This is a genomic window from Bradyrhizobium sp. JHI2711, from assembly GCF_056156565.1.
Genome location: NZ_JBPZPT010000002.1, coordinates 1,342,991 through 1,399,080 on the forward strand (window position 1 = coordinate 1,342,991; position 56,090 = coordinate 1,399,080).

Annotated in this window: 53 protein-coding genes (2 of these 53 running past the window's edge); 26 read left to right on the forward strand and 27 right to left on the reverse strand. The window is 65.3% G+C overall.

Annotated features, from left to right (window positions below; translation table 11 throughout):
• Positions 1-92 carry the start of an AI-2E family transporter gene (locus tag ACTEK7_RS18830; RefSeq protein ID WP_035998174.1) on the reverse strand. 1,021 nt of this gene lie to the left of the window's left edge, so the window shows 92 of its 1,113 coding nt (coding positions 1-92); the start codon lies at positions 90-92; its stop codon lies beyond the left edge, outside the window.
• A 208-nt stretch (positions 93-300) separates the two neighbouring features.
• Here ACTEK7_RS18830 and ACTEK7_RS18835 point away from each other — a divergent pair, with 208 nt between their 5' ends.
• From ACTEK7_RS18835 to ACTEK7_RS18845, 3 genes are all read left to right on the forward strand, one after another.
• Positions 301-1,116: a L,D-transpeptidase gene (locus ACTEK7_RS18835; protein WP_225146399.1), complete on the forward strand. Its 816-nt coding sequence runs from the start codon at positions 301-303 to the stop codon at positions 1,114-1,116.
• 13 nt (positions 1,117-1,129) lie between these two features.
• Positions 1,130-1,780, forward strand: coding sequence for a DUF2865 domain-containing protein (locus ACTEK7_RS18840; protein WP_225134632.1), 651 nt, complete (start codon positions 1,130-1,132; stop codon positions 1,778-1,780).
• A 155-nt stretch (positions 1,781-1,935) separates the two neighbouring features.
• A complete protein-coding gene (locus ACTEK7_RS18845) occupies positions 1,936-2,091 on the forward strand; it encodes a Thivi_2564 family membrane protein (protein ID WP_008546817.1) in 156 nt (51 codons plus the stop codon).
• Between the two features lie 128 nt (positions 2,092-2,219).
• Here the strand turns inward: ACTEK7_RS18845 and ACTEK7_RS18850 are convergent, their stop codons facing one another.
• From ACTEK7_RS18850 to cysD, 4 genes are all read right to left on the reverse strand, one after another.
• Complete coding sequence (locus ACTEK7_RS18850; protein WP_225146400.1) at positions 2,220-2,420, reverse strand: CsbD family protein; 201 nt, start codon at positions 2,418-2,420, stop codon at positions 2,220-2,222.
• Positions 2,421-2,596: 176 nt separating this feature from the next.
• Positions 2,597-4,762, reverse strand: a complete 2,166-nt coding sequence (locus ACTEK7_RS18855; protein WP_225134634.1) for a malate synthase G — start codon at positions 4,760-4,762, stop codon at positions 2,597-2,599.
• A gap of 289 nt (positions 4,763-5,051) precedes the next feature.
• Positions 5,052-6,968 carry an adenylyl-sulfate kinase gene (gene cysC / locus ACTEK7_RS18860; protein ID WP_225139305.1) on the reverse strand — a complete coding sequence of 639 codons (1,917 nt, stop codon included), beginning with the start codon at positions 6,966-6,968 and terminating at the stop codon, positions 5,052-5,054.
• Between the two features lie 14 nt (positions 6,969-6,982).
• Positions 6,983-7,777: a sulfate adenylyltransferase subunit CysD gene (cysD, locus tag ACTEK7_RS18865; protein ID WP_035998209.1), complete on the reverse strand. Its 795-nt coding sequence runs from the start codon at positions 7,775-7,777 to the stop codon at positions 6,983-6,985.
• Between the two features lie 243 nt (positions 7,778-8,020).
• Here cysD and cysG point away from each other — a divergent pair, with 243 nt between their 5' ends.
• The 12 genes from cysG (at position 8,021) to ACTEK7_RS18925 (ending at position 19,248) form a co-directional block, all read left to right on the forward strand.
• Complete coding sequence (gene cysG / locus ACTEK7_RS18870; RefSeq protein ID WP_225146401.1) at positions 8,021-9,445, forward strand: siroheme synthase CysG; 1,425 nt, start codon at positions 8,021-8,023, stop codon at positions 9,443-9,445.
• Complete coding sequence (locus ACTEK7_RS18875; RefSeq protein WP_225146402.1) at positions 9,442-9,759, forward strand: DUF2849 domain-containing protein; 318 nt, start codon at positions 9,442-9,444, stop codon at positions 9,757-9,759. The genes cysG and ACTEK7_RS18875 overlap by 4 nt, the downstream gene beginning before the upstream one ends.
• Positions 9,760-9,770: 11 nt before the next feature.
• Positions 9,771-11,426 (forward strand): nitrite/sulfite reductase, encoded by a 1,656-nt coding sequence (locus tag ACTEK7_RS18880; RefSeq protein ID WP_109142442.1) that lies wholly within the window; start codon positions 9,771-9,773, stop codon positions 11,424-11,426.
• Positions 11,413-11,928: a DUF934 domain-containing protein gene (locus tag ACTEK7_RS18885; RefSeq protein ID WP_035998199.1), complete on the forward strand. Its 516-nt coding sequence runs from the start codon at positions 11,413-11,415 to the stop codon at positions 11,926-11,928. Before ACTEK7_RS18880 ends, ACTEK7_RS18885 begins: the two co-directional genes overlap by 14 nt.
• Positions 11,925-12,650, forward strand: a complete 726-nt coding sequence (locus ACTEK7_RS18890) for a phosphoadenylyl-sulfate reductase (RefSeq protein WP_109142443.1) — start codon at positions 11,925-11,927, stop codon at positions 12,648-12,650. The genes ACTEK7_RS18885 and ACTEK7_RS18890 overlap by 4 nt, the downstream gene beginning before the upstream one ends.
• Positions 12,651-12,770: 120 nt before the next feature.
• On the forward strand, positions 12,771-13,772 hold the full coding sequence (locus ACTEK7_RS18895; protein WP_225146403.1) for a sulfate ABC transporter substrate-binding protein: 1,002 nt from the start codon (positions 12,771-12,773) through the stop codon (positions 13,770-13,772).
• Between the two features lie 37 nt (positions 13,773-13,809).
• Complete coding sequence (cysT, locus tag ACTEK7_RS18900; RefSeq protein WP_074447692.1) at positions 13,810-14,646, forward strand: sulfate ABC transporter permease subunit CysT; 837 nt, start codon at positions 13,810-13,812, stop codon at positions 14,644-14,646.
• A gap of 9 nt (positions 14,647-14,655) precedes the next feature.
• On the forward strand, positions 14,656-15,567 hold the full coding sequence (gene cysW / locus ACTEK7_RS18905; RefSeq protein ID WP_035998223.1) for a sulfate ABC transporter permease subunit CysW: 912 nt from the start codon (positions 14,656-14,658) through the stop codon (positions 15,565-15,567).
• On the forward strand, positions 15,557-16,591 hold the full coding sequence (locus ACTEK7_RS18910; protein ID WP_035998225.1) for a sulfate/molybdate ABC transporter ATP-binding protein: 1,035 nt from the start codon (positions 15,557-15,559) through the stop codon (positions 16,589-16,591). Before cysW ends, ACTEK7_RS18910 begins: the two co-directional genes overlap by 11 nt.
• Positions 16,592-16,699: 108 nt before the next feature.
• Positions 16,700-17,203 (forward strand): CAP domain-containing protein, encoded by a 504-nt coding sequence (locus tag ACTEK7_RS18915; RefSeq protein ID WP_035998228.1) that lies wholly within the window; start codon positions 16,700-16,702, stop codon positions 17,201-17,203.
• Positions 17,204-17,282: 79 nt separating this feature from the next.
• On the forward strand, positions 17,283-18,458 hold the full coding sequence (locus tag ACTEK7_RS18920; protein ID WP_035998231.1) for a DUF3734 domain-containing protein: 1,176 nt from the start codon (positions 17,283-17,285) through the stop codon (positions 18,456-18,458).
• A gap of 1 nt (position 18,459) precedes the next feature.
• Positions 18,460-19,248, forward strand: coding sequence for a 3-hydroxybutyrate dehydrogenase (locus tag ACTEK7_RS18925; protein ID WP_225126393.1), 789 nt, complete (start codon positions 18,460-18,462; stop codon positions 19,246-19,248).
• A 126-nt stretch (positions 19,249-19,374) separates the two neighbouring features.
• On the opposite strand, the gene ACTEK7_RS18930 is transcribed toward ACTEK7_RS18925, so the two are convergent.
• The 4 genes from ACTEK7_RS18930 to ACTEK7_RS18945 form a co-directional block, all read right to left on the reverse strand.
• The gene (locus ACTEK7_RS18930) at positions 19,375-19,701 is read right to left on the reverse strand and encodes a type II toxin-antitoxin system RelE/ParE family toxin (protein ID WP_225134638.1); all 327 of its coding nucleotides are present in this window, start codon (positions 19,699-19,701) and stop codon (positions 19,375-19,377) included.
• Entirely contained in the window at positions 19,698-19,934 is a 237-nt protein-coding gene (locus ACTEK7_RS18935) for a GNAT family protein (RefSeq protein ID WP_057028137.1), read from the reverse strand. The genes ACTEK7_RS18930 and ACTEK7_RS18935 overlap by 4 nt, the downstream gene beginning before the upstream one ends.
• A 51-nt stretch (positions 19,935-19,985) precedes the next feature.
• A complete protein-coding gene (locus ACTEK7_RS18940) occupies positions 19,986-21,353 on the reverse strand; it encodes a flippase (RefSeq protein WP_425248872.1) in 1,368 nt (455 codons plus the stop codon).
• A gap of 76 nt (positions 21,354-21,429) precedes the next feature.
• A complete protein-coding gene (locus ACTEK7_RS18945) occupies positions 21,430-22,269 on the reverse strand; it encodes a protein-disulfide reductase DsbD domain-containing protein (RefSeq protein WP_035998237.1) in 840 nt (279 codons plus the stop codon).
• Between the two features lie 142 nt (positions 22,270-22,411).
• Here ACTEK7_RS18945 and ACTEK7_RS18950 point away from each other — a divergent pair, with 142 nt between their 5' ends.
• Positions 22,412-23,056: a YqgE/AlgH family protein gene (locus ACTEK7_RS18950; protein WP_035998239.1), complete on the forward strand. Its 645-nt coding sequence runs from the start codon at positions 22,412-22,414 to the stop codon at positions 23,054-23,056.
• Between the two features lie 152 nt (positions 23,057-23,208).
• Here ACTEK7_RS18950 and ACTEK7_RS18955 read toward each other — a convergent pair whose 3' ends face one another.
• Entirely contained in the window at positions 23,209-24,096 is an 888-nt protein-coding gene (locus ACTEK7_RS18955; RefSeq protein ID WP_035998242.1) for a TauD/TfdA dioxygenase family protein, read from the reverse strand.
• A 96-nt stretch (positions 24,097-24,192) separates the two neighbouring features.
• Positions 24,193-24,972 (reverse strand): SDR family NAD(P)-dependent oxidoreductase, encoded by a 780-nt coding sequence (locus ACTEK7_RS18960; RefSeq protein WP_074447693.1) that lies wholly within the window; start codon positions 24,970-24,972, stop codon positions 24,193-24,195.
• 100 nt (positions 24,973-25,072) lie between these two features.
• Between ACTEK7_RS18960 and ACTEK7_RS18965 the strand changes: the two genes are divergently transcribed.
• Both ACTEK7_RS18965 and ACTEK7_RS18970 read left to right on the forward strand, forming a co-directional pair.
• Complete coding sequence (locus ACTEK7_RS18965) at positions 25,073-25,810, forward strand: SDR family NAD(P)-dependent oxidoreductase (RefSeq protein ID WP_036021684.1); 738 nt, start codon at positions 25,073-25,075, stop codon at positions 25,808-25,810.
• Between the two features lie 64 nt (positions 25,811-25,874).
• Complete coding sequence (locus ACTEK7_RS18970) at positions 25,875-26,249, forward strand: CsbD family protein (RefSeq protein WP_035998251.1); 375 nt, start codon at positions 25,875-25,877, stop codon at positions 26,247-26,249.
• A 163-nt stretch (positions 26,250-26,412) separates the two neighbouring features.
• Here the strand turns inward: ACTEK7_RS18970 and ACTEK7_RS18975 are convergent, their stop codons facing one another.
• Positions 26,413-28,122 carry an SGNH/GDSL hydrolase family protein gene (locus tag ACTEK7_RS18975; protein ID WP_225146405.1) on the reverse strand — a complete coding sequence of 570 codons (1,710 nt, stop codon included), beginning with the start codon at positions 28,120-28,122 and terminating at the stop codon, positions 26,413-26,415.
• A gap of 170 nt (positions 28,123-28,292) precedes the next feature.
• Positions 28,293-29,678 carry a lytic murein transglycosylase gene (locus tag ACTEK7_RS18980; protein ID WP_225126389.1) on the reverse strand — a complete coding sequence of 462 codons (1,386 nt, stop codon included), beginning with the start codon at positions 29,676-29,678 and terminating at the stop codon, positions 28,293-28,295.
• Between the two features lie 205 nt (positions 29,679-29,883).
• On the opposite strand from ACTEK7_RS18980, the gene ACTEK7_RS18985 reads away from it, so the two are divergent.
• Complete coding sequence (locus ACTEK7_RS18985) at positions 29,884-30,759, forward strand: UTP--glucose-1-phosphate uridylyltransferase (RefSeq protein WP_225126387.1); 876 nt, start codon at positions 29,884-29,886, stop codon at positions 30,757-30,759.
• A gap of 110 nt (positions 30,760-30,869) precedes the next feature.
• On the opposite strand, the gene ACTEK7_RS18990 is transcribed toward ACTEK7_RS18985, so the two are convergent.
• On the reverse strand, positions 30,870-32,366 hold the full coding sequence (locus ACTEK7_RS18990; protein ID WP_225146406.1) for a sensor domain-containing diguanylate cyclase: 1,497 nt from the start codon (positions 32,364-32,366) through the stop codon (positions 30,870-30,872).
• Between the two features lie 143 nt (positions 32,367-32,509).
• On the opposite strand from ACTEK7_RS18990, the gene ACTEK7_RS18995 reads away from it, so the two are divergent.
• Positions 32,510-32,773: a DUF7662 domain-containing protein gene (locus tag ACTEK7_RS18995; RefSeq protein WP_035998268.1), complete on the forward strand. Its 264-nt coding sequence runs from the start codon at positions 32,510-32,512 to the stop codon at positions 32,771-32,773.
• Between the two features lie 159 nt (positions 32,774-32,932).
• Here the strand turns inward: ACTEK7_RS18995 and ACTEK7_RS19000 are convergent, their stop codons facing one another.
• Positions 32,933-35,809: an EAL domain-containing protein gene (locus tag ACTEK7_RS19000; protein ID WP_035998272.1), complete on the reverse strand. Its 2,877-nt coding sequence runs from the start codon at positions 35,807-35,809 to the stop codon at positions 32,933-32,935.
• Between the two features lie 153 nt (positions 35,810-35,962).
• A complete protein-coding gene (locus ACTEK7_RS19005; protein ID WP_225146407.1) occupies positions 35,963-36,961 on the reverse strand; it encodes an NAD(P)H-quinone oxidoreductase in 999 nt (332 codons plus the stop codon).
• A 119-nt stretch (positions 36,962-37,080) separates the two neighbouring features.
• Here ACTEK7_RS19005 and ACTEK7_RS19010 point away from each other — a divergent pair, with 119 nt between their 5' ends.
• Both ACTEK7_RS19010 and rcdA read left to right on the forward strand, forming a co-directional pair.
• Positions 37,081-37,272, forward strand: a complete 192-nt coding sequence (locus tag ACTEK7_RS19010) for a DUF1192 domain-containing protein (protein WP_035998277.1) — start codon at positions 37,081-37,083, stop codon at positions 37,270-37,272.
• 477 nt (positions 37,273-37,749) lie between these two features.
• Positions 37,750-38,259, forward strand: a complete 510-nt coding sequence (gene rcdA, locus ACTEK7_RS19015; protein ID WP_035998279.1) for a protease adaptor protein RcdA — start codon at positions 37,750-37,752, stop codon at positions 38,257-38,259.
• A 199-nt stretch (positions 38,260-38,458) separates the two neighbouring features.
• Here the strand turns inward: rcdA and rpmE are convergent, their stop codons facing one another.
• Positions 38,459-38,686, reverse strand: a complete 228-nt coding sequence (rpmE, locus tag ACTEK7_RS19020) for a 50S ribosomal protein L31 (RefSeq protein ID WP_027573780.1) — start codon at positions 38,684-38,686, stop codon at positions 38,459-38,461.
• A 197-nt stretch (positions 38,687-38,883) separates the two neighbouring features.
• Between rpmE and ACTEK7_RS19025 the strand changes: the two genes are divergently transcribed.
• The gene (locus ACTEK7_RS19025) at positions 38,884-40,734 is read left to right on the forward strand and encodes an ABC transporter ATP-binding protein/permease (RefSeq protein ID WP_225146408.1); all 1,851 of its coding nucleotides are present in this window, start codon (positions 38,884-38,886) and stop codon (positions 40,732-40,734) included.
• A 31-nt stretch (positions 40,735-40,765) separates the two neighbouring features.
• Here ACTEK7_RS19025 and ACTEK7_RS19030 read toward each other — a convergent pair whose 3' ends face one another.
• From ACTEK7_RS19030 to ACTEK7_RS19040, 3 genes are all read right to left on the reverse strand, one after another.
• Complete coding sequence (locus ACTEK7_RS19030) at positions 40,766-41,212, reverse strand: GNAT family N-acetyltransferase (protein WP_225126377.1); 447 nt, start codon at positions 41,210-41,212, stop codon at positions 40,766-40,768.
• Positions 41,212-42,240: a peptidoglycan -binding protein gene (locus ACTEK7_RS19035; RefSeq protein WP_036021776.1), complete on the reverse strand. Its 1,029-nt coding sequence runs from the start codon at positions 42,238-42,240 to the stop codon at positions 41,212-41,214. The genes ACTEK7_RS19030 and ACTEK7_RS19035 overlap by 1 nt, the downstream gene beginning before the upstream one ends.
• 147 nt (positions 42,241-42,387) lie before the next feature.
• Positions 42,388-43,401: a hypothetical protein gene (locus tag ACTEK7_RS19040; protein WP_036021706.1), complete on the reverse strand. Its 1,014-nt coding sequence runs from the start codon at positions 43,399-43,401 to the stop codon at positions 42,388-42,390.
• A gap of 168 nt (positions 43,402-43,569) precedes the next feature.
• On the opposite strand from ACTEK7_RS19040, the gene ACTEK7_RS19045 reads away from it, so the two are divergent.
• The 3 genes from ACTEK7_RS19045 to ACTEK7_RS19055 all read left to right on the forward strand — a co-directional run bounded on the left by ACTEK7_RS19045 (position 43,570) and on the right by ACTEK7_RS19055 (position 49,359).
• Positions 43,570-44,589: an SAM-dependent methyltransferase gene (locus ACTEK7_RS19045; protein ID WP_035998295.1), complete on the forward strand. Its 1,020-nt coding sequence runs from the start codon at positions 43,570-43,572 to the stop codon at positions 44,587-44,589.
• 230 nt (positions 44,590-44,819) lie between these two features.
• Positions 44,820-46,013, forward strand: coding sequence for an efflux RND transporter periplasmic adaptor subunit (locus ACTEK7_RS19050; protein WP_085968706.1), 1,194 nt, complete (start codon positions 44,820-44,822; stop codon positions 46,011-46,013).
• Between the two features lie 184 nt (positions 46,014-46,197).
• Positions 46,198-49,359 carry a multidrug efflux RND transporter permease subunit gene (locus ACTEK7_RS19055; RefSeq protein ID WP_225146409.1) on the forward strand — a complete coding sequence of 1,054 codons (3,162 nt, stop codon included), beginning with the start codon at positions 46,198-46,200 and terminating at the stop codon, positions 49,357-49,359.
• 141 nt (positions 49,360-49,500) lie between these two features.
• Here ACTEK7_RS19055 and ACTEK7_RS19060 read toward each other — a convergent pair whose 3' ends face one another.
• The 7 genes from ACTEK7_RS19060 to gap all read right to left on the reverse strand — a co-directional run.
• A complete protein-coding gene (locus tag ACTEK7_RS19060) occupies positions 49,501-50,292 on the reverse strand; it encodes an inositol monophosphatase family protein (RefSeq protein WP_225141101.1) in 792 nt (263 codons plus the stop codon).
• 85 nt (positions 50,293-50,377) lie between these two features.
• On the reverse strand, positions 50,378-51,451 hold the full coding sequence (locus tag ACTEK7_RS19065; protein WP_225146410.1) for a tetratricopeptide repeat protein: 1,074 nt from the start codon (positions 51,449-51,451) through the stop codon (positions 50,378-50,380).
• 8 nt (positions 51,452-51,459) lie between these two features.
• Positions 51,460-52,149, reverse strand: a complete 690-nt coding sequence (locus ACTEK7_RS19070) for a thiamine phosphate synthase (RefSeq protein WP_225146411.1) — start codon at positions 52,147-52,149, stop codon at positions 51,460-51,462.
• Between the two features lie 3 nt (positions 52,150-52,152).
• Entirely contained in the window at positions 52,153-53,178 is a 1,026-nt protein-coding gene (locus ACTEK7_RS19075; protein ID WP_225146412.1) for a class I fructose-bisphosphate aldolase, read from the reverse strand.
• 218 nt (positions 53,179-53,396) lie between these two features.
• On the reverse strand, positions 53,397-54,464 hold the full coding sequence (gene fba / locus ACTEK7_RS19080; protein WP_036036995.1) for a class II fructose-bisphosphate aldolase: 1,068 nt from the start codon (positions 54,462-54,464) through the stop codon (positions 53,397-53,399).
• Between the two features lie 39 nt (positions 54,465-54,503).
• Positions 54,504-55,700, reverse strand: a complete 1,197-nt coding sequence (locus ACTEK7_RS19085; RefSeq protein ID WP_109142460.1) for a phosphoglycerate kinase — start codon at positions 55,698-55,700, stop codon at positions 54,504-54,506.
• A 182-nt stretch (positions 55,701-55,882) separates the two neighbouring features.
• Positions 55,883-56,090 carry the final stretch of a type I glyceraldehyde-3-phosphate dehydrogenase gene (gene gap, locus ACTEK7_RS19090; RefSeq protein ID WP_035998321.1) on the reverse strand. Its footprint extends 800 nt past the window's final position, so the window shows 208 of its 1,008 coding nt (coding positions 801-1,008); its start codon lies beyond the right edge, outside the window; it ends in the stop codon at positions 55,883-55,885.

Sequence of the window (56,090 nt, forward strand, 5' to 3'; positions counted from 1 at the left end):
CGGATCACCGGCGGCAGCTCGACATGGCTCTCGGGAAGCGGATCGCCTTCGCTGTTGCCGGAAATCAAACGTTCACTGGGTAGGACGCGCACAATATCTCTCCCGCACGGAATCCGTGATCCGCGCGCCCATTGATGACGTGACTAATGCTTGGGCGGCGTGCTGGTTCCATCGCGGCTTCGTGAACGGATGCTCGCTTGACTGTGACGTCGCTGCCGCACGCTGCGCCGGAACTTCGATCGAGGCGGCGGAGTTTGTTGAGGCAGCGCATCACCTGATGCACATCCAACGGGGCAGCTCATGACAAAGTTGTTTGCAGTCCGTCGCAGCTTCTCGCCGCGCGCCGTCGGCGCGTTCGCCTTCGCAACCGCTCTTCTCGCAGTGCCGGTGGGCACCGCAAGCGCCCAAACCTTCGGCTATGCGCCGATGCAGCGGGTGTATCCGCAGGACCTTTACTCGCAGGGCCAATACTTGCAGGGCCAACACTTGCAGGACCAAGGCTATTCGCAGGATGACATCAACGAGGCGCCGCAGGTCGCCGATGAGGATGCCCAATTGCCCGACCGGCTGCGCAGGCAGATCGTCGGCTTCGACCGGAGCGAGCCGGCCGGTACCATCGTCATCGATACCAACAGCACCTATCTCTATTACGTGCTCGGAGGCGGCCGCGCGATCCGCTACGGCGTCGGCGTCGGCCGCGAGGGCTTTACCTGGTCGGGCGTGCAAAGCGTCAGCCGCAAGGCCGAGTGGCCGGACTGGCATCCGCCGGCAGAGATGATCGCGCGCCAGCCCTATCTGCCGCGCTTCGTCGCCGGCGGGCCCGGCAACCCGCTCGGTGCGCGCGCGATGTATCTCGGCTCGAGCCAATACCGCATCCACGGCACCAATGATCCCTCCACCATCGGCAAGTTCGTCTCGTCCGGCTGCATCCGCATGACCAACGAGGACGTCGTCGACCTGTATAGCCGCGTCAATGTCGGCGCCAAGGTCGTGGTGCTGCCGAAGAACGCGCCGTTAATGGCGAAGGGAAGTGATCCCGTGCGCAAGCGTCCGGCCGTGACGACACTGCCTTCGGGTCGGCAGGCGCTGAACATGACCACGTCGGCCGTGAATTAGTCTGCGAGGTCCTATGGCGAGACGGCTGATTGACAAACTGGCGGGCGGAGCGGCGATTGTCGTCGTCGTCTCCAGCGGGCTGGCGATGGCGCCGTCGGCGCATGCGCAGGATTTCTTCTCGGGCCTGTTCGGCGGCTTTCGGATGCGGCCGCCGCCGGAAATCCGGATGCCTTTCCCCACCGACGATATGCCGCGCTATGAGGCGCCACGCCAGCGCGCGTCCTACGGCGGCGGCACCGCCTATTGCGTGCGCAGCTGCGACGGTCGCTACTTCCCGGCACAAGGCAATGATGCCGAGAGCAAGGCGCAATCCTGCAAGAGCTTCTGCCCGGCCTCGGAGACCTCGCTGGTCTATGGCGGCAACATCGACGATGCCGCGACTGAGAAGGGAAAATCCTATTCGGACTTGCCAAATGCATACCGCTACCGCAACGAGATCGTCGCGGGCTGTACCTGCAACGGCAAGGACCCGGTTGGGCTCGCATCAGTCAAGGTCGAGGACGACCCGACCCTGCGCAAGGGCGACATCGTCGCGGGCGCCGGCGGCCTCGTGGTCGCCAGCCGCAACGCCAATGACCGCCGTGGCGTCGCGATGAATTTCTCGCCGCTGCCGGAATCGGTGCGTGCCAGATTCCGTCAAGTCCCGGTGGTGGCGAAGGAGTAGGGAGCGTCCTATCGGACGGCGTCCGAACCTTGTCGGACGGCCAAATGCTGAACTAGGCCCGCCGCGGGACGTTGCGCGGCAGGGTTTCCGAGATGGAACCGGCTTGGGTGCAGCGCGTTAGAACAGCGTAGCAATTGCCTGAAGGGGGCCTCGCGATGCTGGTCGGCGTACTCGTCACCTTTCTCGTCGTCATTCTCGTGCTCTATCTCATCAACATGCTGCCGATGGATGGCCGCGCCAAGCAGATCGCGCGCGTGATTGTCATCATCATCGGCATCGTTTCGCTGCTGAAATACCTGGCGGTGTTCTAGCAATCGCAGCCCGGACAAGCGAAGCGGTATCCGGGCCGCAACGAAGGCCCCGATCGCACCTCACGCCATCCGGGGCTACACCTCAAATCAAAAGCCCCGGCGTGAGCCGGGGCTTCGTTCGTGCCGCTTCAGTGCAGCGACTTCAGCCAGTCGTCGACGTCCTGACGAACCTGGTCCTTGGCCTTGCCGTAACGCTCCTGCAACCGGCCCTCAAGCTGATCGCGGCGGCCCTCGATCAGTTGGAGGTCGTCGTCAGTGAGCTTGCCCCATTTCTCCTTGGCCGATCCCTTGAACTGCTTCCAGTTTCCTTCGATCCGATTCCAGTCCATGACCATCTCCCGTTGGTTGATGGCCCGACAACGCGAGGCGCACGCAGCCTGTTCCGTGACACAGCGCGACGTTTCCCCAACAAAAAAGCCCCGGGTTCGGCCGGGGCTTTCGATGTTCCCGTGACTTTGCTCAGCCGAGCGCGCTTATCCAAGCGCCTCTTTATCCAAGAGCCTCTTTATGCAAGAGCCTTGGCCTCGCGGCGGCGCGCGGTGAGGATGTATTCGGTGTAGCCGTTCGGCTGCTCGCGCCCCTTGAAGATGAGGTCGCAGGCGGCCTTGAAGGCGACGCCGTCGAAGGCGGGCGCCATCGGCTTGTAGATGGGATCATCCGCGTTCTGCTTGTCGACGACGACGGCCATGCGCTTAAGCGATTCCATCACCTGCGCCTCGGTGATGACGCCCTGATGCAGCCAGTTGGCAAGGTGCTGGCTGGAAATGCGCAAGGTGGCGCGGTCTTCCATCAGGCCGACGTCGTGGATGTCGGGCACCTTCGAGCAGCCGACGCCCTGGTCGATCCAGCGCACGACATAGCCCAGGATGCCCTGGCAATTGTTGTCGATCTCCTGCCTGACGTCATCGGGCGCCCAGTTCGACTTCGACACCGGAATGGTGAGGATGTCGGACAGCTTTGCGCGCGGTCCGCCCTTGGCGAGTTCCTCCTGGCGCGCGATGACGTTGACCTGGTGGTAGTGCAGCGCGTGCAGCGTCGCCGCGGTCGGCGAGGGCACCCAGGCGGTGGTGGCGCCGGCCTGCGGATGGCCGAGCTTCTGGGCCAGCATGTCCGCCATCTTGTCGGGCGCGGCCCACATGCCCTTGCCGATCTGGGCGTGGCCGGGCAGGCCATCGATCAGGCCCATGTCGACGTTCCAGTCCTCATAGGCCTTGATCCAGGCCTGCGCCTTCATCTCGTTCTTGCGGATCATCGGACCCGCTTCCATCGAGGTGTGGATCTCGTCGCCGGTGCGGTCGAGGAAGCCGGTGTTGATGAACATGATGCGCTTGGAGGCGCGCTGGATGCAGGCCTTGAGGTTGACGGTGGTGCGTCGCTCCTCGTCCATGATGCCGACCTTGAGCGTGTTCTCGGGCAGGCCGAGCATCTTCTCGACGCGGTCGAAAATCTCGCAGGTCAGCGAGACCTCGTCCGGGCCGTGCATCTTCGGCTTCACGATGTAGGCAGAACCGGTGCGGCTGTTCTTGACCTTGGAATTGCCCTTGAGGTCGTGGATCGCGAGCAGGCCCGAGACGGCGGCGTCCAGCAGGCCCTCCGGAACCTCTTCGCCCTTCTCGTCGAGCACCGCGTCCGTGAACATGTGGTGACCGCAATTGCGCATCAACAGCAGGCTGCGGCCGTGCAGCTTGAGCTCGCCCTTGCCGTCCGGCGTCTTGTAGAGGCGGTCGGAATTGAGCGAACGCGTCAGCGTCTTGCCGCCCTTCTCGAAATCGGCCGACAACGTGCCGTTCATCAGGCCGAGCGTGTTGCGGTAGACCAGCACCTTGTCCTCGGCATCGACAGCGGCGACCGAGTCCTCCATGTCCAGAATGGTGGAGACCGCAGCCTCCATGATCATGTCGGCGACGCCGGCCGGATCGTCCTTGCCGATCGCGCTGCTGCGGTCGATCTTGACCTCGATATGCAGGCCGTTGTTGACGAGCAGCACGGCGCTCGGCGCGGCTGGATCGCCCTGGAAGCCCGCGAACTGCGCGGCATTCTTCAGCGCGGTGGCGTTGCCGCTCTTCAGCTTCACCGCGAGCTGGCTCGCGACGACGCTATAGCCGGTCACGTCGGTGTGGCTGCCGGTCGCGAGCGGCACGGCGTTATCGAGGAACGCCTTGGCCTTGGCGATCACCTTGTCGCCGCGTGCCTTGTTGTAGCCCTTGCCGCTCTCGGACGGATCATGCGGAATCGCATCGGTACCGTAGAAGGCGTCATAGAGCGAACCCCAGCGTGCGTTCGCCGCGTTCAGCGCGTAGCGCGCATTGGTGAGCGGCACGACAAGTTGCGGGCCGCAGATCTTGCCGATCTCCTCGTCGACATTGGCGGTCTCGACCTTCTGCGTCGCCGGCTCCGGGACGAGATAGCCGATTTCCTTTAGGAAGGCGGTGTAGGCATTGAGGTCGAACGCCTTGCCTTTATTGGCGCGGTGCCAGTCGTCGATCTTGGCCTGCAGATTGTCGCGAAATGCGAGCAGCTCGCGGTTCTTCGGTCCCAACTCCTTGATAATGCCGGCAAGCCCGGCCCAGAACGCATCCGGCGCGATCCCGGTTTTCGGGGCCGCTTCCTTGGCGATGAAGTCAAACAGGACGGGTGCGATCTTCAATCCGTGGGCGTCGACGCGTTTCATGATGGGCTTTCTTGTTGGAAATGGCTGTTTTTGGCTGCTTTTGACCCGACAGCAGCAAAATGCGCCCGCGCGGGGCAGCTTTCGGGGGCCTATTAGCCCCAAAAAAGAGGCCGTGAGAAGACCCCCGGGAGCTTGTCAAAATGTCAAGGAGAGGTGGGAGACGGTCCCTCGCACCGGTGTCATTCCCCGCGAAAGCGGGGAATCCAGTACGCTGCGGCTTCTTCGTATTCCGACGCTGTCTCTGGAATACTGGGTCGCCCGGCCGAGCCGGGCGACGACTAGGGCGGCCTCAAATATTCGCAGCGAGGTCAACGAGCTCGTCGAACAGCACGCCTGATGCCTTCAGCATCTGCTCGATCTCGTCGGCCGCTTCCGCAACCGTCCGCTTCGACGTATCGATCACGAGCTCGGCGGCCTCAGGCTTCTCGTAGTCGTTGCCAATGCCGGTGAACGAGGCGAGTGCGCCGGCGCGGGCTTTCTTGTAATGGCCCTTGGGATCGCGCTCCTCGCACACCTCGGCGGGCGTCGCGACGTGGATTTCGCGAAACGCGGTGTCCGCGATGCGACGCGCGGCGGCGCGATCTTCGCGCGCGGGCGAGACCGCCGCGACGATGGCGATGTGGCCGTTGCGGGCGAGATGCGTCGCGACCTCGGCGAGGCGGCGGATGTTCTCGCTGCGATCAGTGGCGGAGAAGCCGAGATCGCTGTTGAGCCCGGCGCGCAGCGTGTCGCCATCGAGCAGGATCGGCGAGCCGCCATTGGTGAAGAGACGCCGCTCCAGCGCCCGCGCCAGCGTCGACTTGCCGGAGGCCGGCAGGCCGGTGAGCCAGACCACGGCGCCGTTGTGGCGGTAGCGCGCCGAGCGCTCGTCGCTACGCAGCGCCGATTCCACCGGCACGATGTCGACAGGCACGGCACGCTGACCGGCATCGACCGACAGCACCAGGCCACCGCCGGCGATGCGCCCGGACACCTCGATCACGAGGCGGCCGGTGCGCGGATTTTCGGTGTAGGGATCGGTCGCGATCGGATTGGACAGGGAGATGTCGATCTCGCCGACATGGTTGCGGCCGATCGCCTTGTTCTCGCTGCTTGAGAGCTCGCCGGGATCGACCGCCTTCTCGATGGCGACCACGGTGGCGCGGCTTTCCTTGGGGCCGCAGCGCACCAAAAGCTGGTCGCCCTTGGCAAGCGGCTTGTCGTGCAGCCAGAAGATGCGCGCGCGCAGCCGCCGCGTCTCGCGCGGGGCGCTGCCCGCATGCGCGATGATGTCGCCGCGCTCGATGAACAATTCGCGGTCGAGCGTGATGCCGACCGAGCGGCCGGCGCCCTGACGGCCCGCTACCGGCGTCGCCGGCCAGCTCTCGACCGTCTTGATCTTGGCGATCTTGCCGGCCGGCATGATCACGATCTCGTCGCCGGCAATCAGGCTGCCGGATTCAATGCGGCCGGCGACGATACGGCGGTCGTCGAACTTGTAGATCGCCTGCACCGGCAGCCGCAGCGCCAGCGCTTCCAGCGGCCGCGCCGGCTCGAGGTGATCAAGCGCCTCGACCACGGTCGGCCCCTTGTACCAAGAGATGCGATCGGTGCGCATTGCGACGCCGTCGCCGTCACGGGCGGAAATCGGGATCACGGCCGTGGGCGTCACGCCGAGGCCGTTCAGATGCGCGGAGATCTCGTCGCTGATGTCCTTGAAGCGTGCGGCGGAGAAATCGACGCGGTCCATCTTGTTGACGACGACCGCGACCTGCTTCACCCCGAGCAGATGCAGGAGATAGCCGTGCCGCCTGGTCTGGTCGCGCACGCCCTCCAGCGCGTCGATGATCAGCACCGCACCGTCGGCCTGCGATGCGCCGGTGATCATGTTGCGCAGGAATTCGGCGTGGCCGGGCGCATCGATCAGCACGATGTCGCGCGAATTGGTGCGGAAGCGGATCTGGGTGGTGTCGATGGTGATGCCCTGGTCGCGCTCTGTCTGCAGCGCGTCGAGCAGGAACGACCATTCGAACGGCATGCCGCGCCGCGCGCTGACGGCCTTAAGCATTTCGAGCTTGCCCTCGGGCAGGCTGCCGGTTTCATGCAGGAGGCGGCCGACCAGGGTCGACTTGCCGTGGTCAACATGGCCGACGATGACGATGCGGACCTGGGGACGCGTGGTGCCGTTCGGCGTGCCGGGCGAGGCTGACGTCACGATCATGTTCATGGCCGCGTCCTTGATCAGAGATAGCCGGCGACGCGAAGGCGCTCGAAGGCGTCCTCGGTCTCGTGGTCGAGCGCGCGCCCCGAGCGCTCCGGCACCTTGGTCTGTTCGAGCTCGATCAGGATCTCGTCGATGTTCGAGGCATTCGAGGCAACCGGATTGGTGATGTCCTGGTCACCTAGCGAGCGATAACGCTTGCCGTTCTTGGCGAGGTACAGCGGAATGATCGGGATGTTCTCGCGCTTGGTGTAGGCCCAGATGTCGGCCTCGGTCCAATGCAGGATCGGATGGATGCGCAGATGCGCGCCTTGCGGCGGCGAGGCGTTGAAATGATCCCAGAATTCCGGCGGCTGGTCGCGCACGTCCCAATTGCCCTCCAAGCCGCGCGGCGAGAACACCCGCTCCTTGGCGCGCGTTGCTTCCTCGTCGCGGCGGATGCCGGCGATCAGGCCGTCAAAGCCATACTTTGCGAGCGCCATCTTGAGGCCCTCGGTCTTGCGCGCGGCGGAACGGGCGGCCGGCGGCAGCGTTGGGTCGACGGCATCGATCGGCGGGCAGGGCTCGACGCGCAGATCGAGATCCCATTCCTTGCCGTAATGATCGCGGAAGCGATACATCTCCGGAAACTTCTTGCCGGTATCGACGTGAAGGGCCGGGAACGGCATCTTGCCGAAGAAGGCTTTCCGCGCCAGCCAGATCATGACGTTGGAGTCCTTGCCGAGTGACCACAACAGGGCAATCTTCTTCAGCCGGGCAAAGGCCTCACGGAAGATGTAGATGCTCTGCGCTTCGAGCTGGTCGAGATGGTCCATGCTCGAGGCAAGTTCGGCAGCAAATTCTTGCGCGCGCACGCGCTCAGCCAGCGCCGGATTGCTCAGTCGATCAGCAGCGGAATCGTCCTTGAGAAGATGCATCTCTGCCACTTTGCGTTTGGAGGCGAAAATTCTATAGTTGCGGTGCGGAAGAGAAGAAAAAATTTCTCTTTGCGCGCTCGAAACGAGACATATATAGAAAATAATTCCAGTCAACCCCGTTTGTGGGGAAGCGAGTATCACATGCGGTTCTTGCCGGTGTTTCTCGATCTCAAGGCCGGCCCGGTGGTCCTCATCGGGGCGGGCGAGCTTTTGCGCGCCAAGCTGCGCGTGCTCGCCGCTGCCGGCGCGCGCCTGCGCGTGCATGCGATCGACGGCAATCATGACCTTGGCCTGGGCTCCGAAGACTCCGCGCGCATCGAGATCGCGGCGGGCGATCCGCTCACGGCGGATCTTTCCGGCGTCATCGCCGTCGTTTGCGCCGGCGCAGGCGATGTCGGTGTCGCCATGTCGGCTCGCGCCAAAGCGGCTGGCCTGCCCGTCAACGTCATGGACGACCTCGAGCATTCCAGCTTCATCTTTCCGGCCATCGTCGATCGCGGCGATGTCGTGGTCGCGGTCGGCACGGGCGGCACCTCCCCGGTGGTGGCGCGGCGCGTGCGCGAGAAGATCGAGGCGCTGCTGCCGGCGCGCATTGGCGAGCTCGCCGAGTTCATCGGCACCTTCCGCAAGTCGATCAACGAGCGCATCGCCGAGTTTCCGTTGCGCCGCCGCTTCTGGGAGCGCGTCATCGACGGTCCTATCGGCGCCGCCGTGCTCGCCGGCCGCAACAGCGAAGCCGATGCATCGCTCAAGGCGATCTCCGATCCCACCGCGTTCGCGCGCGCCGACAAGCCGGAAGGCTCCGTCGCGCTGGTCGGCGCTGGCCCCGGCGATCCCGATCTGCTCACCATCAAGGCGCTGCGCGCGCTGCAGGACGCGGACATCGTCTTTTATGACGAGCTGGTCTCGCCCGAGATTCTCGACCGCATTCGCCGCGACACCACGCGCTTTGCGGTCGGCCGCCGCGTGGGCAAGCCCGGCATCGGCCAGGACGCCATCAACAAGCGCATGATCGAGGCCGCGCAATCGGGCCAGCGCGTCGTGCGGCTGAAGGGCGGCGATCCCTTCGTGTTCGGCCGCGGCGGCGAAGAGGTGGAAGCGTTGCGCGCCGCCGGCGTCGCCTATTCGATCATTCCCGGCATCACCGCAGGGCTCGGCGCCGCCGCCGATTTCGAGGTGCCGCTCACTTATCGCCACGAAGCGACCCGCATCACCTTCCTCACCGCACACAAGGCCCGCGATGCAGAGAACGTGGATTGGTCGACACTGACCGACACCAAGATGACCGTCGTGGTCTACATGGGCATGACCGCAGCGCCCGCCGTGCGCGCAGGCTTGTTCGCGGCCGGCCGCTCGCCGGAGACGCCGGTCGGCGTGTTCGCCCGCGTCACGCGGCCGGATGCGCAAGGCGCAATTGGCACGCTGCGCGATCTGCCGGAACTGGTGCGGCGGATCCATGGCGGTCCCGCCATCCTCATCATCGGCGACGTGGTCCGGCATGCCGGCTCGCTTCGCCGCCAGACACCCAAACAAATCATCTCTGACCTATTGGATGCAGCCGAATGACCTCTCCGCTCGAACAAAAGAAGATCCGTATCGCCGGCCCCTCGGTCGTGACCGCCAACCGCACCTGGGACGGCATCGTGGTCTACCGCACCGCCGCCAACAGCTGGTCCGCCGAGCTGTCGGAAGCCGCGATCGTGCGCAACTCCGACGAGGCCAAGGCGTTGCTTGCGGAAGCCGTGGCCGATGACGTCGGCGCCATCGGCCCCTATATCGCGCCGGTGCAGATCGGCGACGATGGCAAGGTCCTCCCCGGCAATCTGCGCGAACAGATTCGCCGCACCGGCGTCACCATCGGACAGCCGGCCCAGGTTTAAGGCACCCACTTATGTATGCTTACGACGAAATCGACCGCACGCTCGTCAACGAGCGCGTCTCGGAGTTCCGCGACCAGGTGAAGCGGCGCCTGTCCGGCGAGCTCACCGAGGACGAGTTCAAGATCCTGCGTTTGCAGAACGGCGTCTATCTGCAGCTGCACGCTTATATGTTCCGCGTCGCGATTCCCTATGGCACTCTGGCGACGAACCAGATGCGGGCGCTCGCCCATGTCGCGCGCAAATACGATCGCGGCTACGGCCACTTCACCACGCGGCAGAATATCCAGTTCAACTGGATCAAGCTCGCCGAGCTGCCGGATGCGCTCGAAGACCTCGCCAAGGTCGGCATCCACGCGATGCAGACCTCCGGCAACAACATGCGCAACGTCACCTCGGACCAGTGGGCCGGCGTCGCGCCGGGCGAGATCGAGGATCCGCGCATCTGGTCGGAGCTGATCCGCCAGCACACCACGTTGCATCCGGAATTCTCGTTCCTGCCGCGCAAGTTCAAGATCGCGATCACCGCCTCGGACCACGACCGCGCCGCGATCAAGATCCACGACATCGGCCTGCGCTTGATCAAGAACGAGAAGGGCGAGACCGGCTTCGAGGTTCTGGTCGGCGGCGGTCTCGGCCGGACGCCGTTCATCGCCAAGACCATCAAGCACTTCGTGCACGGCCGCGACATCCTCAGCTACATCGAGGCGATCTTACGCGTCTACAATCAGTACGGCCGCCGCGACAACATCTACAAGGCGCGCATCAAGATCCTGGTGCACGAGCTCGGCATCGAGAAATTCTCGCGCGAGGTCGAGGACGAGTGGCAGCATATCCGCAACTCCTCGCTCCAGATCGACGAGGAGGTGATCGAGGACATCCGCTCGCGCTTCACCTATCCGGCTTACGAGAAGCTGCCGCATATGCCGGACGAGCTGCGCCAGGCCGCGGCCGACCCCGATTTCGAGGCATGGCGCAAGAACTCGGTGGCCCCGCACAAGGTGCAGGGTTACTCCATCGTCACGATCTCGCTGAAGCCGACCGGCGGGCCTCCGGGCGATGCCACCGCCGAGCAGATGGACGCGCTGGCAGATCTTGCCGACAAATATTCCTTCGGCGAGATCCGCGTCGGCCACGAGCAGAATCTAGCGCTGCCGCACGTCGCCAAGCGCGACCTGCCGGCACTGTGGAAGGCGCTCGACAAGCTCGGGCTGGCGACGCCCAACGTCAACCTGATCACCGACATCATCGCTTGCCCCGGGCTCGACTATTGCTCGCTGGCGAATGCCCGCTCGATTCCGATCGCGCAGGAGCTGACGCGGCGCTTCGCCAATCACGAGCTCGCTAACCTGATCGGCCGTCTGCACATCAACATCTCCGGCTGCATCAATGCCTGCGGCCATCACCATGTCGGCCATATCGGCATTCTCGGCGTCGAGAAGAACGGCGAGGAGGTCTACCAGATCACCATCGGCGGCCGTGCCGACGAGAACGCCGCGCTCGGCACCCTGATCGGTCCCGGCGTCAAGTTCGACGAGGTCGCCGACGTGGTCGAGGACATCGTGGAAGCCTATCTGGCGCTGCGCGAGCGGCCCGAAGAGCTGTTCATGGACACGGTGAAGCGCCTCGGCGTCGAACCCTTCAAGGAGCGCGTCTATGCCACTCGTTAATGGCGGAAAGATCACGGACGACCGCTTCGTCAAGCTCGCCGTCGACACGCCGCTGCCCGAGGGCGGCGACATCCTGGTGCCCGCCGAGCGCTTCCTCGGCGAGGCCGAGGGCTTGCTCAAGCGCGCCGGAAAGGTCGGGGTGATCTGGCCCAACAATCGCGACATCGCCGAGCTCGTGCCGTATCTCGGCCAGATCGCCGCCGTCGCGCTGGTGTTCCCGACCTTCCGTGACGGGCGCGCCTACAGCCAGGCGCGGCTGCTGCGCGAACGTTACAACTACCGCGGCGAATTGCGCGCGACCGGTCAGGTGCTGCGCGACCAGTTCGTGTTCATGCTGCGCGCCGGCTTCGATGCCTTCGAGGTCAAGAAGCAGGCCGATGCGGAGGCCTTCATGCAGACCGCGAAGCGCTATTCGGTGTTCTACCAGCCGACCGGCGATGGCCGCATCACAGCGCTGCACCGGCGCATGCAATTGCGCCACTCCGAAGGGGTCGGCACGTGAACGCGATCGCGCCTCAGGTTTCGCCCGTGTCTGCGCTACCTTCGGCGGACGAGCTCGATCGCGCCTTGCGCGATGCCTCGCCTGCGGAGGTCATTGCCGCGGCGCTGAAGACGGTCGGGCGCGAGAAGCTTGCGCTGGTGTCCTCGTTCGGTACTGAATCGGCGACGCTGTTGAAGGTCATGTCGGATGTCGATCCCGCAATCCCCGTGATCTTTCTCGACACCGGCTGGTTGTTCGAGGAGACGCTGGCCTATCGCGATACGCTCATTGCGACGCTGGGCCTGAAGGACGTTCGCTCGATCAAGCCGGCCGAGGAGACGCTGTCGCGCGAAGATCCCGACCGCGACCTCTGGTTCTCCGATCCCGACGCCTGCTGCCGCATCCGCAAGGTCGAGCCGCTGGCGCGTGCGCTGAAGCCGTTCGGCGCCTGGCTCAACGGCCGCAAGCGCTTTCAGGGCAATGCGCGCGCCGACATTCCGGTCGTCGAGGACGATGGCGCGCGGCTGAAGTTCAATCCCTTCGCCAACGTCTCGCGCGAGGAGATCGAGGCGATCTTCACCCGCGCTAAATTGCCGCGGCACCCTCTGGTTGTGTCAGGATTCCTGTCGGTTGGGTGTATGCCTTGCACCAGCAGAACGACTGAGGGCGAGGATGCACGCGCCGGCCGGTGGCGCGGCCGGGCCAAGACAGAATGCGGCATCCATACGATGAAGACTTCGTAGCACAGTCACGCTGCGAGCTAGCGAACAAGAAAATCGGGTTCCGTTGACACAAGAGCGTTTCGCCACGAGTTATGCCTGCCGTCGATGACGCCGATGTCGTCGAGGTGAATGGAGATGGACATGATGCGCCGTATCGTTCCGCTCGCCGCAGGATTGCTCGCGACGGGGTTCTGGGCAGGCTCGGCTCTGGCCGCCGACATCAATTTGCTGAACGTGTCGTACGATCCGACGCGCGAGCTCTATGTCGAGTTCAACAAGGCGTTCGCGAGCGCCTACCAGAAGGAAACCGGCAAGAGCGTCGAGATCAAGCAGTCGCACGGCGGCAGCGGCTCGCAGGCGCGCGCGGTGATCGACGGCTTGCAGGCCGATGTGGTGACGCTGGCGCTGGCCTATGACATCGACGCTATCGCGAGCAAGCGCCTCACCGCGACGGATTGGCAGAAGCGGCTGCCGCAGAATTCGTCGCCCTACACGTCGACCATCGTGTTCTTGGTGCGCAAGGGCAATCCCAAGGGCATCAAGGACTGGGATGATCTGATCAAGCCGGGCGTTGCCATCATCACCCCGAACCCGAAAACGTCGGGCGGCGCGCGCTGGAATTATCTTGCCGCCTGGGGCTTTGCGCAAAAGAAATACGGTTCGGCCGACAAGGCCAAGGACTTCGTCGGGAAGCTCTTCCAGCAGGTGCCGGTGCTCGATACCGGCGCCCGGGGCGCCACTGTGACCTTTGTCGAGCGCGGCGTCGGTGACGTGCTGCTCGCCTGGGAGAACGAGGCGTTCCTGGCCCTCAAGGAATTCGGTGCGAACAAGTTCGAGATCGTTGCACCGCCGCAGTCGATCCTCGCCGAGCCGCCGGTCGCGATCGTGGACAAGGTTGCCGACAAAAAGGGCACCCGCAATGCGGCTGACGCCTACCTTCAATACTGGTACACCAAGGAAGGGCAGGAGATCGCCGCGCGCAATTTCTACCGTCCGCGCGATGCCGAGACCGCCAAAAAGTATGAAAATTCCTTCGCCAAGGTCGAGCTGTTCACGATCGACGACGTCTTCGGCGGCTGGACCAAGGCACAGAAGGAACATTTTGCAGACGGCGGCGTTTTCGATCAGATTTACAAGAACTGATCGGGCGCTGTCGTAGGGGGCTTTAGCAGGGGGCCTGGTGAGCGCACTCGCAGCACGACGCCGGACATTGCCGGGCTTCGGTCTCACCATGGGACTGACGCTTTCCTGGCTGTCCGTGATCATCCTGATTCCACTCGCCGGCCTGTTCCTGAGATCGCTTGAGCTCAGCCCCGAGCAGTTCTGGAACATCCTCTCCAGCCGCCGCACCCTGAACGCGCTCCGCGTCTCGTTCGGCCTCGCCTTTGCGGCGGCTTGCGTCAATCTGGTGATGGGCAGCATCATCGTCTGGGCGCTGGTGCGCTACCGCTTCCCCGGCCGCCGCATCTTCGATGCCATCGTCGACGTGCCGTTTGCGCTGCCGACGGCGGTGGCCGGCGTCGCGCTGACGGCGCTGTTCGCCGAGAAGGGCTGGCTGGGGGCGCCGCTCGCCGCGCTCGGCCTCAAGGTGGCGTTCACGCCGGTCGGCATCTTCGTCGCCATGATCTTCATCGGCATTCCCTTCGTTGTCCGCACCGTGCAGCCGGTGCTGCAGGATCTCGACCCTGAAATCGAGGAAGCCGCGGGCAGCCTGGGGGCCAGCCGCTTGCAGACCATCGTTCGCGTGATCCTGCCTTCGCTCGCGCCGGCGCTGCTCACGGGCCTCGCGCTCGCCTTCGCCCGCGCGGTCGGTGAATACGGCTCGGTGATCTTCATCGCCGGCAATCTGCCCAACGTCTCCGAGATCGCGCCGCTCTTGATCGTGATACGCCTGTCCGAATTCCGTTACGCCGATGCGACCGCGATTGCGGTGGTCATGCTGGTCGTCTCCTTCGTCATCATCTTCGCGGTCAATCGGCTCCAGCGCTGGGCGCAGAGCCGGATCCCGGCGCGCTGAGGGCGGACCATGACGATGCAGATCGCAGATTCCGTGTCGCTCTCGGCCTCCGACTCGCAGGCACGCGCGCACGCGGCGGCGGCGCGGAACAATTTGCGCACCGAGCCGCGCGCCGTCCGCATCGTCATCATCACGCTGGCGTTGCTGTTTCTCACCGTCTTCGTCGTGCTGCCGCTGGTCGTCGTGTTCGCGCAGGCATTTTCGCGCGGCATCCTCGCCTATTTCGCCGCGCTCGCCGAGCCGGAGGCGATGGCGGCGATCAAGCTAACGTTGATCGTCGCGGCGATCTCGGTCGGGCTCAATCTGGTGTTCGGCCTCGTCGCCGCCTGGGCGATTGCAAAATTCGAGTTTCCGGGCAAGACCTTCCTGATCACGCTGATCGACCTGCCATTCTCGGTCAGCCCGGTGATCTCGGGCCTCGTCTTCGTGCTATTGTTCGGCGCGCAAGGCTATCTCGGCAGCTGGCTGCGCGAGCACGACATCCAGATCCTGTTCGCGGTCCCCGGCATTGCGCTCGCCACCACCTTCGTGACCTTCCCCTTCGTGGCGCGCGCGCTGATCCCCCTGATGCAGGAGCAGGGCACGCAGGAGGAGGAGGCTGCGATCTCGCTTGGCGCCTCCGGCCTGCAGACCTTCTTCCGCGTCACCCTGCCCAACATCAAATGGGGCGTGCTCTACGGCGTCCTGCTCTGCAACGCGCGCGCGATGGGCGAGTTCGGTGCGGTCTCCGTCGTCTCCGGCCACATCCGCGGCGAGACCAACACCATGCCGCTCTTGGTCGAGATCCTCTACAACGAATACCAGTTCGTCGCCGCTTTCGCGATCGCCTCGCTGCTCGCAATGCTGGCGCTGATCACGCTGATCGCAAAAACCATTCTCGAACGTCATCTCGACGAAGGACAAGACGCCAGTGACCATTGAAGTCAAGAATCTCGTCAAGAAATTCGGCAGTTTTGCTGCCCTCGACGGCGTCGATCTCAAGGTCAACGACGGTGAGCTGCTGGCGCTGCTCGGTCCGTCCGGCTCCGGCAAGACCACCTTGCTGCGGATCATCGCCGGCCTCGACTGGCCGGACTCGGGCGAAGTCTCCTTCAACGGTGAGGACGCGCTGGCGCAAGGAGCCCGCGAGCGCCACGTCGGCTTCGTGTTCCAGCATTATGCGCTGTTCCGCCACATGACGGTGTTCGAGAACGTTGCCTTTGGCCTCCGCGTGCAGCCGCGCGCGGTCCGAAAGGATGAGGCTGCGATCCGCTCGCGCGTCAAGGAGCTGCTCGATCTGGTGCAGCTCGACTGGCTCGCCGACCGCTATCCGAGCCAGCTCTCCGGCGGCCAGCGTCAGCGCATCGCGCTCGCCCGTGCGCTTGCAATCGAGCCGCGCATTCTGCTGCTCGATGAACCCTTCGGCGCGCTCGACGCCAAGGTGCGCAAGGAGCTGCGCAAATGGCTGCGCTCGCTGCATCACGAGATCCATGTCACCTCGATCTTCGTCACGCACGACCAGGAGGAGGCGCTGGAAGTCGCCAACCGCGTCGTGGTGATGGACAAGGGACGGATCGAGCAGATCGGCTCGCCCGACGATGTCTACGACAATCCGGCGACGGCGTTCGTGCACGGCTTCATCGGCGAATCCATCGTGCTGCCGATCCAGATCGGCGATGGTGCGATCCGGCTCGGCGACCGGCAGCTCGATCTGGCGGCCGATGGGCTTGCGCCTGGCGCGTCGAAGCTGTTCGTGCGGCGACATGACATGCTGGTCGGCCCGCCCGGCAGCGGCGCCTTCGAGGGCGCGGTCCAGCACGTCCGCAATTTCGGTCCGGTGCAGCGGGCGGAAGTAGCCCTGTCCGGCGGCGAGACCATCGAAATCGACGCCCCCCGCGACAAGGAACTGCGCGCCGGCGACACCATCGGCCTCAATCCGCGTCGCTACCGGATTTTTGCGGGCTAAGCCCCGCCGTCATTCCGCCGCGGAATGACGGCTCAAATTCTCTTCAAAATTCACCTTTCAGCCATTGTTGGTATGCAACAACAGCCCCTCATTTGGGGGCCCCGATTCATGCGCGCTGCGGCCGCAATTCTGATCATGTTGCTGCTCGCCGGCTGTGCCGGCAACGAAGCGCCGGTCCAGCAGCCGTCGATGTATGCCGACATGGCGGTCCCGGGCTCCAAGCTCGACGTCCAGGCAGCTGCGATCATGATCTCGCAATACCGCCAGAACAACGGGCTCGGTACGGTCGTGGTCGACCCGGATTTGACTCGGCTCGCCGAATCCCAATCGGGCGCGATGGCGGCGGCCAACAAGATGGACCACGACGTCCGCGCGCCGCTCGCCAAGCGTCTGGCCTCTGGCGGTTATCCTGCCACCGTGGCGGTCGAGAACATCTCGGCCGGCTATCATACGCTGGCGGAAGCGTTTTCCGGCTGGCGCGACTCGCCTCCGCACCGCGCGAACATGCTCAAGAGCGGTGTCACAAAATTGGGCATCGCGGCGAGCTATGCTCCAGGCACCAAATACAAGGTGTTCTGGACCATGATCCTGGCCTCCACCGAGCCTCGATAAGCCAGACTTGATCCCGGGGATGCATTGACGTCGCGGCGGAGTGTCGCCACGGTGGCCAGCCTTTTGCTATTGTTCCCGCATGACCGATCATAGTCCGGAAACCGCAACAATCCCCACGAATGCGCAGCGCGTCCTGGTCCTCCAGGGCGGCGGCGCGCTCGGCTCGTACCAGGCTGGCGCCTTCCAGGCGCTGTGTGGCTACGGCTTCGATCCGGAATGGGTCGCCGGCATCTCGATCGGCGCGGTCAATGCCGCCATCATCGCCGGCAATGAGGGGCACACCCGCGTCGAGCGGCTCAAGGAATTCTGGGAAATGGTGTCGGCCCCGGTGCCGTGGAAGCCGGTCGGCAAGAGCGACCGCAGCCGCGAGCTGTTCAATTCCACCAGTGCCGCGCTGATTGCGACGTTCGGCGTGCCCGGCTTCTTCACGCCACGCATTCCGCCGGCGCCGCTGTGGCCGCCGGGGCATCGCGAGGCCGAAAGCTATTACGATACCTCGCCGCTGAAGAAGACGCTGGAGCGACTCGTCGATTTCGACCGCATCAACGATCTGAAGACACGCCTGTCGGTCGGCGCGGTCGGCGTCACCTCGGGCAATTTCAGATATTTCGACAATTACGCGTTCAAGAAGCTCGGCAAGAAGATCGGCCCCGAGCACATCATGGCCTCCGGCGCGCTGCCGCCGGGCTTTCCCTCCGTCGTCATCGACGGCGAGCATTATTGGGACGGCGGCATCGCCTCCAACACTCCGCTCGACTACGTGCTCGATGCCGAGGTCGAACGCGACATGCTGATCTTTCAGGTCGATTTGTTTTCCGCGCGCGGCGACCTGCCGAACTCGCTGCTGGAGGCCGCCGAGCGCGAGAAGGACATCCGCTATTCCAGCCGCACGCGGATGAACACCGACAAGAACAAGCAGCTGCACAACGCCCGCAGGGCCGTGCGCGATCTGATCGGCAAATTGCCGGACTATCTCAAGAACGATCCTTCCGTCGAATTCCTGGCGAAAGTGTCGCGCGAAAGCACCGTCACCGTGGTGCATCTGATCTACCGCAGCAAGAACTACGAATCCTCGTCCAAGGATTACGATTTCTCGCACATTGCCATGGTCGAGCATTGGGAGGCCGGCGTTCGTGACGTGCACCTGTCGATGCGCCACAAGGACTGGCTGGAGCGGCCGCAGTCCGGCGAGACCATGGTGACCTACGATCTCACGGGGGACGTCACCGCGCCCCCGGCAAAAAGGAGCGAATAGAATGGGTACTCTGTCAGGCAAGAACGCCCTCGTGACCGGATCGACCAGCGGCATCGGGCTCGCTTACGCGCGCGCCTTCGCCGGCGCCGGTGCCAACGTCGTCATCAACGGTTTCGGCTCGCCGGAGGACATCGAGAAGGAGCGCGCCAAGATCGAATCCGATTTCGGCGTCAAGGCGGTCTACTCGCCCGCCGACATGACCAAGCCCGCCGAGGTCGCCGGCATGATCGCGCTCGGCGAGAAGACGTTCGGCTCGGTCGACATCCTCGTCAACAATGCCGGCATCCAGTTCGTCTCGCCGATCGAGGAATTCCCGCCGGAGAAATGGGACCAGATCATCGCGATCAATCTGTCCTCGGCCTTCCACGCCATCCGCGCCGCAGTGCCCGGCATGAAGAAGAAGGGCTGGGGCCGCATCATCAACACGGCGTCGGCGCACTCGCTAGTGGCCTCGCCATTCAAGTCGGCCTACGTCTCGGCCAAGCACGGCATCGCCGGCCTCACCAAGACCGTGGCGCTGGAAGTCGCGACCCACAAGATCACCTGCAACTGCATCAGCCCCGGCTACGTCTGGACCCCGCTGGTCGAGAAGCAAATCCCCGACACGATGAAGGCACGCAATCTGACGCGCGAGCAGGTCATCAACGATGTGCTGCTCGATGCGCAGCCGACCAAGGAGTTCGTCACCTCCGAGCAGGTCGCCGCGCTCGCCCTGTTCCTGTGCAGCGACGACGCCGCCCAGATCACCGGCACCAACCTCTCGATAGACGGCGGCTGGACCGCGGAGTAGGCGCACAGTGCTGTAGGGTGGGCAAAGGTGCCAGCGCCGTGCCCACCATCTTTCCGCTGTTCGCGACCAGCGTCAGTGGCACTGGGTGTCTCACCTCTTCCCGCGCCTACTGCGAACCAGCCGTTCTCAGGTCCGAGGCGAACCATATTGGCTTTCCGGCTCGTTCAGTCCGGCAAGGGGCCGCCGCGACGCGTGGCGGATATGGACGATATGAACGAACTCGCCGGTGACACGGTAAAATATCCGAAATGGATAGCGGACGACCGTTGCCACGCGGACTTGGGAACGTTGTGTGACCCGTGGCGATGAGAAAGGCGCACGCCGGACGCGCTCGATAACATCCGCAAATCTTCGTCCGATGGCATCGGCGATCGCTGGGCTGGCGTTGCTGGCATAATAGGTTGCAATGTCTTCGAGGTCAGCAAGCGCCTCTCGGGACCAGACGACCTTCATCCGCGCCTGAATTTCGCGAAGACTTCTGCGACCTCGGCATCCGTAGCGAACTCGCCGCGATCTATGGAGGCTAACGCAGCGTCGATACTTCGCAGCTCTTCCTGCGTCGCAACATACTCGCCGCCGAGCAGTTCGCTCTCGATTTCGCTGGCAATCGCAACCAGCTCGTTCTGGGCCTCTTCGGGCCAAGTCTGGGCACGTTCCAGAAGATCTCGCAGATCGCTTGCAGCCATACCCAACTATATCAGGTGCCGAAGAGGTTTCCAATCATCTCAAGCTGATGGCTAACGTCCGAACGCCAGCACGTGCAGCCCCAGCCGCTGCCGCACGATCCAGAACAGCAGCACCGTCTCGAAGGTGAGGGAGATCGAGGTTGCAGCCGCGGCGCCATGGCCGCCGTAGCGCGGCACCAGCGCGATGCAGAGCACGAGGTTCATCATGAAGGCTAGCGCATAGGCGAGCGCGCAGATCTTCTGCTGGCCGAGCATGTTGAGCAGGCGCTCGACCGGCCCGATCGCAGAGCGGACCACGAGCCCGATCGCGGCGACGAACATGATGTCGTAGCCGACGGTGAATTGCGGCCCGAACAGCCAGAGCAGCGGCTTGCCGAGCGCGAGCAGCACGATGGTCGCGGCCAGCGACGGCCAGAACGTCCAGGTGATGGCATGCGCGACGTAGGCCGACAGGCGCGCCTTGTCGCCGCTGGCATTGTATTCGGCGAAGCGGTGTGCCGTCGTGGCTGACATCGCGTAGTGGATGAACGAGACCAGCGCCAGCGTCTTCACCACGGCGAAATAGACGCCGACCTCGTCCGAGGGACGGAATTGCTGCAGCACCAGCACGTCGGTGTAGGACAGGAGCAGGTAGAAGCTCTCGACCAGCAGGATCGGTAGCGAGACGGCGAGCCAGCCCTTGACGTCATAGGCCTTCGGTCCCGGTGTGATGTGATCGGCGAGCTTGCGGTTCAGCACCACCATCTGCCCGGCCATCGCGATCCATACCGCGCAAAGGCTTGCGACCATCGCGGCGACGGCGCCGAGGTGATAGCCGAGCAGGAAGGCGAGCGCCGTGATGCCGATGATCAGCGCCTGGCGGATGATGAATTGCGGCATCAGGCCGAGTTGCACCCAGTCGTGCGAGCGCGCGATGCCGTCCTGGGTGTTGGCGACCACGAAAGCGGGCAGCGTCATGCAGCCGATATAGAGCGGCAGCACCTCGGCGGGATCGATCCAGGGCGACAGCAATTTGACGATGCCAGCAAGGCCGAGCGACGTCAGCGTGGACACGGCAAAGGTCAGCCAGCGGCTGCCGGACAGGAAGCCGCGCAGCAGCGCGTGCGCGCCGTTGGCGCGGTACTCCGGAATGATTTTCTGCGCGGAGGCCGAGATGCCGAAATCCATCATGCTGCCGAGCAGCAGCACCCAGGTCCAGACATAGACGTAGATGCCGTAATCGGACGTGCCCATCCAGCGCGCCAGCAGCACCTGCGAGACATAAGCGAGGCCGGCGCTGATGACGCGAATGATGAAGATGGTGCCGGCGAGCCGCCGCGTCAGCGACGCCTCGCTCGATCCGCCCGCGAGCTTGGCACGCAGCCGCGCGACCAGCCCGGCCGGTCCGGTCGTTGCGGGTGGTGCATCCATCACGGCCAATTCGAACAATCCCCAGCGACCTGCAGCGGCAGGCGAGGGATTAGCAACCATTCGTTAAGATTCGGTTGGGCGGACGCTAGTTCAAATTCGTGTTGAACTCGTACGCCTTCTCCGGCCCGACCAGCGTGAACTTCAGCGCCGCGCCCTCGGGCTTGGCGCCCGGCGGCAGCCCGTCGAGCTCGAACGAGAAGCGCACGACCCCGGGCGGGCTGGGCTGCACCGGCGCCGGAATCGGCAGCGCCCAATCGGGCGTCGGGCCTTCCACGAACAGATTGACCTTGCGGCTGTCCGGCGCCACCACATCGACCACTACGTTCTTGGGCCCGTCCCGCTTGACGTCGCGAATGGTGAGCGGGTTGGGGTCGCCGATATTGGCGGGCTTCGGCACGGTGTCGAGCGCGGCACGCAAGTTCGCGTCCTCGGTCGAGGCGACGCTGTTGAAGCCGAGCTCGGCGCTGGCCTCTACGGGAATGCAGAGCTTCTCGCACACCGCGTAGTTGATCTCGGCCCTCAAGGTCACCGGCTTGTCCGCGGCCTTGGCGACGATGCGCAGGGGCAGCACGACCTGGTCGCGATAGCCGATCGAATGGCCGCCCGCGCCGTCATCGAACTTCAGCGGTGCCGGCCACATCACCGTCACCGCCTCGACATTGTCGGACTTGGAGAAGTCGAACCGGGGGGGAACGCCGGAATCGCCGGGCGACCGCCAGTAGGTCTTCCAGCCGGGCTGCAGCTGGAAGGCGATACCGCCGAGCAGCACCGCGCCGCTGCGCGAGCCCGCCAGGAGCCGCACCGCGGAATGTCCATCGCGCTGCCAAGGCGATGCGTCATCGGCACGGGCCGCGATAGCCAACGACGACGCGAGCAGGGTTGTCGCGACGCCAATCGCCGCACGCAGGGGAACAATGCTGGACATGGCACGTCTTTACAGGGTCACCCAGGGCCAAACCATTGAATTGCTTGTGATGGATGCACCCGAATCAACTCGCCGCAACCCTTGATTTGACAGCCGCCCGGCCCGACATCAGGATAGGAATTGAAACCGGAGTGCTCGAGCGATGGCTCCCACAGGCAAGAGGACGGGCGAAAGCACCCGCAGCTCGGGCGCCGCGCTGCCCAGTTCCGGCGGCTATCTCGACGGCCGGCTCCTGATCGCAATGCCCGTGATGGGCGATTCCCGCTTCGAGCGCTCGGTGATCTATCTTTGCGCCCATTCGGCGGAGGGGGCGATGGGCATCATCGTGAACCACCCCGCCGGCAGCATCGATTTCCCCGAGCTCTTGCAGCAGCTCGGCATCATCAAGAAGGGCGAGCACATCAAGCTGCCGGAGAATGCCGAAAGTATGAAGGTGCTGCGGGGCGGGCCGGTCGACACCGGGCGCGGCTTCGTGCTGCATTCCAGCGACTTCTACATCGAGAACGCCACGCTGCGGATCGATGACGGCGTCTGCCTGACCGCGACGGTCGACATTCTGCGCGCCATCGCCAACGGCTCCGGCCCCAAGCACGCCATCCTCGCGCTCGGCTATGCCGGCTGGGCGCCGGGCCAGCTCGAGACGGAGATCCAGAGCAACGGCTGGCTGCATTGCGACGCGGACGCGGATCTGATTTTCGGCGACGACGTCGAGGACAAGTACAATCGCGCTTTGCAGAAGATCGGCATCGACCCCGGTATGCTCTCGAACGAGGCCGGGCACGCGTAGCGTTATCGGCCGCTATTGCCACACTCTCCACTGCCCTCAGTTATTCTCCGCTGTCGTCCCGGATCGGCGCTTCGCGCCGGACAACGCTACGCGTTGCCCAGCGCTCCGCTTGTCCGGGACGACGACCGAATTTGTGGCTACTCCGACCCGGCCTACTCCGCCGCCTGCTGCTGCACCGTCGGCTCCGTCCCTGCCACCGTCGCGCGGCGCATGTCGCGGGGCTGGGACTGGTCGTAGCGGCGGACGCGGTGCATGGTCTGGCGGTTGTCCCACATCACGAGGTCATGCAGCTTCCATTTGTGCACGTAGACGAACTCGGGTTGCGTGGCGTGCTCGGTCAGATCGCGCAGCAATAGCCGCCCCTCGGGCATGCTCATGCCGACGACCTTGCCGGCATGCGATGACAGATACAGCGACTTGCGGCGATGCACGGGGTGCGTGCGCACCAGCCGTTGCAGCACCGGCTTGAACATCTCCTTCTCTTCGTCGGTGTATTCGGTGAAGCCGAGCGATCCCCGCGAATACATCAGCGAATGCTCGCAGACGAGATCCTCGATCTCCGCCTTGGTCTCGTCGTCGAGCGCGTCATAGGCCGCGCGCATGTCGGCGAACTCGGTGTTGCCGCCCTTCGGGTTCACCACGCGCGCCGATAGCAGCGAGAATTTTGCGGGGATCGGACGGAACGAGCTGTCCGAGTGCCACAGGCAATTGCCGAGGTTGAACAGATTGGCGCGGCTGTCCTTGGGCAGCGGCTTGCCGTCCTTACCGAGGTTGGAGACGTCGTTCAGGCCTGAGGTGAGGCGGTGTTCATCCGCCTTGGTGATGTTGCCGCCGCGCGCCTCCTCGCGCTGGCCAAAATTCAGCGCGAATGCCATCTGCTGCTCGTCGGTGATGTCCTGGTCGTGGAAGACGAGCACCGCGTACTTGTCCATCGCGGCCTCGATCTCGCGCGCCTGATCCGGCGTGAGCGGCTTGCGCAAGTCGAGGCCGGACACCTCGCCGACGAAATGTTTCTGAAGCTGCCGGATGGCGATGGTCATTGCGTTCCTCCCGCATCTACGAGCGGTTTCCCCGCTCTGTTTGTGGAAAAAATGACTCCCGCATCCGGCGATGTCAACGCGCCGCGCGCATGGCTCTCACGCGTTCCGCGCCATCAGCCCGCCATCGACCGGGATCACCGCGCCGGTGAGGAAGGACGCCGCCGGAAGGCACAGGCTCAGCGTCATATGCGCGACCTCTTCAGGGTCGCCGTAGCGGCCGAGTGCGGTGCGGCGCTTGGCGTAGATGGTCTTGTGCTCCTCCGGGATGCGGTCGGTGATTTTTGTGCGGATCGGTCCGGGGCAGATGCAGTTGACGGTGATGCCCTCGCGGCCGAGCTCCACCGCCAGCGAGCGGGTGAGGCTCACGACGCCGCCCTTCGCGGCCGAATACGGGCTGTGCAATGCGGTGGCGCCGAGCGCCTCGGTCGAGGCGATGTTGACGATGCGGGGACTCTTCGACTTGCGCAAGTGCGGCAGCGCGGCGCGGATGATGCGTGGGTGCGCCGTCAGCATCACGGCGATGCCCTTCGCCCAGGCGTCCTCGTAGCCCTCATCGTCGATCGCGACGCGCACGGAGATGCCGGCATTGTTGACGACGATGTCGAGGGCGCCGAAATGCGCGGCGACATCGCCGACCACACGTTTGATTTCGCCGCCGTCGGCGACGTCGAGCTTCCACGCCCTTGCCGCGCCTCCGCTTGCCGCAATCTCCCTGGCGACGTCCTGCGCGCCTTGCTCGTCGAAATCGGTGACGGCGACGTTCGCACCTTCGTTTCCGAACACGCGCGCTGTGGCGCGCCCCATGCCGCTGGCTGCGCCAGTGACGAGCACGGTGAGCCCCTTCACGGACCGGCTGAGCTCCCTGACGTCGGACATGCTGTTCCCTCGCGCCGAGCTGGTTCTTGTTGTGATTGACAAGGCTGGCATCGATCCGCAGACAGGTCAAACAAGCAGAAAACAAAAGGGGAGGCCGACAATGGCAAATGAGCTCGATTACTCAGGCAAGCAGGTGCTGGTGGTCGGCGGTTCCAGCGGCATCGGCAACGGCATCGCGCAGGCCTTTCGCGCCAAGGGCGCAGCTGTTGCCGTCTGCGGCACGCGTGCTCGCGCAACGGAATATTCAGCCGACGAAGGCTCCGATCTCGAAGGTCTTGCTTACGCGCAGCTCGATGTCGGCAATTCCGGTGCGATCGAAGCATTCAAGCCGTCGTTCGACCGTCTCGACATCCTGGTGCTCGCGCAGGGCGCGGTGATCTACCGCCGCGGCGAATTCGAGATGGCGGGCTTCCGCAAGGTCGTCGAGATCAATCTGATGAGCCTGATGGCCTGCGCGACGCGCTTTCATTCCATGTTGCGGGACGCGAAGGGCGCGCTGATCATCGTGTCCTCGACCGCGGCCTATCATTCCACCATGGGCAATCCCGCCTACAATGCCTCGAAGACCGGTGCGGTCGGATTGACGCGGACGCTGGGCGAGGCCTGGGCCGAGGACGGCATCCGCGTCAACGGCATCGCGCCAGGGCTCGTCGACACCAAGATGACGAAGGTGACGACCGACAATCCGAAGCGGCTCGAAGGCGCGCTCGCACGCATCCCGCTGCGGCGATTGGGTACGCCGGCCGACATGGCGGGCGCGGCGCTGTTCCTGGCCTCGCCGCTGTCGTCCTACATCATCGGCCAGACGCTGGTCGTCGATGGCGGCCTGATTCTATAGGAGAGCCTAAGGAACCGCGCTGCGTCTGATCGGTTACTTCGGCTGACCACCGAGGAGGATCATCATGGACACGGATCGGATTGTTGGATCGGCGAAGGAATATGCCGGACGCGCGGAAGGCGCGATCGGAGACATGGCAGGCGATGCCAAGACGCAGGCGTCGGGCAAGGCGCGGGAAGCCGCGGGCACGGTGCAGAATCTCTACGGCCAGGCCAAGGATGCCGTGCGCGACGCCACGGACACCGCCGCGGGCTATGCCAAGGACGCCTACGAGAACAGTGGTGAGACTTTCCGCGACGGCTCGAAGGCCATTGCGCAGAAGGTGCAGGACAATCCGCTCGGCGCGCTGCTGGTTGCCGGCGGCATCGGCTTCGCGCTGGCGCTGCTGATGTCGCGTCCTGCCCGCCGCCCGCCGTCACGCTGGCGCTATTACGGCTAGTTGCCGAAACGCCTGTCACGCGTGCCCCGGCTCAGCGATGCAGCGTGAGACGCTGCATCGCTGAGCCGGGGCCATCTTTTCTGAATGCCGCACGAATTGGGTCCCGACTCTGCGCCGCATCACCAGAAGGTGCAGCGTTGCGTCCGGGACACGAGATCTTACCTTACCGGAACATCTCGGCGGAACGGCCGACGTTAGCCGGCGGACGCGGGATCCCAGGATTGGGATTCGGATTGCGCGGCCCGGGCGGCGGCGCCATTTGGCGCGGCGGCGGGGGCTGTGGCGAGCCGAAGCCGAAGAAATCACGGAATGTGGGCGTTGCCTGGGCCGGCAGTTGCGGGGCGACCTGCGGCTTCTTCGGCGCGAGCTTTGGCGGTGCGATCGCGGCGGCGGCGCCCGGTGCGCCCTGAGCCGCCCCGCCGTCCGGCGTCGTTGCCGCCATCGGCGTATCGCCCTTGGCCTGCTCGCGGCCGACTTCCCGGCGCGGCCAGGCATAATCGTCGGCGCGGCCGGCCGGGGCTGCCAGCGGTTCACCCTTTACCATGGTCTTGGCGGCGAGCGCATCGACGGCGGCGGGACGCGTGCCCGGTCCGCCCAGCAATTGATCGGTCGAGATCGAGGCTGCAACCAGCGGCACGATCGGTCCGGCCAACGGCCGCGGCGCGGGCTTGCCCGGCTCGGCGCTGGTGTCGGGCGTCGCGGGCTCGCTCGGCAGCGCGATCGGGCCGGAGCGTCCGGCAAGCAGACGCGTGATCTCGCGCTCGACATAATGCGCGAGCTTGCGCGCGCCGGCCTTGGTGAAATAGATGCCGTCGGAGCTGCGGAGCTGGCGGATCTGGCCTTCGAAGTCCGGGCCCTTCTGCAGGAAGCGGCCGGCTTCGTCGACGAAGCCGTCCCATACGTCGACATAGGTGATGCCGGCCTTGGCCGCGCCCTCACGGTACAGCGAATCCAGGAACAGCGTGTCCGCGGTGCCCTTCGGTCCGCGGACCGCGGGCAGGCCGACCCAGAGCACCGGCACGCCCTTGGTTTTGAGGACGGCCGCGAGCTCCTCGATCTTCTTGCCGTAGAGCTCGACCCAGCGCTCGTCACGGAATTCGTAGAGGCCGTTCGGATTGCGCGCGGTCTTTTCCGGCGCGGCTGCCGGCGTGTCGGCATTGTCGGCGTCGTCCTGCGGCAGGTCGGCGTCGGCAGGCTTATCGTCCGGCTTGGCGGCGCTGTCGCCGGGCTTGGCGTCGCTGGGCTTGCCTTGCGGCTTTGCGCGCGCACCCTTGTCGTTCTTCTTATCTTTGTCCTTCTCCGCGGCCGGCTTGTCGGGTTTGTCGGCGGCCGGCTCGCGGATCGCGACGCGGTCGTTGAGGCCGAGCATGACGACGATCACGTCGGGCTTTTCGGTCTCGAGAATGCCCTTGGCCGCCGCGGCCCAGTCCGCGGGCTCGCCCTTGGGCTGGTACCTGATCAGGCCGGACGTGGTCTTGTGCTTGCGGATCACGCCCATGTCGGGCTGCTCGGCGTAGGCGTCTTCGAGGCCATAGGCGAGCCAGTCGGCCATGGCATCGCCGATCACCAGCACGTTCTTCTCAGGAATCGTGTCGCGCTTGGCCGGTGCCGGCGCGCGTGAAAAATCCTGGCGCGGCGCCTGCGGCGGCGGCTGGAAGGGTGCGAAGAAGTCGCCGCCGAACCATCCGCCACCTCCGCCGCCCCGTGGTGGCGGTGGTGGGGCCGAACGCTGCGGCGGACCGCCGAAGCCAGGGAAGTTGAAGAACTGCGCCGAAGCGGGTGCCGCCACCGACACCAGGATCGCAAGCGCCGTCCCCAGCGCGATCAACGGGCCGGTCTCGGTCAGCGCCTTGAACAGGGACTTCTTCGACATGCGATCTCGGGCACGCGCAATGGGGGATCGGAGTTAGCTCAATATAATAACGGAATCAGGCGCCAAACGGGCAAATTCCATCGCAGATTCTTGTCCATAGACCGGGGAACACCAGTCCCGGTCAAGGCTATCAGCCAAAATCCCCCTTCAAGGTTACTTCGAGCGCGATTTTACCGCCCGCGCAGCCGGTCCAGCACGTCGGAGGAGGCAAAACCGTCGGCGGGGACCCCGATCGAGGCCTGGAAGTTGCGCAGGGCCTCCCTGGTCATGCCGCCGAATTGGCCGTCCGGGGTGCCCTTGTAGTAGCCGCGCTGAGCCAGCAGCTGCTGCAGCTCCAGCCGTTCGGTGCGGGACAGCTCGCGCTCCTGCCGCGGCCAGGGCTGCACGAAAGGCTGTCCCCCGCGCAGGCGGTCGGCGAAATGGCCGATCGCCAGCGCATAGGCTTCCGCCGGGTTGTACTTCATGATGACGCGGTAATTCTGCAGCATCAAAAAGCCCGGTCCCTGCGCGCCGGCGGGTGCCAGGAGGTAAGCCTTGTCCGCAGGATGCGGGAAGGCCTGGTTGTTCGGACGCTTGAGCCCGAGCTTCTCCCATTGCGCGATCGGCATCGCCTTGGCGCGGTCGGCCAACATGTAGTTGAAGCCTTGCGGTACCACGACCTCGTAGCCCCAGGTCTGGCCTGGCTGCCAGCCGTCCTTCTTCAGATTGTTGGCGGTCGACGCGATCAGGTCGGTCGGATTGTCGACGACGTCGCGCCGGCCGTCGCCGTCGCCGTCCACCGCGAAGCGCTTGAACGCGGTCGGCATGAACTGGGTCGGGCCGAAGGCGCCGGCCCAGGAGCCGCGCAGCTGCTCCGGACGCAAATCGCCGCGGTTGAGGATCTCCAGCGCGGAGAGGAATTCGTCCTTGAAATAGGCTTGGCGGCGGCCGATGCAGGCGAGCGTCGCGGTCGATTGCAGCACGCTGCGATCGCCGATCTGCGTCGAGTAATTGGACTCGATGCCCCAGATCGAGGCGATGATGTAGCGGTCGACACCGGTGGCCTTTTCGGTGGCGTCGAACTGCGTCTTGTATTTGGCGAGGACCTCGCGGCCCTTGGCGAGGCGGTTGTCGTTCACCAGGATGTCGAGATAGGCCCAGATCGACTTGGTGAATTCCGGCTGCGAATCCATGAGGTCCATGATGCGCAGGTCGGGTGAGAGCCCGGCGGTGAAGCGCTGAAAGTTCTCCTGCGTGACGCCGCGTCGTGCGGCATCGGGCCACATCGCAGCGACGCAATTGTTGAAATTGCCGGCAGCCTCGCGGATCGCGGCGGCCGTCATCAAGGGATGGCCGGAGGCGCCGTCCTCGCCGCTCCACGGCAATGGACCCGTCGGCGCGCCGCTCGGGCCAGGTGTGGGTTGCGCCGGTGCCGGGTTCGATCCCGAGAAGATGCCGCCGAACAGGTTGGACAGGCCGTTCTGCGCCTGGGCGTGTGCGCCGGCCGGCAGCAGCAAAGCGGCCGCAACGACCGCGCCGCCAGCCCGTGTCGCCAGTCCCGCCATTGATTGCATCATGTTCCACCCGTCGGCCTGAAAAACCCGCCACAGGAGGCCTGGTTAGCGTTGCCAATAGCTTAACAAAGGTGAAATTTTGGTGGCGGCCTTTTTCTTAACTCCGTCGGGGCGAGGCCCCACATCCGCCTTTGTTGGCGGCTGCAAACAGGCTAGCAAGGATGCCATTGCTCCCGTCCCATGTGCCCCAAGGTATTCGATCGATCCCATGAAGATTCGCAAAGCCGTATTCCCCGTCGCCGGCCTCGGCACCCGCGTCCTGCCTGCCACCAAGGCGATGCCGAAGGAAATGCTGACCATCGTCGACAAGCCGCTGATCCAATACGTCTATGACGAGGCGAAGGAAGCCGGCATCGAGCACTTTGTCTTCGTCACCGGCCGCAACAAGGCTGTCATCGAGGATCATTTCGACCGGATGTTCGAGCTCGACGCGACGCTGGCCGCGCGCGGCAAGAAAGCCGAGCAGGATATCCTGGCGCAGAACCAGCCCGAAGCCGGCGCGGTCAGCTTCACCCGCCAGCAGGCGCCGCTCGGCCTCGGCCACGCGGTCTGGTGCGCGCGCGACATCGTCGGCAACGAGCCGTTCGCCGTCGTGCTGCCGGACGAGCTCGTGCTCAACACGCCCGGCTGCCTGAAGCAGATGATCGAGATAGCGTCCTCGCTCGGCGAGAAATCCAACCTGATCGCGGTCGAAGCGGTGCCCGATCACCTGACCCATCAATACGGCATTTGCGGCGTCGGCAAGCGCAACGGCAAGATGTTCGAGGTCGACGGCATGGTCGAGAAGCCGGCCAAGGGCACCGCGCCCTCCAACCTTTCGATCACCGGCCGCTACATCCTGCAGCCCGAGATCTTCAAGATCCTGGAGACCCAGGAGCGCGGCGCCGGCGGCGAGATCCAGCTCACCGACGCCATGATCGGGCTTGCCAAGACGCAGAAATTCTACGGCGTCGAGTTCGAGGGCGAGCGCCATGATTGCGGCTCCAAGCCCGGCTTCCTGCGCGCCAACATCGCCTATGGCTTGAAGCGGCCGGAATTGCGCGACGGCCTGGTCGCGGAGATGAAGAAGTATCTGGGGCAGTAGCTCCCGCCGTCATCGCGAGCGAAGCGAAGCAATCCAGAATCCTTCCGCTGAGGAAGTCTGGATTGCTTCGTCGCAAGAGCTCCTCGCAATGACGAGAGCGAGAGACCGCCTCACGCCACCAGCGACAGCTGCGGCAGGCTCGCCACCACCGACTGGTTGCGCCCGCCGGCCTTGGCGGCGTAGAGCGCCTTGTCGGCGGCGGCAACCAGTAGCGGCCAGTCCATGCCGGCGGCGGGGACGAGGCTCGCGATGCCGCAGGACACCGTCGACATCGCCTGATCGTCGGACCAGCCCTGCACCTTGAGGCGGATCATCTCCGCCACCTTGTGGGCCTCAGTGGCCGAGGTGTTCGGCAGCAGCACGGCGAATTCCTCGCCGCCATAGCGCGCCGCGCAATCGCCGGCGCGGCTCACCGAATCGGAAATGCAGATGGCGATGCCGACCAGCACCTGATCGCCGGCCTGATGGCCGAACGTGTCGTTGTAGGCCTTGAAGTGATCGGTATCGATCATGAGCAGCGCGATCGGCGCCTTCTGGCGCATGGCGCGCCGCCATTCGACGTCGATGACGGAATCGAATTTGCGGCGGTTTTTCAAGCCCGTGAGCGCGTCGGTCGTCGCCAACTCCTCGAGCTTGCGCTCGGCCTCGGCGCGCCGGCCGATCTCGCGCGCGAGCACGAGGGTCGATCCCAGCACGAACAGGATGAGCGCCAGCACCACGGTGCCGATGCGGAGCGCCTCCCTTTGCCAGAGTGCGAACACCGCGGCCAAAGGCTTGCCGGCGACCACGAACAGCGGACCATTGTTCTTGCTGCGGACATAGAGCCGCGGGGTCGCATCGACCGGGCCCTGTCCCGAATAGGCGGCGCCGACCCTGAGATTGTCGGCCTTCCAGTTCTGACGGTCGTTCAGGTTCGTGCCGATGATGTCGAGATCGAACGGTCGCCGCATGATGATGGTGCGGTCGCGCTTGAGCACGGTGATGGTGTCCTCAGGGTCGAGGGTGAGCCGATCGAACAGCTCGTGGAAATAGCTGAAGCGGATCGAGCCGGCGACCACGCCCATGAAGCCGCCGTCAGCGTCACTGATGCGCCGGCTCAGCACGATCGAGTAGGCGCCGCGAAACAGCATGGGACGGCTGATGAACAGGCCTGCGCCGGGATTATCCCGGTGGACCTTGAAGTAGTGCTCCTCGCTGCGGTCCTCGGGCAGGGGATCGAGCGTGGAGGCATCGATGGTCAGCCGGCCCTCGGCGTCGAACACCTGGATGGCGCCGAAATGTTTGGCGGTGGTCGCGTGGTCGAACAGGATCAGGTGACGGATCGTCTTTGAGACCGTCGCCAGCTCGGGCAGCAGCATGTTGCTGGCCACCGCCTTCAGCGACAAATCGTAGATCTCGACGTTGCGGCTGACGTCGGACTCGATCGTGGTCGCGAGGTTCTCCAGCGTCTGGCGGGCGAGTGCCTCCTCGCCGCGGCGCATGTCGAGCATGACGTTGACGCAAATGGCGGAAAAACCGATCACCGTCACCACGGACGAGATGATCAGCAGCTTCGCCGAAATCCGCCACGGCCGGCGGGCCGCAACGTCGCGCCATCCAGAGAACATTTTTCGCTCCTGTCCATAGTGGATGCGCCCGAAAGCTTGCGTAGTGTTTAAGCCGCGACGGCGCTGCCGCAATGAGTTAAGAATCGGTTTATGCGGCTGACGGTTTTGAGCAGCCTGACTTCGCCCCGGACGAGAGGACGAGTGTGAACGACTACGACGCGTTGCGCGATTATCTGCTGCGGCAGAAGCAGGAGGAGCTCGTGCTGAGCTTTGAGCAGATCGAGGAGATCATCGGCGCGGCGCTGCCGCGCGCGGCCCAGCGTGCCTCATGGTGGGACAGCCTTCGCAGCCCCGACATCCAGATGCCGCAACGCGAAGCCTGCCTCGCCGCCGGCTTCGTGGCGACACGCATGCCGGACGGCCAGAGCGTACGGTTCAGGAAGCAGAAGGGTGAGCGGCGGCGCTAGTGCGTGACTTCCCTTCTCCCCTTGCGGGAGAAGGTGGCGCGAAGCGCCGGATGAGGGGTATGTCTCCGCGCATTCAGATGGATTTGGACGTGGGGAGAGATACCCCTCACCCCCGCTCGCTTGCGAGCGGACCCTCTCCCGCAAGGGGAGAGGGGAAGATCAGCTGGCAGCTTCCAGCCGCACTTCCGTGAGCAGCCGCATCGCCGCGTCCGCGTCCATCGGCTCGCCGAAGGCAAAACCTTGCGCGTATTCGCAGCCCATCTGGTAGAGCTCGACGGCGTCCGAATCGGTCTCGGCGCCTTCGGCGACGACGTCCATGCCGAGGTCATGCGCGAGCGCGATGATCGACTTCAGGATCACGGGGCGGGTGCCGCGGCTGGTGGTGCGTACGAACGATTGGTCGATCTTGATAGTGTCGAACGGGAAGCGCTGCAGATAGGCCAGCGAGGAGTGGCCTGTGCCGAAATCGTCGAGCGACAGCCCGGTGCCGAGCTCGCGGATCCGGGTCAGCATCTGGGCTGCGTGCTCCGGATTCTCCATCACCAGCGATTCCGTCAGCTCGAGCTTGAGCGTGCCGCGCGCCACCGAGGAGCGCGACAGCACGGTACGGACATCGTGGATCAAATCGTGGCGCAGCAGCTGCCGCGAGGAGACGTTGACGGAAGCGAAGATCGGCTCGCGCGAGCGCATCGCCCGCTGCCACACCGAAAGCTGCTTGGCGGTCTGGTCGAGCACGAACATGCCGAGGTCGACGATCAACCCGGTCTCCTCGGCGATGGTGATGAACTCGGAGGGCGCCATGCGTCCGAGCTTCGGGTGGTCCCAGCGCGCCAGGGCCTCGAAACCGGCGATGGAGCGATCCTCCAGCCGCACGATCGGCTGGTACAGGATCGTGATCTCTTGGCGCTCGATGGCGCGGCGCAACTCGCTCTCCAGCGTCAGGCGGTCGGTCTTGCGCGCCCGCATCGCCGGCTTGTAGACGTCGATGCGGTCGCCGCCGATCCGCTTGGAGTGATACATCGCCAGCTCGGCGTCCTTGATGATCTCGTCCGTGAGCTGGGTTTGCGGATCGGAGAGCGCGAGGCCGATCGACGCGGTGAGGAAGATCTCGCGGTCGTTGAAGGCGATCGGCGCGCGGATGGTCTTGCGGATGGTCTCGGCGAAAGCGGTGATGCGGGCCGGGTCCTGCTCCGACAGCAGGATCAGGCCGAATTGGTCGCCGGCCATCCGCGCCAGCGTGTCCTGCGGCTTCAGGATGCGGGTGAGGCGGCGCGCCAGCGTGAGCAGGATGGAATCGCCGACCGCGATGCCGACGGAATCGTTGACCTGCTTGAAGCGGTCGAGGTCGATCACCATCAGCGTCGGCCGCAGCGTCGGCATGGTCTTGGCGAAATGCGCGACCGCGCCCAGCCGGTCCATGAACAGTTTTCGGTTGGGCAAGCCGGTGAGATTGTCATGCACGGAATCGTGCAGCAGGCGCTCCTCGGCGTTGCGCAGCTCGGTGACGTCAGTGAGCGTGCCGACCACGCGCGAGACCTCGCCGTCCGAGCCGACCACCGGGCGCGCCTTGAGCGCGAACCACATGAAGTGGCCGTCCGGCGTGCGCAGACGGAAATCCTGCACGAGGCGGCCGCGGCGCTGGTCGAGCACGCTGTCGAGCGCGGCGCGGAAACGGTCCTGGTCGAGCGGATGCAGCACCTCTAGCCAAGACGCCGCCGGGCCTTCCAGCGTGCCGCGCTTCAGCCCGAGCAGGGCTTCGGTCTCGGGACTGGTGAACACCTTGTCGGCGGATACGTCCCAGTCCCAGATCAGGTCGCCGGAGCCGGCCAGCGCCAAAGCGCGCCGCTCGATGTCGGAGACGACGCCGGTGCTGGCGCCGCCGCCGGCAAAGGCGTGCTGCATCACCGTAAAGCCGATCAGCATCACGATCAGCACGAGGCCGCCGAGCAGGGCCGGGCCGACGATGTCGTTGGTGACCGAGCCCGCCACCGTCATGCCGGCCGCGACCACCCAGACCACGAGGAGGAACCAGGTCGGGATCAAGAGCACGGCGCGGTCGAAGCCGTGGGTGGAGAGATAGACGATCAGCGCGAAACCGGCGAAGGCGATCAGCACCAGCGAGATGCGTGCGATGCCGGAAGCCACCGCCGGGTCGAAGAGCGCGAGCGCCACCAGCGAGCCAAGGAACGCGAGCCAGCCGACCGTGATGTGCGAATAGCGCACGTGCCAGCGGCTGAGATTGAGATAGGCGAACAGGAACACCAGGAGTGTCGCCGCCAGGATCGCTTCGCCCGCCGCGCGCCAGATGCGCTCGGCGTTGTTCGACATGTCGAGCACCTTGCCCCAGAAGCCGAAATCGACGCCGATATAGACCAGCACCGCCCAGGCCAGCGCCGCCGCGGCGGGGAACATGATGCTGCCCTTCACCACGAAAAGGATGGTCAGCACCAGCGCGAGCAACCCGGAGATGCCGATCACGATGCCCTGGTACAGCGTGAAGGAGTTGACCTTGTCCTTGTAGGCTTCCGGCTCCCACAGATAGAGCTGCGGCAGCTTGTCGGTGCGCAGTTCCGCGACGAAGGTGACGACGGCGCCGGGGTCGAGCGTGATGCGGAACACGTCCGCGGTGGCGCTTTCCTGCCGTTCCGGGCGGTCGCCGATCGAGGGCGTGATGGTCGCGATGCGCGACAGGCCGAGGTCGGGCCAGAGCAATCCCGAGGAGACGATGCGGTAATGCGGAGCGACGATCAGGCGGTCGAGCTGGTCGTCGGTGTTGTTGGCGAGCGCGAACACCACCCAGTTCTGTCCGCCCTCGCGGGCGCGCACCTCGATGCGGCGGACGATGCCGTCGGTGCCGGGTGCGGTGGAGACCTGGATACGATCGGCATCGCTGCGCTGATGCTCGAGCACGCCGGTGAGGTCGATCGCGGGCGCGTCGCTACGGACGCTGACGGCGTCGAGCGCGCGCGCAGGATACGCGGCGACAAGAATCATGAGGCCCAGCGCGATGGGCGCGAGGCACCTGATCAGACGCAAGGTCAGTTCTCCGCGTTCGACGCAAACTCGTCAGTGCAAGGCAAATCTAGAAGGCGATTTCTGACCGGACCGATGCGGTTCGGTGCGTCGCGATAGATGCCACGAAAGCGAGGAAAATCAAAGGGTTTCCGGCTTGCCCTGTCGGCCAGCGGCCTAGGCCTCCAACACAATTTTGCCAATATGTGCGCTCGTTTCCATGCGCCGGTGGGCGTCTGCCGCCTTTTCCAGCGGGAAAGTGCTGTCCATCACCGGCTTGACGCGGCCTTCGCGCAAAAGCGGCATCACTTTCTGCTCGATCGCGGCCACCATCGCCGCCTTGTCCGCATTACTACGGGGGCGCAAGGTCGAGCCGGTATGGGTCAGGCGCTTGACCATCACCTTGGCGATGTTGACGCTGACCTTGGGGCCGTTGAGGGTCGCGATCTGGACGATGCGGCCGTCGACCGCGGCGGCATCATAGTTGCGGTCGACATAGTCGCCGGCGACCATGTCGAGGATCAGGTTGATGCCAACGTTGTTGGTCTCCGCCTTCACCACGGCGACGAAGTCTTCGGTCTTGTAGTTGATGGCGCGGTCGGCCCCCAGTTTGAGGCAGGCGTCGATCTTGTCCTGCGATCCCACGGTGACGAACACTTTCGCACCGAAGGCTTTGGCAAGCTGAATGGCCATAGTGCCGATGCCGGACGAGCCGCCATGGATCAGCAGCGTCTCGCCGGCCTTGAGGCCGCCGCGTTCGAACACATTGTGCCAGACCGTCATCAGGGTTTCCGGCAGCGCGCCGGCTTCCTTCATCGACAGCGCCGGCGGCACTTTCATCGCCTGGGCGTCCTGGGCGATGCAGTACTGCGCATAGCCGCCGCCGGCGACCAGCGACATCACCTTGTCGCCGACCTTGTGCCGCTCGGCGTTGCTGCCGACCGCAACGACTTCGCCTGATATCTCGAGGCCGGGCAGGTCGCTGGCGCCGGGCGGCGGCGGATAGGCGCCGGAGCGCTGCGCCACGTCGGGCCGGTTGACGCCGGCAGCTTCGACCTTGACCAGGATCTCGTCGGGGCCTGGCTGCGGAACACTGCGTTGCTCCGGCACCAGCACCTCCGGCCCGCCGGGCTTGGAGATGGCGACCACGGTCATTTGCGCGGGCAGCTTGTCCATGATGTGTCCTTGAGCAAAAGTGCGGGAGGAAACGAGGCCCTTGCTTAGCCAGCGCGGTGCAGGCTGGCAACCGCCTCAGGCCATCTGGTCCGACCCGCGGACGGAGAGGAGGAGCGACGATGCCGATCGAAGACGACGACCGCCCGCGCAAGAAGATCAGTCATGAAATTGGACAGGACCTCTCACTTTTGTCAGTGGAGGAACTGACCGAGCGCGTCGCGCTGCTCAAGACCGAGATCGCAAGACTGGAAGAAGCCGCCGCCAAGAAGCGCGCCTCGCGCGATGCGGCGAACAGTATTTTCAAGTCGTAGTGGTCGCCACACAACGACTGTCGTCCCGGACGCGTGGGCCGAACTTTCCCCGCCTCGTCATTCCGGGCTCGCGACTTCGTCGCGCCCCGGAATGACGACGGAGAGTCTGTTCCCGCAGCACACTCGGCCACTGGCTCACATGACTAATGAACTCTGAAAAAATTAGCTCGTTTACTTCAGATTAAGCTTTCGGGTTTATGACTGGAACTGTCCTCGTTTGGACACCGAGTGGCTCCTGTCCACTCTGTTTGACGCCTCCCTGTTATCAACTTTCAAAGCCGCCGGTCTCCGGCGGCTCTTTTTTGCGTTCACTGCCCCGTTTGCACCTCTCATCCCGGTTGCATTCGAAAGGATTGACCCGCGGAAACCATATCCGCGCTTGTCACTGGACTCCGCGTCCCGCCCGCGCAATGATTTGTTCATCATAAGCCGGCGGCAAAGCCGGGCAGTCAAACAGTTGCGTAAGAGGCGTTAACCATGGAACGTTTGCAGGCCGACGGCGCGCTCGTTCAGCTCAGTGAGCGATTCACCAATTCTGCGGCGTTCGGCAATTTGTTCCGTGAGGGCATGGACCTCGTCGAGGAGACCGCCGCCTATCTCGACGGCGCCGGCCGCGTCGAGGCCAAGGCGCTCGACCGCGCCGTCAGCCTCACCTATGCGACCGAGAGCATGCGCCTCACGACGCGCCTGATGCAGCTCGCCTCCTGGCTGCTGCTGCACCGCGCGGTCAAGGAAGGCGAGATGACGCTAAGCCAGGCCAATCGCGAGAAGACCAAGGTCAAGCTTACCGCCGCCGATCCCGGTCCCGCCGACACCATCGAGAAGCTGCCCGCGCAGCTTCAGGACCTGATCCATCGCTCGATGAGCCTGCAGACCCGCGTCCGCCGCCTCGACAGCACGATCCACACCCCGCCGGCCGAGCAGGCCACGATCGGCAACCCGCTGGTGCCGCACCTCAACGCGCTGAAGGCCGCGTTCGAGCGGTAGGGTCTATCAACAATCGTAATTCCGGGACGCGCCTCTTGGCGCGGGCCCGGAATCCATACTCCCGATCGAGGTTATGGATTCTCAGATGCGCAATTGCGCATCGTAGCTCGCGACTTCGTCGCGCCCCGGAATGACAGCCCCAAAACAAAAACGCCCCCGGTCTCCCGGGGGCGTTTTCATCTCCAGCCTTGCGGCCGGCTCAATCCTTCTTGAGAAAGCCCGAAAACTTCTTCTGGAAGCGCGAGACGCGGCCGCCGCGGTCCATGATCTGGGCGGAGCCGCCGGTCCAGGCCGGGTGCGACTTCGGATCGATGTCGAGGTTCAGCGTGTCGCCTTCCTTGCCCCAGGTCGAGCGGGTCAGGTACTCGGTTCCGTCGGTCATGACGACCTTAATCGTATGATAATTCGGGTGAATTTCGGCTTTCATGGCAATTCCTCGGCGCTCCGGCGCCTTCTTGGGTGGCTCGCGAATGACGGATTTGGGCGGCTCTATACCTCACGAAACCCCGCAAAACAAGCCATGCCAGCGCGCTGGACCGGGTTTGCCCCTAAGGGACTTCCCGGATTTGCCACTACTCCTGCACCGGCCTATTGGGAGCAGATCAATGCAACGGGTCGGATCTCATGAGCGCAGTGGAACGGCTGGATGACCACGATGTCGAACGGCCCGCAATGAACGCCGCGGACAATCCCTCGATCGAGGCCGAGCTGATCGAAGCGCCGGCCAAGGGCCGCGCCAAGTTGCGGCCGCTGCTCGCGCTCGCGCCGTATGTGATCCGCTATCGCGGTCGCGCGGCGCTGGCCTTCGTCGCGCTCACGATCGCCGCGCTGACCACGCTGCTGGTGCCGGTCGCGGTGCGCCGGATGATCGATTTCGGCCTGACGCCCGAGGGCATCGAGCTGATCAACAGCTACTTCTCGGTGATGCTCGCGGTCGTCGCCGTGCTCGCGATCGCCAGCGCCGCGCGCTACTACCTCGTGATGAGCATCGGCGAACGCATCGTCGCCGATCTCCGGCGCGACGTCTTCGGCCATCTACTGTCGCTCTCTCCCGCCTTCTTCGATTCCGCCCGCAGCGGCGAATTGATCTCGCGCCTCACTGCCGACACCACCCAGCTGAAATCGGCGGTCGGTGCCTCCGTCTCGATCGCGCTGCGCAACCTGATGATGTTCCTCGGCGCGACGGCGATGATGGTGATCACGAGCCCGAAGCTGTCGGGCTTCGTGCTGCTGGCCATCCCTTTGATCGTGCTGCCGCTAGTGGCGTTCGGGCGCTGGGTGCGGCGCCTGTCGCGCAATGCGCAGGACACGCTCGCCGACGCCTCCGCCTATGCCGGCGAGCTGGTCGGCGCGATCCGCACCGTGCAGGCCTATACCAGCGAGCAATTTGCCGAGAAGCGTTTCGGCGGCGAGGTCGAGCAGGCCTATGAAGCCGCGCGCACCTCGACCCAGGCCCGCGCCGTGCTCACGGCGATCATCATCTTCATCGTGTTCGCAAGCGTGGTCGCCATCCTCTGGATCGGCTCGCATGACGTGCTCACCGGTGCGATCACGCCGGGCCGGCTCGGTCAGTTCGTGCTGTATGCGGTGTTTGCCGCAGCGGGCCTCGGCCAGCTCAGCGAGGTCTGGGGCGAGGTCTCGGCGGCGTCGGGCGCGGCCGAGCGCCTGTTCGAGATCCTCCACGTCAAGCCCGAGATCACCGCGCCCGCGACGCCGCTTGCGCTGCCGGCGCCGGCGCGCGGCGAGGTCGGCTTCGATCGGGTCAGCTTCGCCTATCCGGCGCGGTCCGACGTCAAGGTGCTCGATGCGGTGTCGTTCACCGTGCGCCCCGGCGAGAAGGTCGCGATCGTCGGTCCCTCCGGCGCCGGCAAGAGCACCATCTTTCATCTGCTGCTGCGCTTCTACGATCCGCGCAGCGGGACGATCTCGCTCGACGGCGTGCCGGTCAAGTCCGCCGACCCCGGCGATTTCCGCGCGCGCATCGCATTGGTGCCGCAGGAATCCGTGGTGTTCGCCGCGAGCGCCCGCGAGAACATCCGCTTCGGCCGGCCCGATGCGACCGATGCCGAGGTCGAGCGCGCCGCCGAGCTCGCCCATGCCGCCGAATTCATCCGCCGCCTGCCCGAAGGTTTCGAGACTGCGCTCGGCGAGCGCGGCGTGACGCTCTCCGGCGGCCAGCGACAGCGCATCGCGATCGCGCGCGCCATCCTGCGCGACGCGCCGCTGTTGCTGCTGGACGAAGCCACCTCCGCGCTCGACGCCGAAAGCGAGACGCTGGTGCAGACCGCGCTGGAAGAGCTGATGCGCCACCGCACCACGCTCGTCATCGCCCACCGCCTCGCCACCGTGCTCTCCTGCGACCGCATCCTGGTGATGGACCAGGGCCGGATCGTCGAGCAGGGCACGCATGCCGAGCTCGTCGCGGCGAACGGGCTCTATGCGCGGCTGGCGCGGCTGCAGTTCGAGGGCGCGTAGACGCCTCACACGGCGGAAAGTACCGGGGACCTCACGCCTTCCACACCATCTTCAACACCGGCCGCCCCGAGGTCGGGTTCACGTCGTCGCCCGCATGGGCGAAGCCGCTACGCTCGTAGAAGCGGATCGCGCGGGCATTGTCCTTGTTGACGAGCAGCGTGACGCCCGAGGGCGACAGGCGCTTGGCCTCGTCCACCAGCAGCCTTGCCGCATCGGAGCCCCAATGCGCGGGATCGACGACGAGCTGGTCGAGATAGCCTTCGCCGTCGATGGTGACGAAACCGACCAGCGCGCCGTCCTGCTCCGCCACCACGATCTGGGCCTTCGGCACCAGATCCCTCAGCCAGCGCTCGCGCCACCATTCGAGCCGTGCGGCGAAGTCGATCTGCGGATAGGCCTGCTGCCAGGTGCGATGCCAGAGATCGATCGCGACGGCTTCGTCTTCGGGTCGGTAAAGGCGGAGGTGGAGCGCGCTCACTACCGCTCCGTCAGCTTCAGCTCGATGCGGCGATTGCGCTTGTAGGCCTCCTCGGTGTTGCCGGTATCGAGCGGCTGGAATTCGCCGAAGCCGGCCGCGACGAGGCGCTGGGCGGGCACGCCGAGCGAGACCAGATATTGCACCACTGAGATCGAGCGCGCCGCGGACAGGTCCCAGTTCGACCTGAAGTTCGCGCCGCTCACCGGCCGCACGTCGGTATGGCCGTCGACGCGCAGCACCCAGGGGATGTCGCTCGGGATCTTCTTGTCGAGCTCGATCAGCGCCGCTGCCAAGGTGTCGAGCTCGGCGCGGCCCTCGGGCAGCAGCACCGCCTGGCCGGTGTCGAAGAACACTTCGGATTGGAACACGAAGCGGTCGCCGACGATGCGGATGTCGGGGCGGTTGCCGAGGATGGCGCGCAGCCGGCCGAAGAATTCCGAGCGGTAGCGCGACAATTCCTGCACGCGTTGCGCCAGGGCGACGTTGAGGCGGGAGCCGAGGTCGGCGATGCGGTTCTGCGATTCCTTGTCGCGCTTCTCGGAGGCATCGAGCGCCTCCTCCAGCGCCGCCAATTGCCGGCGCAGCGCGCTGATCTGCTGGTTCAGCACCTCGATCTGCGCCAGCGCCCGCGCCGAGACCGCCTTCTCCGAGTCCAATGCCTTGCCGAGCTCGGCGGTCTTGCCTTGCGCATCGTTGCCGGCGGCAGCCAAGCCGTCATAGAGACCCTTGATGCGGTCGCGCTCGGACTCGGCCGAGGCGAGCCCGGCTTTCAGCGACGAGACCTGGTCGTCGAGGGTGAGCTTGCCGAGCTTCTCCAGCGACAACAGCTCGTTGAGCTGAGCGATCTTGGCGTTGAGCTGCTCCAGCGCCTTGTCCTTGCCGGTGACCTCCTGCGACAGGAAGAACTGCACCACGAGGAACACCGACAGCAGGAACACGATCGACAGCACCAGCGTCGACAGCGCGTCGACGAAGCCGGGCCAGTAGTTGAGACCGCCTTCGCTGCGGCGGGCGCGGGCAAGGGCCATGTCATCCGTCTCCACTCTTGTGTCCCGGACGCGGTGCAGCGTGCAACGCTGCTGCGCAGAGCCGGGACCCATCTTGTCCCTGACGCTGGGCCCCGGCTCAGCGATGCATCATTTCATGCTGCGTCGCGTCCGGGGCACAACACCGTCTCAACTCTTCTCGGGCTGGCGCGCGATCCGCTCCAGCAGGCGGCGGATCTCGCGGTTCTGCTCGCCCTGGCCGTCGGCCCATTCGCGGATCATCTGCTGCTCGGTGCGCATGTGCGAGACCAGCGCCTGGATGGCTTCGGCAAGGCTCGCCATCGCCGCGGTGGTGCCGCGGCCGGCGCTGCCTTCCTCGAGCACGGACCGCAGCCGTTCGACCGCGGCCTGAAGCTCGCCGCTGGCGACGCCGCCGCCGGTCGCGACAGGCGCCTCGCCGTTGCCATACTCGCGCACTGTGGTGGCGAGCCAGTCTTCGAGATCGGTGTAGAAGCGGTTCTGCGCCTGGCTCGATTGCAGATCGAGGAAGCCGAGGATCAGCGAGCCGGCAAGGCCGAACAGCGAGCTGGAGAAGGAGATGCCCATGCCGCCGAGCGGGGCGGCGAGACCTTCCTTCAGCGTGTCGAACAGCGCCCCGGAATCGCTCCCGACCTTGAGCCCGTCGATCACCTTGCCCACCGAGCCCACCGTCTCGATCAGGCCCCAGAAGGTGCCGAGCAGGCCGAGGAAAACCAAGAGGCCGGTCATGTAGCGGGAGATGTCGCGGGCCTCGTCCAGGCGGGTCGCGATCGAATCGAGCAGGTGCCGCATCGTGGTCTGGGTGATGGTCATCCGCCCTGAACGCTCCCCGCCGAGGATCGCAGCCATCGGCGCCAGCAGCTTGGGGTGGCGGGCCGGCGCCAGGCCGGGATCGGCGACGCGGAAATTGTTGACCCAGGAGACTTCGGGATAGAGCCGGATGACCTGGCGGAAGGCCAGGATGATGCCGATGAACAGCACCCCTCCGATCAGGGCGTTGAGCCCGGGATTGGCGAAGAAGGCCTGGACGATCTGCTTGTAGAGCACCACGCTCACCAGCGTGCACAGCACCAGGAAGACCAGCATCCGCACCAGGAAGACGCTGGGCGAGGACAGTTTGGTGTACTCGATGTCCATGGTGGATCGGGAAGTGCCAGACCGCATGCCGGTATCATCCGTTACGTAAAGCTTGCTTGCGGCGCGCACTATGGCACAGCGCCGGCCCAAAAAAAGCGCCGGATGCGCCGATTTCGGGGACAGCTCGGGGAACCCGGACCGGAAGCGGTGCTTTGATAAGCAGGTCTCTGCAGAAGTTCGCCATTCAGGGGGCGCATGAGCGTCGTTTCCGCGATCATCGGGACTGCCGAGCGTGTGCCGCTGCCGGACGTGGTGATCCGCGCCGCGATCCAGCGCCTGTGCTCCCGCATGGCGACGCGCCTGTCCGGGCTGGGCCTCGGCGACGATGCCGCCTTCGCCGGGCGGATGATGCTGCGGCCGATCGCCGAGGGCGCGGCAGCGGGGCATGACGAGGTGCCCGCGGCCTTCTTCGCCGACTTGCTCGGCCCCAAACGCAAATTCTCCTCCTGCTTCTACAAGACCGACGCGACCACCTTGCGGGAGGCGGAGGAGGAGGCGCTGCGCCAGACCGTCGAGCATGCCGGCCTGACTGACGGCCAGGCCATTCTGGAGCTTGGCTGTGGCTGGGGCTCGCTGTCGCTGTGGATGGCACGGCAATTTCCGCACGCGACGGTGACGGCGGTCGCGGCCTCGCAGGCGCAGCGCGCCTCCGTCGAGGAGGAGGCGCGGCGGCGCGGGCTGCTGAATCTGCGCGTGGTCACGGCCGACATGAACGTGTTCGCGCCCGATGGCCAGTTCGACCGCATCGTCTCGGTCGAGATGTTCGAGCGGATGAGCAACTGGCGCAAGCTGATGACGCGCGTGCGGTCATGGCTCGCGCCGGAGGGACGGTTCTTCATGCACGTCGTCACCCACCGGTCCGGCTCGCATCTGCCTGACCCGGCCGATCGCGACGACTGGATCGCGCAATACGTCTACACAGGCGGGCTGATGCCGAGCCATCACCTCGTCAGGCAGTTCGACGATATCTTTGCCATCGAGAAGGAATGGTGCTGGAGCGGCACGCACTACCAGCGCACCGCCAACGACTGGCTGGCCAATTTCGATGCCCATCGCGAGGCCATCGAAGCCTCCTTGCACGGGGTCCACGGCGAGGAGACCGCTCTCTGGATGCGTCGCTGGCGCTGGTTCCTGCTCGCGACCTCGGGCCTGTTCGGTTACGCCGACGGAACAGAATGGGGCGTCAGCCATTACCGGATGAAGGCCGCCGAGTAATTGCGGTGTTCCGCCGCAGCACGCGCCGGTGGAACTTAGATTCACAATCAAGTTACACCGCAAAAGACTTCTGATTTCAACAGGATAAGCTGTGTGACAATGAGCCGCCTGCGCCATGCGTTGCATCGCAGCAGATGCATTCTATTTTGGCGGCATCAGCCGCGTGCAAAAGGTCCAGAACGGGCTTCGCGCGAGCATGATCAGTTTCAACAATCGGGGCATCCCACTTCATGTTTGGAATTCGAGCGCGATCGGCATGCGTTGCAATGATGCTCGCGGCCCTTGCGCCGCTGCTGGGTGCTTGCGAGGAATCCAGTTCCGCGGTGTCCGCCGCCCAGCCGCCTGCCCCTGACGTCAGCATCGTTATCGTCAAGCCGCAGCCGCGCGCCGTGGTGCGCGAGCTGCCGGGCCGCATCGCCCCGACCCGGGTCTCCGAAGTCCGGCCGCGTGTGTCCGGCATCGTGGTAGAGCGCCTGTTCCGCCAGGGCAGCGAGGTCAGGGCCGGCGATCCGCTCTACCGCATCGATCCGCGCCCGTTCGAGGTCGAGGTCATGGCCAACGAGGCCGCGCTGGCGAAGGCCGAAGCGGCATTGGCGCAGGCCAAGCAGCAGGCGCATCGTATTGCCACCCTGACCAGGGATCGCGCCGCGCCCGAAGCCGAGAACGAGAAGGCGATTGCGGCCGAACGCCAGGCCCATGCCGAGGTCGAGGGCCGCAAGGCCGAGCTCGCGCGGGCCAGGCTTAATCTCGACTACGCCACCGTGCGTGCGCCGATCGACGGCGTGGTCGGCGCGGCCCTCGTCAGCGAGGGCGCGCTCGCCGTGCAGAACGAGACCAATCTCGCCACCATCCAGCAGCTCGATCCGATCTATGCCGACTTTACCCAGTCGGTGACCGAGCTCAACCAGCTCCGCCGCGCCTTCGAGACCGGCGACCTCGATCGCATCGCCGCCGATGCCGCCAAGGTGCGCCTCGTGCTCGACGACAACACCATCTATTCGCTCGACGGCAAGCTGCTGTTCTCCGACGCCAAGGTCGACGCCCACACCGGGCAGGTGACGTTGCGCGGCGAGTTCCCCAATCCCAAGCGCGAGCTGCTCCCGGGCATGTATGTCCGGGTCCGCATCGACCAGGGTCTCGATTCCGATGCGATCGCGGTGCCGCAGCAGGCGATCCAGCGCAATGGCGGCGGCGGCAGCGAGGTGTTCGTCGTCAAGGACGACAATCACATCGCGGTGCAGCCGGTGCGCACCGGCTCGGTGCAGGACGGCCTCTGGTTCATCACCGAAGGCCTGAAGTCCGGCGACAAGGTCGTGGTCGAAGGCTTCCAGAAATTCGCGGCCGGCGACAAGGTCAAGCCGCAATCCTGGTCGGAGGCGGAAGCGACCGCAGACAACCGGCACGCTCAGCAGCTCACGCGGTAACGCTCCGCGCAGCAAGTGTCGTCCTTAACCTGAGGAGCCCGCTGCAAGCGGGCGTCTCGAAGGATGGCCGCGGGAGAGAGCCGGGCCTTCATGGTTCTCGCGGCGATGCGCGGCATCGTCCGGAGCGCGCGTTCCGCGCTCCTCACCATGAGGGTCTAACCGAACAACGAGGATAAAACGGCCAATGCCGAGTTTCTTCATCGACAGGCCGATCTTCGCCTGGGTGGTCGCGCTGTTCATCTGCTTGATCGGCGCGATCGCGGTGCCGCTGCTGCCGATCGCGCAATATCCGATCATCGCGCCGCCCTCGATCTCGGTCTCGACCAGCTATCCCGGCGCCTCGCCGGAAAACCTCTACAATAGCGTCACGCGGCTGATCGAGGAGGAGCTCAACGGCGCCGCCAACATCCTCAATTTCGAATCGACCAGCGACTCGCTCGGCCAGGTCGAGATCATCGCCAACTTCCAGCCGGGCACCGACACCAGTGCCGCCTCGGTCGAGGTCCAGAACCGCATCAAGCGCGTCGAGGCGCGCCTGCCGCGCGCGGTGATGCAGCAGGGCATCCTGATCGAGGAAGCCTCGAGCGCAGTGCTGCAGATCATCACACTGAACTCGACTGACGGCAGCCTGGATGAAGTCGGCCTCGGCGACTTCATGATCCGCAACGTGCTCGGCGAGATCCGCCGCATTCCCGGCGTCGGCCGCGCCACACTGTACTCGACCGAGCGCTCGCTTCGTGTCTGGGTCGATCCCGCAAAGCTGGTCGGCTATGGCCTGACCGCCGACGACGTCAACAAGGCCATCACCGCGCAGAACGCGCAGGTCGCTTCCGGCAGCATCGGCGCCGAGCCGTCGACCTCGAACCAGCGCACCTCGGCACTGGTGCTGGTCAAGGGCCAGCTCTCCTCGCCCGACGAGTTCGGCGCCATCATCCTGCGCGCCAATGCCGACGGCTCGACCGTGCGCCTGCGCGACGTCGCGCGCATCGAGGTCGGCGGCCTCAGCTACCAGTTCAACACGCGCCTCGACGGCAAGCCGACGGCGGGCCTGTCGGTCCTGATGTCGCCGACCGGCAATGCGCTGGCGACCGCCAGCGCAGTCGAAGCGAAGATGAAGGAGCTGTCGCGCTTCTTCCCGGCCAACATCACCTACGAGATCCCCTACAACATCACCCCTGTGGTCGAGGCCTCGATCGAGAAGGTGCTGACGACGCTGGTCGAAGCTGTGGTGCTGGTGTTCGTGGTGATGTTCTTGTTCCTGCAGAACATCCGCTACACCATCATTCCGACCATCGTGGTCCCGGTGGCGCTGCTGGGCGCCTGCTCCACTCTGCTGCTCGCCGGCTATTCCATCAACATGCTCTCGATGTTCGGCATGGTGCTCGCGGTCGGCATCCTCGTCGACGACGCCATTGTCGTGGTCGAGAACGTCGAGCGGATCATGGCCGAGGAAGGCCTGCCGCCGAAGGAAGCGACGCGGAAAGCCATGTCGCAGATCACCGGCGCCATCATCGGCATCACGCTGGTGCTGATGGCGGTGTTCGTGCCGATGGCGTTCTTCCCGGGCTCGGTCGGCATCATCTACCGCCAGTTCTCCGTCACCATGGTCGCCGCGATCGGCTTCTCCGCCTTCCTGGCGCTGTCGTTGACGCCGGCGCTGTGCGCGACGCTGTTGAAGCCTGTGGCAAAGGGGCACGGTCATTCGACCAACTTCGTGTTCGGCTGGTTCAACCGCATGCTCGAAGGCGTCAAGGAACGCTATTCACGCACCGTCGGCTTTTCGCTGAATCGCACCGGCCGCCTGATGCTGGTCTATGCCGCGCTGCTGGTCGGCCTGTCCTGGGCCTTCGTCAACCTGCCCGGCGGCTTCCTCCCCGTCGACGACCAGGGCTTCATCACCACCGACGTGCAGACGCCCTCGGATTCGTCCTATGCCCGCACCGAGGCCGTGATCGAGAAGGTCGAAAAATATCTCGCCGCGCGGCCGGGCGTCGACAACGTCACCTTCCTCACCGGCTTCAGCTTCTCCGGCCAGGGCATGAACACCGCCCAGGCCTTCATCACGCTGAAGGACTGGTCGGAGCGCGGGCCGAAGGACTCCGCTGCCGCGATCGTCAACGACGTCAACCGCGACCTGGGCTCGTCGATCCGCGACGCAAAAATCTCGGCGCTGCAGCCGCCGCCGATCGACAATCTCGGCAACTCGTCCGGCTTCTCGTTCCGCCTCCAGGATCGCGGCCAGAAGGGCTATCAGCAATTGATGCGCGCCGCCGACCAGCTGATCGCGGAGGCCAATGCCAGCCCGGTGCTGCAGAAGGTCTATATCGAAGGCCTGCCCGAGGCGGGCGTGGTCAATCTCATGATCGACCGCGAGAAGGCCGGCGCGTTCGGCGTCACCTTCGAGGACATCAACAACACCATCTCGACCAATCTCGGCTCGAACTACATCAACGACTTCCCGAACCGCGGTCGCATGCAGCGCGTCGTGGTGCAGGCGGACGCGCGCGACCGCATGCGGGCCGAGGACATCCTCAACTACAACGTCAAGAACAGCCGCGGCCAGCTGGTGCCGTTCTCGTCCTTCACCACGATCGAATGGGCGCGCGGCCCGACACAGATCGCCGGCTTCAACTATTATCCGGCGGTGCGCATCTCCGGCGAGGCCAGGCCCGGCTTCACCTCGGGCGATGCCATCGCCGAGATGGAGCGGCTCGCCGACCGGTTGCCGCGCGGTTTCGGCTATGAATGGACCGGACAGTCGCTGCAGGAGAAGCTGTCGGGCTCGCAGGCGCCGTTCCTGCTCGCCCTGTCGGTGTTCGTGGTGTTCCTGTGCCTCGCCGCGCTCTACGAGAGCTGGACCATTCCGCTCGCGGTGCTGCTCACCGTGCCGCTCGGCATCGTCGGCGCGGTCACTGCCGCTATGCTGCGCGGCCTGCCCAACGACGTCTATTTCACCGTCGGCCTGATCACCATCATTGGCCTCGCCGCAAAGGACGCGATCCTGATCATCGAGTTCGCCAAGGATCTGCGGAAAGAAGGCAAGCCGCTGGTCGAAGCCACCATCGAAGCCTGCCGCCTGCGCTTCCGCCCCATCTTGATGACCGGCCTTGCCTTCATCTGCGGCGTGCTGCCGATGGCCATCGCCCACGGCGCCGGCGGCGCCAGCCAGCAGGCGCTCGGCAGCGTGGTGATGGGCGGCATGATCGCGGTGGTGATCCTGGCGCTGTTGATGGTGCCGGTGTTCTTCGTCTCGGTGCAGCGCGTGCTGGCGGGTGATCGCGAGCCGAAGGCGGCGCGGGAAGCTGAAGCGCACGGCCGACCGGCGCGGGCGCACTCAGGCCACTGATGCACCCCCGTCATTCCGGGGCGTGCGAAGCACGAGCCCGGAATCCAGCGGGCCACCATTGACGAGGATCAATGGATTCCGGGCTCGCGCCAAGAGGCGCGCCCCGGAATGACAGGGGAATGTGGAGCGCGAGCTTCCGCCTTAAGCCGGCTTCCGCAAGATCTTCACCAGCTCCCCGTGCACGTACTCATTCCCGCACACGACGTGCCCGGTGACCAGCGGGTCGCCCGGCGTTGCGATATCGCTGATGGTGCCGCCGGCTTCGCGGACCATCAGCATACCGGCCGCGATGTCCCAGGATTGCAAATCGCGCTCCCAATACCCGTCGAGCCGGCCGGCGGCGACGAAGGCGAGATCGAGCGAGGCAGCGCCGAAACGGCGCAAGCCGGCGACGCGGTCCTGGATCGCGGTCATCTCGCGGCGGAATTCCTGGTGGTCGCCGCGGCCGATATGAGGCAGGCCGCAGGCCACCACGCATTCGCTCAGCTGGCGGCGGCCGGCGACGCGCAGGCGCTGGTCGTTGAGGAAGGCGCCCTTGCCGCGCTCGGCGATGTAGAGCTCGTCATTGGCGGGGTTGTAGATCACGCCCGCAATCACGGTGCCCTCGCGGGCGAGCCCGATCGAGATCGCAAATTGCGGGATGCCGTGCAGGAAGTTGGTGGTGCCGTCCAAGGGATCGACGATCCAGGTGTGGCTCTTGTCGGTGCCCTCGCGGTTGCCCCCTTCCTCGCCGATGAAGCCGTAGCCGGGCCGGGCCTTGGCGAGGTCCTGGTAGAGGATCTCCTCGGCGCGCTTGTCGGCGAGCGAGACGAAATTGGCCGGCCCCTTCAGCGAGACCTGGAGATGCTCGATCTCGCCGAGATCGCGCTTGAGGCTGCGGCCGGCGCGGCGCGCCGCCTTGACCATGACGTTGATAGTGGCGGAATACAGCATATGCTTCTGGTCTTGATCGGGGAGAGGGGCGCGGAAACGCGCCTGTTTGGGGGATTGGGTGCCCCGTGAGGGGCCCCGCGTCAAGTCATTTGGACCCGAGCCACTTCCTGGCGGCGGCCTCGGCCTTGGCGCGGTCATCGGCCGGCAGATCGGAGAGCTGCTTGTCGAGCTCGGGGTCGCCCTTGCCTGATGTCTTGGCCACCAGGTGCCATTTGAAGCCTTCGATCTTGTCCACGGGCGTGCCGACGCCGTTGATCAGCACCCAGGCCAGCCGGTTCTGCGCGATCGCGCTGCCCTGGCGGGAGGCCTTGCGAAGCAGGGCGACAGCCGCCGGCTGGTTCTTCGGCGTGCCGGTGCCGTTGAACATCGCGATGGCATATTCGACCTCGGCATCGACATTGTCGGCGATCGCGGCGGCCTGCAGCAGCCGCACCGCGCGCTCGGGGTCCTTCGGCACACCGGTGCCCTCCTTGTAGAAGGTCGCGAGCGCGTATTGCGCTTCGGGCAGGCCTGCATCGGCGGCTTGGCGCAGCAGTTCCGCCGAACGCCGGACGTCCTGCGGCAGCGTCTGGCCGTCCAAATAGAGCAGGGCGAGGTTATAGGCCGCCTTGGGCTCGCCGAGCTTGGCGGCGGAGGCCATCAGCCTGACCGCCTCGCTTTTGTCGACCGGGCCGCCGCGGCCGGAGATGCGCAGCATGGCGAGCGCGAACATCGCCTCGCGATCGCCGGCATCGGCGGCGCGCTTGTACCACTCGGCCGCTTTCGCGTAATCGCGCCGGATGCCCATGGCGTTGGAATAGAGCTCGCCGAGCATGGTCATCGCCTTGGCATCGCCGGCTTGCGCGCGCACCGTGGCGAGCTCGAACGCCGTCTTGTACTGGCCGCGCTGATAGGCGCCGAACACGAGGTCGACGTTGGGATCGTCGGACGGCGGCGCGGGGATCACGGTTGCCGGCTTGGGCGAAGCGGACGGCTTGGGAGATGCCGTAGGCTTCGGCGCCGGTGCTGCCTCCTTCTTCTTGGCAGGGGCGGGCGGCTTTGGCTTCTGCTTCTCTGCCGGTGCGCTCGGCGTCGTCGCCGGCGGGGTGATCTGCAGCTGCGCGGCCGCGGGCACTGTCAGCAGCAGCGTGGCCAGCATGGTGATGCACGGGAGCTTCATGTCGGGCGCTAGCCGTGCTCCTGGCCCGCAGGATCTTGGCCGGCCTGCGCCGTCGCATGAGCCTTCTTGATCGCGGCATCGACCTCGATCAGGGCGGCCTTGGGCCCGCGCGGATCGGCCCAGATGAAGTCGCCGACCAGCACGAAATCGGCGCCGCTGGCGGCGAAATCGTAGGCCTCGTCCAGCGTGGTGGCAAAGCCGACGCAGGGCGGCTCGAACAGCTCGGCCCACCAGTCCAGCCGCTCGGCGATCGCCTGCGACGACGGCCGCTGGCCTTTCGCATCGGGCTCGCCGAACAGCACGTAATCCGCGCCCATCTCGCCCGCATCCATGGAATGGTGCCGCGTCGTCAGCCCGCCGACACCGGCGATGCGATCCGGCTTGAGCGACGGCAGCGCCTCCTTCAGCGCGGCGATGCCGGGCAGGTGCGCGCCGTCGGCGCCGCCGCGCGCGACGATGTCGGCATGGCCGTCGACGAGGAGTGCCGCGCCCGCCTTCTGCACCGGCGGCGCCAAGGCCTTGACGCGCGAGATCATGCCGCGCTGATCGGTCTCCTTCAGGCGCAGCAGCACGGCGGCGACGTCGGCGGACGCGATCAGCCCCGGCAGCTCGGCGACCAGCGTCGCGGGATCATCGACGACGGGCGTCGCGAGATAGAGACGCGGCGCCGGGCGCGGCGGAGGCGGTTTGTTCGACAAGGTCTAGGCTGCCTTCTGTTCCAGGCTGCTTTGCCATTCGCCCTTGGAGGCGAGGCCGTTCATGCGGGCGCGATGACTGAAGGCGCGCTGGCCGGCCGCGACGTTCTCAGGCTTGCCCGACCAGGCCTTCTGCGGCGCGGCCTGCAGCGCGCGGCCGTAGGAGAAGGTCAGGCCCCAGGGCAGCGGACCGAGCTTGTGCATGGCGTTGAGATGCGCGGTCGCCTCTTCGTCCGACTGGCCGCCGGACAGGAAGGCGATGCCGGGCACCGCCGCGGGCACGCAGGCCTTGAGCAGCCGTATCGTCTTCTCCGCGACCTCCTCGACCGAGGCCTGCTTCGGACATTTCTTGCCGGCGATTGCCATGTTCGGCTTCAGCACCATGCCTTCCAGCGCCACGCGCTGCACGCGCAATTCCTGGAAGGTCTTGTTGAGCACGCGTTGCGTCACCTCATAGCAGCGCTCGATGTCGTGGTCGCCGTCCATCAGCACCTCCGGCTCGACGATCGGCACGATCTGCGCGGCCTGGCACAGCGCGGCATAGCGCGCCAGCGCGTGGGCGTTGACGCTGATCGCCGTCATCGAGGGAATGCCGCTGCCGATGTCGATCACCGCGCGCCATTTGGCAAAGCGCGCGCCGCGCTCGTAATATTTCTGTAGGCGCTCGGCGAGCTTGTCGAGCCCGATCGTGACTGTTTCACCGGGGCACATCGGCAAGGCCTGCGTGCCCTCGTCGACCTTAATTCCGGGAATGGCGCCGGCCTGCTCGATCAGCTTGACCAGCGGCGTGCCGTCCTTGGCATTCTGCCAGATCGTCTCGTCATAGAGGATCACGCCGGAGATGTACTGGCTCATGGCGTCCTTGGCGCGAAACAGCATTTCGCGATAGTCGCGGCGGTTCTCTTCGGTCGATTCCACGCCGATGGCGTCGAAGCGCTTCTTGATGGTGCCGGAGGATTCGTCGGCGGCAAGGATGCCCTTGCCGGACGCGACCATGGCGGTCGCGATCTTGTTGAGCTCAGTCAGATTCATCGAGAGGTCCTCCCAAAACGATTCTGCCCTTGCCCGGGAAAATAGACCGTTCTCGGGCAATTGCCGAGTTATCGTTCGTCGCAGGGTAAAGGGTCTTTCTGTCATTCCGGGATGCGCCGAAAGGCGCAGGCCCGGAATCCATAACCCCAGGCTGTGGTTATGGATTCCGGGCCCACGCTTCGCGTGTCCCGGAATGACGGGAGGATGTGACGGAGGCCTTAGGCGACCCGGGGATCGAGCTCGCCCTTGGCGTAGCGCTTGGCCATCTCGGCGGTGGTCAGCACCTTCTTGATCTTGGAGGCCTGGCCTGCGGTGTTGAACTCCTGCAGGCGCTGCTTGCACAGCTTGGTCATGGCTTCCATCGCCGGCTTCAGGTACTTGCGCGGATCGAACTCTTCCGGGTTGTCCTTCAGAACTTTCCGGATCTGGCCGGTCATCGCCATGCGGTTGTCGGTGTCGATGTTGATCTTGCGCACGCCGTTCTTGATGCCGCGCTGGATCTCGGCCACCGGCACGCCCCAGGTCGGCTTCATCTTGCCGCCATAGGCGTTGATGATGTCCTGCAGATCCTGCGGCACCGAGGAGGAGCCGTGCATGACGAGATGCGTGTTCGGCAGCTTGCGGTGGATCTCCTCGATCACATTCATGGCGAGGATGTTGCCGTCGGGCTTGCGGGTGAATTTGTAAGCGCCATGCGACGTCCCCATCGCGATCGCGAGCGCGTCGACCTTGGTTTCCTGGACGAACTTCACGGCCTCGTCCGGATTGGTCAGGAGCTGGTCGTGGCTAAGCTTGCCTTCGGCGCCGTGGCCGTCTTCCTTGTCGCCCATGCCGGTCTCGAGCGAGCCGAGCACCCCGAGCTCGCCCTCGACGGAGATGCCGCCGAGATGGGCCATGTCGGTGACGGTCTTGGTGACGCCGACATTGTATCCCCAGTCGCCGGGGGTCTTGCCGTCGGCCTTGAGGGAGCCGTCCATCATCACCGAGGTGAAGCCGGCCTGGATCGCGGTCATGCAGGTCGCCGGCTCGTTGCCGTGGTCGAGATGCACGCAGACCGGAATGTGCGGATAGATCTCGGTCACCGCGTCCATCATGTGCTTGAGCATGACGTCGTTGGCGTAGGAGCGCGCGCCGCGCGAGGCCTGGATGATGACGGGCGCATCGACCTGGTTGGCCGCGTCCATGATGGCCAGCGCCTGCTCCATGTTGTTGATGTTGAAGGCCGGTACGCCGTAATCGTTCTCCGCCGCGTGGTCGAGCAATTGACGTAACGTGATCCGAGCCATCTGTCTTTGTCTCCCGTTGGGGCCTCAAAGGCCGCTTGATTACTTGCTACGCAGAACTTCAACGCCGGGCAGGGGCTTGCCTTCCATCCATTCAAGGAACGCGCCACCGGCGGTCGACACATAGGTGAAGTCACCGGCCACATGGGCCTGGTTGAGCGCCGCGACGGTGTCGCCGCCGCCCGCGATCGAGATCAGCTTCTTGGCCTTGGTGCGCTCGGCGGCGTGCTTGGCGGCCGCGACCGTGCCGCGGTCGAACGGCTGCATCTCGAATGCGCCCAGGGGGCCGTTCCAGACCAGCGTCGCCGCATCGTCGATCGCGGCATGGACGCGCGCGATCGATTGCGGGCCGACGTCGAGGATCATGCCGTCGGCCGGGATCGCATCGAGTCCATAGGCATGCGACGGCGCGTTGGCGGCGAAGTGATAGGCGACGGTGGCGTCGACCGGGAGGATGATGGCGCAATTGGCGGCTTCCGCCTTCTCCATGATGCGCAGCGCGGTGGGGCTAAGATCCTTCTCGGCCAGCGACTTGCCGACCGCAACGCCCTGCGCGTGCAGGAAGGTGTTGGCCATGCCGCCGCCGATCACGAGCGCGTCGACCTTGGTGACGAGGTTTTCCAACAGGTCGATCTTGGTCGAGACCTTGGCGCCGCCGATGATGGCGATCACGGGCTTGCTCGGCGAGCCCAGCGCCTTCTCCAGCGCGTCCAGCTCGGCCTGCATGGTGCGGCCGGCATAGGCCGGCAGCTTGTGGCCGAGACCTTCGGTCGAGGCGTGGGCGCGGTGCGCGGCCGAGAACGCGTCATTGACCCAGATGTCGCCGAGCTTCGCGAGTTCCGCGACGAAGGCGGGATCGTTCTTTTCTTCCTCTTTGTGGAAGCGGGTGTTTTCCAGGCACAGGATGTCGCCATCCTTCAGGCCGGCGACCGCCTTGGCCGCGGGCTCGCCGATGCAATCCTCGGCAAACGCGACGGGCTTCTTCACCACCTTCGCCAGCGCCTCCGCGACGGGCTTGAGCGAGTCCTTGGCGTCGCGTCCCTTCGGCCGGCCGAAATGCGCGAGCAGGATGACCTTGCCGCCCTTGTCGGCGAGCTCGGTGATGGTCGGCGCCACGCGCTCGAGCCGGGTGGCGTCGGTGACGCGCCCGCTCTCCATGGGCACGTTGAGGTCGACGCGCAGCAGCACGCGCTTGCCCTTCACGTCGACGTCGTCGAGGGTGCGGAATTTAGCGGGCATCGTTCATCATCCGTGCGTCGGAGTGTCGGAATCGGGGGGAGGCGAATGGCCGTGGTCGCCGCTCCCTCCACCGTCTTTCGGAGACTTCACTGCGAGGCCCCGGCGAAATCCGTACGCGATCATCGCGATCAACAGTATGACGCCAGGGATGCCAATCCAGTGAGGAAGCACCTTGGCTTCCCTCAGATCACCTTCGCCATCGCGGCGGCGGTGTCCGCCATGCGGTTCGAAAAGCCCCACTCGTTGTCGTACCAGGACATCACGCGCACCAGCGTGCCGTTCTGCACCTTGGTCTGGTCCTCGTGGAAGGTCGAGGAGTGCGGGTCGTGGTTGAAGTCGATCGAGACGTTCGGCGCATTGGTGTAGCCGAGGATGCCCTTGAGCTGCTGC

What these genes read in the sequence shown, in the direction of transcription:
- ACTEK7_RS18990 (WP_225146406.1), bottom strand. Translation starts at nt 32,366, where the DNA reads ATGTTCTCTGGATGGCGCGACGTTGCGGCCCGCCGGCCGTGGCGGATT.
- ACTEK7_RS18965 (WP_036021684.1), top strand. Translation starts at nt 25,073, where the DNA reads ATGGCAAATGAGCTCGATTACTCAGGCAAGCAGGTGCTGGTGGTCGGC.
- ACTEK7_RS18970 (WP_035998251.1), top strand. Translation starts at nt 25,875, where the DNA reads ATGGACACGGATCGGATTGTTGGATCGGCGAAGGAATATGCCGGACGC.
- ACTEK7_RS18950 (WP_035998239.1), top strand. Translation starts at nt 22,412, where the DNA reads ATGGCTCCCACAGGCAAGAGGACGGGCGAAAGCACCCGCAGCTCGGGC.
- ACTEK7_RS18920 (WP_035998231.1), top strand. Translation starts at nt 17,283, where the DNA reads ATGACCGATCATAGTCCGGAAACCGCAACAATCCCCACGAATGCGCAG.
- cysC (WP_225139305.1), bottom strand. Translation starts at nt 6,968, where the DNA reads ATGAACATGATCGTGACGTCAGCCTCGCCCGGCACGCCGAACGGCACC.
- ACTEK7_RS19065 (WP_225146410.1), bottom strand. Translation starts at nt 51,451, where the DNA reads ATGAAGCTCCCGTGCATCACCATGCTGGCCACGCTGCTGCTGACAGTG.
- ACTEK7_RS18875 (WP_225146402.1), top strand. Translation starts at nt 9,442, where the DNA reads ATGACCTCTCCGCTCGAACAAAAGAAGATCCGTATCGCCGGCCCCTCG.
- cysG (WP_225146401.1), top strand. Translation starts at nt 8,021, where the DNA reads ATGCGGTTCTTGCCGGTGTTTCTCGATCTCAAGGCCGGCCCGGTGGTC.
- ACTEK7_RS19005 (WP_225146407.1), bottom strand. Translation starts at nt 36,961, where the DNA reads ATGGACAAGCTGCCCGCGCAAATGACCGTGGTCGCCATCTCCAAGCCC.
- ACTEK7_RS18845 (WP_008546817.1), top strand. Translation starts at nt 1,936, where the DNA reads ATGCTGGTCGGCGTACTCGTCACCTTTCTCGTCGTCATTCTCGTGCTC.
- ACTEK7_RS18925 (WP_225126393.1), top strand. Translation starts at nt 18,460, where the DNA reads ATGGGTACTCTGTCAGGCAAGAACGCCCTCGTGACCGGATCGACCAGC.
- ACTEK7_RS18945 (WP_035998237.1), bottom strand. Translation starts at nt 22,269, where the DNA reads ATGTCCAGCATTGTTCCCCTGCGTGCGGCGATTGGCGTCGCGACAACC.
- ACTEK7_RS18850 (WP_225146400.1), bottom strand. Translation starts at nt 2,420, where the DNA reads ATGGACTGGAATCGGATCGAAGGAAACTGGAAGCAGTTCAAGGGATCG.
- ACTEK7_RS18915 (WP_035998228.1), top strand. Translation starts at nt 16,700, where the DNA reads ATGCGCGCTGCGGCCGCAATTCTGATCATGTTGCTGCTCGCCGGCTGT.
- ACTEK7_RS18895 (WP_225146403.1), top strand. Translation starts at nt 12,771, where the DNA reads ATGATGCGCCGTATCGTTCCGCTCGCCGCAGGATTGCTCGCGACGGGG.
- ACTEK7_RS19045 (WP_035998295.1), top strand. Translation starts at nt 43,570, where the DNA reads ATGAGCGTCGTTTCCGCGATCATCGGGACTGCCGAGCGTGTGCCGCTG.
- ACTEK7_RS19050 (WP_085968706.1), top strand. Translation starts at nt 44,820, where the DNA reads ATGTTTGGAATTCGAGCGCGATCGGCATGCGTTGCAATGATGCTCGCG.
- ACTEK7_RS18935 (WP_057028137.1), bottom strand. Translation starts at nt 19,934, where the DNA reads ATGGCTGCAAGCGATCTGCGAGATCTTCTGGAACGTGCCCAGACTTGG.
- rcdA (WP_035998279.1), top strand. Translation starts at nt 37,750, where the DNA reads ATGGAACGTTTGCAGGCCGACGGCGCGCTCGTTCAGCTCAGTGAGCGA.
- ACTEK7_RS18930 (WP_225134638.1), bottom strand. Translation starts at nt 19,701, where the DNA reads ATGAAGGTCGTCTGGTCCCGAGAGGCGCTTGCTGACCTCGAAGACATT.
- cysD (WP_035998209.1), bottom strand. Translation starts at nt 7,777, where the DNA reads ATGGACCATCTCGACCAGCTCGAAGCGCAGAGCATCTACATCTTCCGT.
- ACTEK7_RS18955 (WP_035998242.1), bottom strand. Translation starts at nt 24,096, where the DNA reads ATGACCATCGCCATCCGGCAGCTTCAGAAACATTTCGTCGGCGAGGTG.
- ACTEK7_RS19010 (WP_035998277.1), top strand. Translation starts at nt 37,081, where the DNA reads ATGCCGATCGAAGACGACGACCGCCCGCGCAAGAAGATCAGTCATGAA.
- rpmE (WP_027573780.1), bottom strand. Translation starts at nt 38,686, where the DNA reads ATGAAAGCCGAAATTCACCCGAATTATCATACGATTAAGGTCGTCATG.
- ACTEK7_RS19075 (WP_225146412.1), bottom strand. Translation starts at nt 53,178, where the DNA reads ATGAATCTGACTGAGCTCAACAAGATCGCGACCGCCATGGTCGCGTCC.
- ACTEK7_RS19060 (WP_225141101.1), bottom strand. Translation starts at nt 50,292, where the DNA reads ATGCTGTATTCCGCCACTATCAACGTCATGGTCAAGGCGGCGCGCCGC.
- ACTEK7_RS18975 (WP_225146405.1), bottom strand. Translation starts at nt 28,122, where the DNA reads ATGTCGAAGAAGTCCCTGTTCAAGGCGCTGACCGAGACCGGCCCGTTG.
- ACTEK7_RS19055 (WP_225146409.1), top strand. Translation starts at nt 46,198, where the DNA reads ATGCCGAGTTTCTTCATCGACAGGCCGATCTTCGCCTGGGTGGTCGCG.
- ACTEK7_RS18960 (WP_074447693.1), bottom strand. Translation starts at nt 24,972, where the DNA reads ATGTCCGACGTCAGGGAGCTCAGCCGGTCCGTGAAGGGGCTCACCGTG.
- ACTEK7_RS19025 (WP_225146408.1), top strand. Translation starts at nt 38,884, where the DNA reads ATGAGCGCAGTGGAACGGCTGGATGACCACGATGTCGAACGGCCCGCA.
- ACTEK7_RS19040 (WP_036021706.1), bottom strand. Translation starts at nt 43,401, where the DNA reads ATGCGGTCTGGCACTTCCCGATCCACCATGGACATCGAGTACACCAAA.
- ACTEK7_RS18840 (WP_225134632.1), top strand. Translation starts at nt 1,130, where the DNA reads ATGGCGAGACGGCTGATTGACAAACTGGCGGGCGGAGCGGCGATTGTC.
- cysW (WP_035998223.1), top strand. Translation starts at nt 14,656, where the DNA reads ATGACGATGCAGATCGCAGATTCCGTGTCGCTCTCGGCCTCCGACTCG.
- ACTEK7_RS19035 (WP_036021776.1), bottom strand. Translation starts at nt 42,240, where the DNA reads ATGGCCCTTGCCCGCGCCCGCCGCAGCGAAGGCGGTCTCAACTACTGG.
- fba (WP_036036995.1), bottom strand. Translation starts at nt 54,464, where the DNA reads ATGGCTCGGATCACGTTACGTCAATTGCTCGACCACGCGGCGGAGAAC.
- ACTEK7_RS18855 (WP_225134634.1), bottom strand. Translation starts at nt 4,762, where the DNA reads ATGAAACGCGTCGACGCCCACGGATTGAAGATCGCACCCGTCCTGTTT.
- ACTEK7_RS18835 (WP_225146399.1), top strand. Translation starts at nt 301, where the DNA reads ATGACAAAGTTGTTTGCAGTCCGTCGCAGCTTCTCGCCGCGCGCCGTC.
- ACTEK7_RS18985 (WP_225126387.1), top strand. Translation starts at nt 29,884, where the DNA reads ATGAAGATTCGCAAAGCCGTATTCCCCGTCGCCGGCCTCGGCACCCGC.
- ACTEK7_RS18880 (WP_109142442.1), top strand. Translation starts at nt 9,771, where the DNA reads ATGTATGCTTACGACGAAATCGACCGCACGCTCGTCAACGAGCGCGTC.
- ACTEK7_RS19085 (WP_109142460.1), bottom strand. Translation starts at nt 55,700, where the DNA reads ATGCCCGCTAAATTCCGCACCCTCGACGACGTCGACGTGAAGGGCAAG.
- ACTEK7_RS18885 (WP_035998199.1), top strand. Translation starts at nt 11,413, where the DNA reads ATGCCACTCGTTAATGGCGGAAAGATCACGGACGACCGCTTCGTCAAG.
- ACTEK7_RS18980 (WP_225126389.1), bottom strand. Translation starts at nt 29,678, where the DNA reads ATGATGCAATCAATGGCGGGACTGGCGACACGGGCTGGCGGCGCGGTC.